The organism is Scytonema hankhaensis NUACC26 (assembly GCF_045865695.1).
Lineage (GTDB): Bacteria > Cyanobacteriota > Cyanobacteriia > Cyanobacteriales > Nostocaceae > Scytonema.
Genome location: NZ_BAACAP010000238.1, coordinates 57672 through 115342, shown reverse-complemented (window position 1 = coordinate 115342; position 57671 = coordinate 57672). Strand labels below are relative to the sequence as shown.

Genomic DNA, 57671 nt, shown 5'->3' with positions numbered 1-57671 from the left:
GCAGTCAAACAATAGCATTTCTACTCGATCGTAACTCAAAAATAAAAATTCTTGATATGAGAAAAATACTATTACAGAGTTGGCAACTTCCGCCAACAAATTTTAGGCTTTTCATCATCACTATATTGATATTGGGGGTATTTTTTAGATTTGCCAACATAGATGGCAGAGTTTACTGGCATGACGAAACCTATACTTCATTGCGTATTGCTGGCTTCACAGTAACGGAGGTCATCCAGAACATTTTCAATGGTAAATTAATAGATGTTGAACAATTGCAAAAGTTCCAGCAGCTGAGTTCTGAAAAAGGGGTAATAGATACCATAAAGGCGCTGATGCTAGAGGATCAGCAGCACCCTCCGGTGTACTACGTGATAGCCCATTATTGGGCACAGTTACTGGGGGATTCAGTAGCAGCGATCAGAAGTCTATCTGCCTTTACTAGCCTGCTTGCATTTCCCTGCATCTACTGGTTGTGTTTAGAATTATTTCAGGAATCTCTGACTGGTTGGGTAGCAGTTGCGTTAATAGCTGTTTCGCCGTTCCAGATTCATTATGCACAAGAAGCACGGGAATACAGCTTGCTTGGCGTAGTTGTTTTGCTGTCTAGCGCTGCATTACTGCAAGCAATACGTTTACATACCTGGTTCAATTGGGTAGTATATGCTGCTACACTCATCCTGGGGTTATACACAAATCCGCTTTTTGGTCTTGTCGCAATTGCTCATGGGAGTTACGTGCTTATTAATCGGGGGTTGCGGTTAGAGAAGACTCTTGTTGCTTATCTTCTTGCATCCACTGTAGCGTTTTTTGTCTTTTTCCCTTGGCTAGTAATAATTATTACTAATTCAGGATACTTACGGATTGTATCAGCTTGGATGAACGTCCGGTTAACTTGGAGTCAATATCTTGACAGTTGGATTTACAATCTTACATATAATTTCTTTTTGCCTCTCCCAATTGGTCAGCTTTGGCTAGTTGTGAAAATTTTTGTGTTGTTTTTGATAGGTTACGCCCTCTATTTTCTTTGTTACTGTACCAATAAAAAAACGTGGTCATTCATCATTATCTTAATCATACTTCCGACCTTTGCCCTGGTCTTACCAGACCTAATCTCTGGAGGTATGCGCTCAACCATCCCACGCTACATCATTCCTTGCTATTTGGGAATAGAGATAGCAACTGCTCATCTGCTAGCGATGCAGATAAGCTCCATAAACGGTAAATACAACCAGCAAAGATTATGGCTAGTTGTTCTGGTGGTACTGGTGTCCATCAGCCTACTTAGTAATGCAAATACTTTGCGAGTGGAAATTCTGCAAAAACCAGGGTATGATGCCACACTTGACATGGCTCAGTCCATCGAGCGCTCATCTCGTCCTCTCGTCCTTAGCAGTGAAGATGCAGACCCTATTAGCAATCCGATGGTAGGTGATGTCCTGTCTCTAGGTCATTTGCTCAAACCAAAAATAAAGCTTCAATTGACGACGGAACCAATACTGCCAGAGATTCCTACTGGCTTTGATAACATATTTGTATTTAAACCTATTAAACCATTTAAGCAGGCTCTCGAGCAGAAGTATAAGTTGGAGCCCGCCTATAAAACTTCTCTGTGGCGTTTAAAGAGAAAAGCATAAGAGTCAGGGTGCAAAATACCGCGAGTTTGAGCGATCGCCAATAAAAATGCTTCTAGCTCAATAACAATAATCGTAGGTACACTTTTATGCTCTTGGACTCAGACAATTTAGAAACTATAGAACTCTCTATTGTAATTCCTTTTTACAATGAAGAGTCCAATATCAATTACCTGTTTGAACGGCTAACCTCAGTGCTCAACCGTCTCAACATGAAGTATGAGATTATTTGCGTTAATGATGGTAGTAAAGATAATACTTTAAAGTATTTGGTTCAACACAATAGTTTAAATCCGACTATCAAGGTTGTCAACCTATCCCGTAATTTTGGTAAAGAAGCAGCGCTGAGTGCTGGTATCGATCATACTAGCGGGGCTGCAGTAGTACCAATTGACGCAGACCTCCAGGATCCACCGGAGCTCATTGAGGAACTTATTAGTAAGTGGCGTGAGGGTTATGATGTTGTTTATGCAACTCGTCGCTCTCGTCAGGGAGAAAACTGGTTGAAGCGTTTTACCGCTGCCGCTTTCTACCGAGTTATAAGTAAAATAAGCCGTATCCAAATCCCACGCAATACTGGAGATTTTCGTTTGCTCGATCGACGAGTCGTCGAAGTCATCAAGCAAATGCCAGAACGAACCCGTTTTATGAAAGGGTTATTTGCGTGGGTTGGTTTTAAGCAGATTGCTATATTATACGATCGCCCTCCACGTTACAAAGGAACTACTAAGTGGAATTATTGGCGACTGTGGAATTTTGCTATTGATGGGATCGCATCATTCAGTCTTATACCCTTGAAAGTCTGGAGCTACATCGGAGTTTTACTATCTACAGCTGCATTCCTCTACGCCACTTTTTTAATAATTCGTACCTTGATATTTGGGATTGATGTTCCTGGCTATGCTTCATTAATGGTAGTCATCCTCTTTTTAGGAGGAATGCAATTAATCACGTTAGGTATTATTGGTGAATATATAGGTCGCGTCTTTGAAGAAGTAAAGAGAAGACCACTTTACCTAGTTCGTGACCTCTACGGATTTCACACCAGTAGTGAGATAAATAAGAAGGCTGCATCTCCTATTAAAGTATATCAAGATTAAGCAAACTTCATTATTAAAGTACTTTTAGACTTGCTTATTTTCAAACACGAGCGGGAAATAGCATCTTGAACCAGTAGGAGAATTTTTTGATATCAAACTTAAAAGGCTTCGTTTTCTTGCTTACGGTTGTCTGCCTCATAGCAACCGCTTTAGGAATATATCTTATAGGAGGTATTGAGCCAGCGCAACTTCAAAAGTGGCTCGGGCAAGCTGGTATCTGGGCACCAATTTTGTACATTGCTATTTATACTGTAGCAACTGTGTTGATGCTGCCTTCAACTGCTCTCAATTTAACTGGAGGAGCAATCTTTGGTATATGGCTAGGTACTTTTTGGACTAGTATTGGTGCATTAATTGCCGCAATAGTATCATTTTTGTACTCCCGTACTGTTGGACGTAAAGCGCTGACCAAAAAGCTGTCTAAAGGTTGGCAACGAATGGATGTTGAGGTGCGCCGGGGAGGAATGCTTTATATACTTGCCATTCGACTTCTACCAATCCTTCCCTATGGTTTGGTCAATTTTGTTGCTGGTCTCACATCAGTAAGCTTCAAGGACTATTTTCTGGGCACTGTTTTAGGCACCATTCCTGGTGTTTTTCCTTTTGTACTCATAGGCAGTTCTGGTTTAAAGGCATTGAAAACAGGAGATATTCTGCCACTGACTGGAGCATTGGGGTTGGTAGGAGCACTAGTTCTGGGAGCAACCTGGTATCGAAATCACCGAGACTAGGGTGTGGTGTGTGGAGTATAAACTCTGACAAAATATCCTTATACTTTGTGTCTTTGCGGCTTTACACGATACTAAGATGTACTATTTTAACTTAAAAGTTTCCGGGTATGTCTCTATGGGTTGTGTAAAAGAGATCGGTTAGCATTTCTAACTGATGTTGATGATGGCTATGTATTCTCCATAGAATTTGAGGAGTAAAAAGCAAAGGTTATGAAAGTATCTGTACTGATTAACAATTACAACTATCAACAATATGTTTTAGATGCTATAGATAGCGTTTTAAAACAATCGATACCTGTAGACGAAATTATTGTTGTTGATGATAGGTCTACAGACGGATCTGTTCAGATCTTAAAAGATAAATTTGCAGACCATGAAACAGTAAAGCTGGTTCTAAAAGAGGAGAATCAAGGACAGCTTTCAAGTTTTAATGAAGGATTTCAGGCAGCTCGAGGAGAGCTTATCTGTTTTCTTGATGCTGATGATATTTATAAAGAGAATTACATTGAGGAAATTGTAAATTTTTACAAAGAGCATCCAGAATGTGATTTCCTATTTTGTAGCGCTGAACTTTTTGGTAATGAAGAACGAATTGCTAGTTGCTACGACAAAACTCGTGATTTAGGTATTTCTAGGATTGTAACTCTTTACAATAGATTATGGATAGGTCATAGAACTTCGACCTTATCAATGCGTAAATCTGTGCTTGAGAAATTATTGCCAATTCCTTATCTGGAAGATTGGCGTATGCGTGCAGACGACTGTCTAGTTTATGGAGCTTCGATAGTAGGAGCAAGAAAATTTTATCTAGCTCAACCTTTGGTAAGGTACAGAGTACACGGTAATAACGGTCACTATGGACGAAGCAAAGAGAGAACACCTGAATACTTGCAACGATACGATGAGGCTGTTAAACGCTTATTCTCGTTTTTATCAACAAAGATGAACTATCCAAGTCATCTATGTGAGCTTGCTGATGTGGAATTCAAGACTATATCCCATCCTACCACAAAGGAATTTAAGACAGTTATAAATCTCATTAAATCGGCTAAAATCCCTCTTCTGAAAAAGGTTATTATGCTTTTATCTATTTACTCACACTATTTCAGTAGAGGAGACTTTTCGCATTAGTTAGTAGATGATTTAATTTATTGAGTTCAGAAGTGTTGTTTCCTAATTAAATCTCCAAGTCTCAATAATTTTATATTAGTCCTTTTGTTGAAAAATTAGGAGTAAGTGTATGGGTTTGCCAATTGTAATTGTTCATCGGGGATTTCCTGAGTATCTATTGTATTCCTTAGCTCAAGCTCAAAAATTTAATCCCAAAAGTGACATATTTTTACTTGGGGATAATAGTAACAGTATTCTAAATTTTATTCATCATGAAAATATCTATAATTATTATACTAAAGCAAAACTTTTTGAGAAAATTTATTCAGAAAAGCATTTGAGTTTTAATGATTATGAATATGAACTTTTTTGTTTTCAAAGATGGTTTATTATTCAAGAATTTATGATAAAAAATAAAATAGATAGTTGTATACATTTAGATTCCGATCTCATGACTTATGTCAACGTAACTGAAGAATTTTCAAAAAAATTTGAAAAGTATAGTTTTACCTTATCAAAAAAAGGTTCCGGACATAATTCGTACATTAAATATTCCGGATTAGAAAAAATTTGTGAACATATAATGAGTTATTATACAAACCCAGAACTTTTTGAGATTCTTACGTCAATAAGAGAGAAAGCGTTATTAGCAGGACAAAAAGCAGGTGGAATTTGCGATATGACTTTGCTAAACCAGTACTACCAGAGATATTCTCAAGAAATTGGTAGCACTTCTGATATTATTAATGATTCTGTTTATGACGCTAATATAAATAGTTCTGATGGATTTGAAATGCGTGAAGGTATAAAAAACATCTTTTGGGTAGATGGTCTTCCATTTTGTAGACATCTCGAATCTGGCAAGGAAATAAGGTTTAATTCTCTCCACTTTCAAAGTCAACCTAAAAAACATATTATGAAGAATTATTTTACAGAAAATAAACGAAAGATAATATACTACATATTAATAAACAAAATGAATCGATTGTATACCAAGTCTGTCCAAAAATTTTGGAGAGTTTGAATGGTAACTTTTAGAATTTTTAGCAGTTCAGGTAAAAATGTTTTACATATATATCTAAGAGGTTAGGAAAATTCTTTTTTGCAAGAAAGGAGATAGCATGGTTTGCACTCAAATTACAGATAATTTATCTATAGGTGACAATTGTCCATTTACCCTGATTGGTGGTCCATGCGTCATTGAATCAGAAGACTTTACCTTGAAAATGGCGGAAGAAATTCGCAAGGTATGCGATCGCTTGGGAATCTCTTTTATCTTCAAGTCCTCTTTTGATAAAGCCAATCGGACTTCAATCAACTCCTTTCGGGGACAAACCTTAGAAGAAGGACTAGAAATCTTACAAAAAGTCAAAGACAAAGTTGGTGTCCCAGTACTTACCGATATTCACGAAAGTTACCAAGCTTCCCCTGTAGCCGAAGTAGTGGATGTTCTGCAAATTCCAGCCTTTCTTTGCCGTCAGACTGACTTATTGCTAGCGGCGGCGGCTACAGGTCGGGCCATTAACGTAAAGAAAGGTCAGTTTCTTGCCCCTTGGGACATGAAGAATGTTATCCGCAAGCTAGAAGGCGGAGGATCTCGGAATATTTTGCTGACCGAGCGAGGTAGTTCTTTTGGTTATAATACCCTTGTAGTAGATTTCCGATCGCTACCCCAGATGCGAGAACTAGGCTATCCTGTAGTCTTTGATGCTACTCACAGCGTCCAGATGCCAGGGGGACAGGGAGATAAATCAGGTGGACAGCGACAGTTTGTACCATACCTGGCTAAAGCAGCAGCAGCAGTAGGTATTGACGCCCTATTTATGGAAATCCATGAAAATCCAGATATTGCTCTGAGTGACGGTCCTAACATGGTACCGCTAGCAAATTTGGAAGAAATCCTGAAACCAATATTGAACATACGTAATACTTTATAGGCAAGTTCCCAGGTAAGTTTAAAATGAGCGACAATTCCAATCCTGAATTGCACAAACGTTTATCTCAGGTCAAGCTTCTAGCGCTGGATGTGGACGGTGTCCTGACCGATGGGGGACTGTACTATACAGACAGCGGAGAAGAACTGAAAAAATTTAATGTCAAGGATGGACAGGGAATCAAGTTAGTGATGCAGGCTGGTGTTGAAGTAGCGATCGTTACCACCAGCACTTCTCATGCCACTCTGCACCGGGCTAAAAAGCTGGGCATTAAGCACACCTTTATTGGCGCTGAAGACAAGCTAACAGTTATCAAAAAACTCTGTGAAGATTTAAGTTTATCCCTATCTCAAGTTGCTTATGTTGGGGACGATATTGTTGATTTGCCAGTCATGTGTGCTGTAGGCTGTCCCCTAACAGTGGCTGATGCAATGCCAGACAATCAAGCTTGCGCTGTCTACGTTAGTAGGTTAGCTGGGGGACAAGGATGCGTCCGAGAAATTTGTGACCTCTTGTTGAAAACCAAATCAAAAGTTGAAGCCAGACTTTCTCTGATAGAAAAATGACTCATCGTCAACTTATCAAACGAGTTATCACTTGCCAAGGTAGCGTTCAGCTAGTTACTGCCTTATCAATTCTCAGCTATCGAGAAAAAGAGCAGCAGCACCTTGGCTGTGAATATGAAAACTACCTGGTTATTTATGACCTTTATGCTCCTTCAGAGCAGATAGATGGATTTGTTGCCTTAATTAAAAAAATGGCAGAACTCATTTGTAACTGGAGAGCAATTGTTTATATAACTCCCACTCAGTTACAAGACATAGATGAAGAAATAAAGTCTCTTGGTTGCTCCAAGGGAATTAAAACAGTACATGAGTTAATAGGAATTGAGGCTGCTGATGAAATTTACTTATGCAGAAATTGGCAGTTTGGCAATCAGCTTCTGATTAATGCCTATCAATCGGCTCAAAAAATTTGCTACGGAGATAGTATTGGAATTTATTTTTCATCTACATCAAAAGGTTTTTCAGTAACCCCAACTACACAAAATAAACATCTTTTACAAAGATTAATCCCTCGCCTGCGCTTTTTAAAAAATAAATTTAAAGGTTTAATCGCAGGATTAAACCATCAGACAGAATGTCAAACAGCCCTTTCACAGATAGAGTTTGATAGGGGCTACTTTGTATTACCTGACATTCTAGGTGAATGCCCCCCCATGCCAATTAAAACAATAAACAAATCCCTGATTCTAGAAACTTTACAGAAACTAAAGGGTTTAGCAGATCCAAACTATATCGCCCGGTTTCAAGAAAAAATCGCTGGTCTTCCAGTCGTTGTCCTGCTGACTTCCAATCTATCGGAAGCAGGTCGAATGTTTCAAGAGGATGAGATTACTGCTTATTGTCAGTTCTTGAATGCTCAAGGAACTTATCAAGACACACTGCTGGTCATTAAACCCCATCCTAGAGACGATATCACTAAAATTGAGAAATTAAAAGATGCTCTAGCTAATTTGTTTTCCAAGATATTAGTTTTGTCCGAGCCAGAACTTTTTTTTCTCCCATTTGAAGTCTTCTTTTTAGAGGCTTTCTTAGTTGGTAATAATGATGTCAAAGTTTTTGCTCTCAGTTCCGCTTGTATATCACTAAAGCTACTGTTTGATGTTCCTAGTATAGTAGGGTTTGGCGATGATATTACTTCAAAGTGGTTCTATGAAAGTTACGTTACAAGCAGATTAATTCATGAACGAGATCTAAGAGCAGCAGTTAAAAATATAGAAAAATTTGAATTTGCTAGTAATGTTTAGTACTTTTATCTAGGATTAAATTGCTTTACTTTTACTTAAAAAAATTGATTGAAAAAATGGAGATTAATTATGTTTGTCAGTCCTATAACGGGTTACAGTAACATCACTTTGGTTAAAACAATTCCGTCGGAATCGCTTATTCAAAGCTGGAAAAATATACTAGAGATAGATATTACTAACGAACTTCATCAATGTCAAGAAATTTATCTTTTTAAATGTAATGAAACTCAGCTAAAATTCTTCGCACCCTTTGAAATTGCTGGCTCAGAAAAACTTTATGAGCAACTTCAAAGATTTGATTGGTATTATATGTCTAAGAAGTGGGAACATCAAGTTGCCTTGAAAAATCTGCATGATTGTAAACAAATTTTGGAAGTGGGTTCTGCATTTGGTTCTTTTGTTGAACTAGCTATCAAGTCTGGTTTAAACATTAAAGGTATTGAACTTAACAAAGCAGCTGTTAGGATAGCTCAACAAAAGAATCTTCCTGTAGAGCACTTAGATTTACAAGAACTTGCTAAACAAGCTCCTCAATCTCTAGATGCCATTTGTAGTTTTCAAGTTCTTGAACACATTTCTCAGCCTAAAGACTTTATTGAATGGTCTATTCAACTATTAAAGCCAAATGGAAAACTTATATTCTGTGTGCCAAACTCAGAGAGTTTTCTGCAATACCAAGATAATCTGCTTGATATGCCACCACACCATATGCTTCGGTGGTCAACACAATCGTTTAAAGCACTGGAAAAAATATTTCCTGTCCGGTTGGAGAAAAGAATAATAGAACCTTTAGCTTCATATCATGTTTCTTTGTATCTAGATTCATATAGTAGCTATTTTCGCTCTATATCTCCCTTATATAAATTACTTTTCAATCGTCATACGACTCCAGTCTATCGAAAACTACTCAAGACTGGGTTAAGGAGATTTTTGACAGGTCAAAGTTTATATGTGCAGTTCCGTAAAGTTGATAAAATTGCCTGATTTTAGCTGTGAAGGAATGAAGTGTACCACTGGAATTATAGCCTTTTAATGTATCGCTAGCGAAAACTATAGGAATCATAAATGATTTATGAAAAATTTTCAGTACTGTAGGGTGGGCAATGCCTACCAACAGACAAAAGTGGTGGGCAATGCCCACCCTACGTGTAGTTCAAAAATCTGCGGAGGAATCCCATACATAGAAGGTAGAACTAACTGGAATCTAGATTCAAAACCAGATATTCGCGTTTATAAACCCGATTCGCTATTTATGGAGGCGATGAGACCATCTGTATGAATATCTTGCATATCAATCAGTCTGATATTACTGGTGGAGCGGCCATCGCTGGTTACCGTCTCCATCAAGGTTTGTTAGCGCAAAATATTAACTCTCGCTTGCTGGTTGGCAGAGTAAAAACTAGTAGCAATCGTGTAGCCTCCATTCCAAATAAATACCCATTGCTCGAAAAGCAAATACATCGCGTAACACGGGGTCTGGGTTTTAACTACATTAATCATATAAGCAGCTTTGATATTACCAAGCACCACTTTTACCAAAATGCAGATGTTCTGAACTTTCATAACCTACATACTGGTTATTTCAACTACTTAGCGATTCCGTCTTTAACTGAAAGCAAACCCGCTGTTTTTACTCTTCACGATATGTGGAGCTTCACAGGTCACTGTGCCTATAGCTTTAAGTGCGATCGCTGGATGAGAGGCTGTGGTAAATGTCCGTATCCAGATACATACCCAGCTATTTCTAGAGATAATACCCATTGGGAGTGGAAGCTCAAGAACTGGGTTTACAGCAAAGCTAAATTAACGGTTGTGACACCCAGTCATTGGCTGACAGAGCAGGTGAAACAAAGTATGCTCAATCGGTTTCCCATTTATCACATTCCCAATGGTATTGACACAGAAGTTTATCAACCTCTCGATCCAGAACAATGCCGCTTTCTACTAGGCATTCCTGTAGGCAAAAAAGTTTTGATGTTCGCCGCAGACAGCTTGAAGGATTTCCGTAAGGGAGGCGATTTGCTGCTGAAGGCTTTACAAAACTTACCTGAATCTCTAAAAGCAGAAACTTTGCTACTAATTTTAGGTGATGATGCTGAAGCCATTTCTGAAGCCGCAGGAGTGATGACCCTAAATCTGGGTTATGTCGCCAGCGATCGCCTCAAATCTATTGCCTATTCTGCTGCTGACCTGTTTATTTTTCCTACTCGTGCTGATAATCTTCCCCTAGTGCTACAAGAGAGTATGGCTTGTGGCACCCCGATGGTTTCGTTCAAAATTGGTGGCATTCCGGATTTGGTACGCCCAAATATCACTGGCTACTTGGCTACACCAGAAGATCCCGATGATTTTTGTCACGGCATTGTACATCTGCTGGAAGATGAGACTGAGCGCGATCGTATGGGTCGCAATTGTCGTGCGCTCGCGCTCAAAGAATATTCTTTAGAATTGCAAACCCAGCAATACATTCAGTTATATCATCAAGTTTTGCAAATAGACTAATCTTTTCTGGCAAGCTGTCAATCCTGTACGACTTTGTGAAGTAAAGCTATCCACATATCTGGCGGTTCAGAGTAGTAATCGATTTCCTCAACTTGATATCGATAAAGGTTAGAACCGTTCTTTAAAAGAATATAATCTCCACGTTTGATCCCTTTAAACTGTGCAGTCATGTAACCTTTTGTTAGGTTATCAACAGGTTCAAATGCATAGTCACATCCGCAAACACATTCAGTATAGTCATAGGTCTGCTGCTTTTGCTGTTTTTGTCTATTCCAAAGAAAGTTGAGCAGCAGCAGTAGAATAACATTGAGGTTGATGCCTGACCTGATATGAGACATAAATGATTGGCAAAGAAATGTTGACAGCAAAGCGGATAGTGATTGGCGGTTTTCTCGGACGGGGATCGACCCTAATAAACCAAATTCATCAATACAATTTTATGTGAAAGTTCATCAAGAGTGTAGGCAAGTTGCCAGCGAAGAAACGTTACTCCGAGCACAAGTTGGTTTCTGGCTGCTTTTGAACAAATTACTGCAAAATATTTGTTAAAGGACTTGACACTACCCCAGGACTCACTGCTATACTAACTTATGTAAATCAGTAATGGGGCGTAGCCAAGTGGTAAGGCAGCGGGTTTTGGTCCCGCCATCCCTAGGTTCGAATCCTAGCGCCCCAGTTAGAGTGTAGAATAATTAAGTTTAGTTTACAATAAATAATTAATCATTGACTACGATTCCCCAACCGACTATTTTGGTAGGGATGACGGAAGCCCCAATTTCAATGAGGTACCGTTTGGTTTAGGTTGGGGTAGTTCATAATGGTAAACAAGAGTTGTGAATACCTATCTATATTTTATACTAAAAGGAAAAGAACTTACAAATTTCTCTTATGTAATGTTACTGTATATATAGTGCATTGCCCCAATATAAACGGTAGTTTTTTTCAGACTTCAGACAGGGTGGCAAATTTATTACTTTGTTTTTGAAAATACCCAATTTTTTAAGTAGTTATCAGGATTATAGCGATCGATTAATGAATCCACAGACTGGCTAAGTGACTGCAAGCACTTGACAGTCAAACACGCTTAGTTATTTGTGCAAGATTAAATTGCAGTGTGCAACTACTTAAAACTATGAGTCACAAAACTTAACTTAAGGCTATGCTGAAGTCAGACAAATATCCTCATCCGTTGTCACAAGCCCAGAGATCCCAGGTAAATGATGAAGAAGGTGGATTGAATCTGGGTCAAGTTGGAGAAACCTTCCGTCGTCGTGCATTGTTAATTGCTGGTGTAACAGGTTTAGTTGCTACGGCAGCGGTATTAAAGGCAGAAACAGATCCTCCCGTGTATGAAGGCAAGTTCGAGATTTTAACCAAGCCTGTTACTGGTGAGAGCAGAGCAGTAGCCAATGTCCCTCAAACCTTGGAATCACAAGAAGGGATAGCACCTCCCGAGCAAGTACAACAACCAGTTGCAACAACGATTCAAGTTCTCACGAGTCGTGGGATGCTAGAACCAGTTATCAAAAAGCTTCAGATTAAGTATCAAACTAAATATCCTGAGTTAGATTACGACACAGTCACCGATCTTTTACAAATACAATCGAATAAGCAAAATATTCTAGAAGTCACATTTACTTGTTCAGATGAAGAGCTAGTTCGTGATACTTTAACATTACTAAAAGATTCTTATCTTCGGTATAGTTTGGAAGAAAGTCAAAACGAAGTTAAGCAAGCAATTAAGTTTGTTGGAAAACAAAGCAAGCCTTTAGAAATGCGGGTTGATATTGGGCAAAAAAAGTTGCAATTCATTCGACAAAGGCATAACTTGGTTGAACCGGCACAGAAAGCTCAGGAAGTGTCCAATCAGATTGCAGCTTTGACGCAACAGCAAACAGAAAATCGGGTACAGCTAGAACAAATGCAAGCTAGTTATAGGGACTTGCAAAGAGAGTTAGCGCAACAACCAGGGGAGAGGGCAGGGAACTCGTTGCTAAGTGAAAATGCTCGCTACCAAAAGATACTAGATCAGCTTCAAGCAGTGGAAGTAGAGGTTAACAAAAACGCAGCTAAATTCACCAATGAGAACCCAAGTATCCAGTTCCTACAGGAACAGAAAGCAAATCTAACTCCGATGCTAACTGCTGAAGAGAATCGCGTAAGAAAAGATTATCAAAGCCGCATTCGAACATTGGAAGCTCGCGATGAGTCCTTAAGAGAGAAAATTGCTTATTTCAATAAGTATCTGACAGATTTAGCAGGTATCATTCGTGAGTACGATAACACTCAGCGAGACTTAAAGATTCTCACTGATGGTCTGATTCAATTTAAAACTAAACAACAAGCATTGCAGATTGAACTTGCCCGAACGGTGCCATCATGGAAGCTACTCGACCCTCAACTTCAGGAAGTGAAAGAACCTGAAGCTGTCGCAGGGAGTACCAAAAGCAACTTAGCTTTGGGGGCGCTGTTAGGTTTGTTATTAGGTACGGGTGCAGCTTTAGTAATGGATAAGCTCAGTAATGTCTTCTACTCTTCTAAAGACCTCAAAGACGCTACTAGATTGCCGCTATTAGGCGTAGTTCCCTTAAGAAAAGAACTTGGAGCAATGGCTTGGCAAGAGGCTGCTGGTGAGGCACAACGAGCAGCTCGTGCCTCCTTTTTTGAAGTCTTTCGCTCTCTTTACACAAATATTCTTCTTCTTGGTTCGGATACGCCTATTCGTTCAGTGGTTATCAGTTCGGCATCACAGGAAGACGGAAAAACTACTGTTGCAATACACTTAGCTCTGGCAGCAGCAGCAATGGGGCATCGAGTTTTGTTGGTGGACGCCAATTTACGTACCCCTACCATACACAATCGTGTTGGGTCAATGAATATTCAGGGGCTAACTGATATCATCGCCCAAGACTTAGACTGGAATAATGTGATTGAGCGATCGCCCCTGGAGGATAATCTGTTTGTCCTGAGTGCCGGTCCAACTCCGCCCGACTCCATTCGATTGCTTGCATCTCGTAAAATGCAAGATTTGATGAATGACCTACAATCCAGTTTCGATTTAGTAATTTATGACACACCGCCTCTTGTAGGTTTTGCCGATGCTAACTTGCTAGCAGTCAACACAAATGGGCTTGTACTAGTTGCTGGTTTGGGCAAGCTCAAACGTAGTATGTTCCTGCAAGCATTAGAAGAACTCCAAGTTTCTGGTACACCTATTTTAGGAGTCATAGCTAACAAATCCAAGGATGTCGCTACAACCTCTTACACTTACTACCAGCAATATTACAAGAGTATGAGCGCTGAAAAGATTGGAATTGAAAGTCGATAATTCCCGCTCAACTTCCCAACAATGTCAAAAGTTGTAGGGGTGCGGCAGTCTTGCGCCCCTACAAATGCTATGAAACCATTCCGAAAAAGAACAGTTGTTAGCCGTTCACAGTATAGTCCCGCCTGAGCGGAACTACAAACCTATCGCTATTTTTCCGGGGATTTCAAAGCCCGATCTAGAATTTGGCGGGCTTCTTCTGCTTTTGTTCTTGCTTCTTGATAGCGTAGATTAGCCTGAGCGTAATTCTTGAGAACTTTAAAACCTTCCTTGAGACGAGCGATTTCCTCTTCAGTTACGGACTTATCCAAGAATAGGACATCAACCGCCTTACGAATTTCCAGTGCTTCAGTGCGTGATTCCTGCACTTTCAGCTTGAGGGTTGCAAGATTGCTTAAAACTTGGACAGCTTGGGAAATAGCATCTTCATCACTTGTGGTATCACCAGTTGGTGTTTCTTTCACTTCAATCAGTTGTTGCGGACCAAACCCATCTTCTAGTTCTGTTGGTAACTTACCGTCATCCATCAGTTTCATCAACTGATCCATTGCTTTCTCACGAGCTTTGGCTGAATCTTTTCCAGGAACGGTAAGGATAATTTCTGGGCTTTGGGCAAGAGTGTATTGAACCATAATAATCGACAGGTATAGGCAGATAATTGTTAGTAAACAAAGCCAAGGGTACTAATTCTAACGCGAAACCAAGCTATAAAACGAAAAAATTAACTCTATTAACCGTAGAAAAGAAATCTTTATACTAGAGAAAGAAGATTCTTTTTCATTGCGAGGGAAGAGCGATGGCTCCAAATCCCACCATAATGCATAGTGTAGAACAATTGGGTTATCGCGTCACCGTTGGTGATGTGGCAACTCAAGCTGGTTTAAATGTTGCGGAAGCAAGTCAGGGTTTACTCGCCCTGGCTTCTGATGCTGGTGGACATCTACAAGTGTCAGAGACAGGCGATCTTGTTTACCTATTTCCGAAAAACTTTAGAGTTATTTTACGTAATAAATACTTTCAACTAAAATTGCAGGAATGGTGGCAAAAAATTTGGGGAATCATTTTTTACCTGATACGGATTTCCTTTGGAATTTTCCTCATTGCTTCCATTGCTCTGATAACCATCTCAATTATCTTTATCATCTCTGCTGCCAACTCAGAGCGAGATACTGACGACAGGGGAGGCGGCTTTAGCTTCTTTTACTTTCCCGACCTATTTTGGTATCTTAGCCCTGACTACGATACTCGCCAACGACAAAGACGGCGAGAAAAAAGCAATCTCAATTTTTTTGAAGCCGTATTTTCGTTTCTATTTGGTGATGGTAACCCCAACGCCAATTTAGAAGAACGCCGTTGGCAAGAAATTGCTAATGTCATTCGCAACAATCAGGGTGCAATTGTTGCCGAACAGATTGCACCTTATCTTGATGATATCGGAGAAGGTTCTGCAAAAGAGTACGAAGATTATATGTTGCCTGTCCTGACTCGTTTTAACGGGCAACCCGCAGTAAGCCCTGAAGGGCAAATTGTCTATTACTTTCCAGAATTGCAAGTCAGTGCAGCTAAAAAGCGCTATGAGTCCCTATCAGATCGTCTCATAGAATTTTCTTGGCGCTTCAGTGCAGCAACATCAGGGCAAATTATGTTGAGTGCTGGGTTGGGAGTCGCAAATTTTGTTGGTGCGTTAGTATTGGGAAGTTTGTTAAGAGACGGCGTAGTAGCAGCACAGTTAGGCGGATTGGTTGCTTTTGTTCAAGGAATTTACTGGCTGCTATTAGCTTTTGGAACGGGTTTTCTTGTCATACCCTTAATCCGATACTTTTGGATTCAATGGCGTAACAGCAAAATTAGCGATCGCAACCGCATTCGACAAGCTCGCGCTAGATTACTAGCAGATCCAGACACGCAATTGCAGCAAAAAATTTCTTTTGCTCGTCAGTTTGCCGCAGAAAAAGTTATTGGTACTGACGATCTAGCCTACTCCACTGAAACCGATTTGTTAGAACAAGAATTTAGGGACTAGGGGCTGGGGACTAGGGACTGGGGACTAGGAAAACTTTCCAATTTTTAACTCCCACCACCTACTCCCCAATCGCCAATCGCTAACCCCTACTTCACTCGAATTGGTGCGAGAGCAACACCTCGGTAATAGTAATTCAAAATTTGTAAGTGATTATACCCGCGTAAGGCTAGATTATATGCACCCCACTGGCTCATACCTATAGCATGACCAAAACCAATCCCTCTTAACGTAAAGCTACCATTACCATTACTGACAGTAAAACGAGTGCTCTTGAGTTTGAGTGCTGTACGTACATCCTCACCTCTGAGCACTTTTTCACCTCGATCGCCTACAATTTTTAGAGCTTTTACACTGCCATAACGTGAAGTACTCTCGGTGACAATTTGCTTGACATTACCCACATCAGGAATTTGAGCGCTAATTTCTGCAGGTGAAAAGGTTTTAACCCAATTACATTCTCTGATATTTTGGTCAAAGTCAGGAACAGCACGCAAGTACGGCTCATGACTTCCCCAAACATCTTCTACATCCTCAGTATGTCCGCCAGAACAAGCGTGAAACACCGAGAGAATGATTCTATTTCTGTGAGTGAGTACCTTATTAGCTGTGGAATCTACAGCCGCGTAAGTGGTAGGAGATTCACTCACCACGCCTTTATAAATTTGCCAACGATCCGGTGTATCCCCTAGATCGTAAATGGGATTATTGCGCTGTCTTTCCCGTTCGTAAAGTGCATAAGTACGAGCAGCGATCGCTTGTGCTTTCAGCGCTTCTATAGGCCATCGGGAATCCATCTCCCCACCAAGAACGCTGTAAAGATATTCCTCCATATCAACCCAGTTAACCGCAGTTAACCCTTTTTGTGAAGGAACAACCAGAGTTCTACCTCGATACCACCGGTCTCCGATATAGACATACCCTTTACCTGTAGGCTCAATCCAGAATAAACTAGATTGCCACCTATCCAAAGCAACTCCTCCAGGAACAGATTGGGCATAGTAAGAACTCAACCTAGGGAGTTGTCCCAAAGTACGACCACTACCATCTTTTACAACTGCAGCCGTAGAACTACCGACTTGAACTTGATTAACATCCCTCTCAATGGCGACACGTAAAATCACTGATGCTTGAGCCGGAGCAACCATCGCTACCCATATCAGAATACCAAGCCACCAATGACGTACTTTCATCTGGGAAAATAAAAAAACTGGGAACAGCTGGAATTTCATGCTAACAACAGAATTTGCTTTAGTACGTAGGACGCTCGATAAGTGCTTTAGGGACTTCCAAGAAATAAATCTCCTAAAATGTAGGGCGTTCTCGCCTACCTTCCGAGTGCTGACGGGCGAGACGCCCGTACCACAAAAAATATTTGAAGACTTCTTTATTTGGAAGTGCTTTAGTTTTCTCCATCAAATATAGATGAACCATTCAGCACTAGCAACTCTTTTTTGGTCACTGGTCACTGAACTGAGTTAAACCAACACTTGTTAGCAATTCCTTCCAATCTTCAGCAAGCGTTGTATCGTTAGGATTTTTTTGCCGCAACTGCGCCAGTATCGTCACAGCCTCATGCCAGATTCCATTATTGGCATAGATCGCAATTTGCTGTATTGGATCTGCTTTTTGCAGTTGCTCTTTGATAGCTTGACTCAGTTCGACTCGTTGCACCACACCCTCAACAAAAATGGGAGTTTCTTGCTGTTGACGATCGCAATAAACATTGAGGAACCAGCGATACGGTTTTTTGACTGTTAGTGGAGGTAGAGGAACACCAATAACTCCCGCTTTATCTGGAAGAGAAATTGCGGTTTTGTAGATTGGATTGGACTCCTCGTCGAGCAACTCAAAATCAGCTGGATAGTTAGAACTCTTATTGTAAGGAGTATAGAACCATAGAATGGGACGTTCCACCGACGTTAAACTCCAGACATTTGTAACAGTAGGTTGTGGCTCAGTCGCAGGAACCAAGGCAGCTAGTTGCAACTCTACATCTTTTGGACACCCAGTTCGCCTAGCTCCACCAAAACGACGCCCTGTAGGAGAAGATATTTCTTTAGGAAGTGGAGGTAACTTCAGACGAAGAGGTTGCCGACGAATTGTTGTTTTCGATCCAGGCAGTCTAGGACTAGAACGTTCTGTTGCACTCTGTCGAGTAGGTTGCGCGATAAGCCGGGTACGGCTTGCGCCAAGGGCGATCGCCCCAGTTGAGCAAACCTCTAAACTAGAGCAGCCGAAGGCAACTGCCAAAATTAGTTTTATCAAACCTGATTTTCTTAACATAACCAGTTACCCAATTTAATTAATTTCAAATAAATTTAATAAATCTAACCTCTACTCCATACTGATGGTGTACACACAAGTCTGTAATAGCTGACAAATCGAGGTTTTCACGCCGAATTTACCCCCCTTAGTCCCCCCTTGGAAAGGGGGGAAATTTGATTTCCAGTTCCCTTACCTTTCCAAGGAAAAATCGGATTTCTAGTTCCCTTTCCAAGGAAAAATCGAATTTCCAGTTCCCTCCCCTTGGAAAGGGGAGGGTTAGGGTGGGGTAAATCTTGTGTGTACACCATAAACCCCCTACCTTTGAACCGACGTAACAACAACAGTCACAACTAAAGCCAAAGCGGAAGGAACAAAAGGTACCCAGTATCCTTGTATTAACATTCCAAAGCAGAATATATAGAGAGAACCAGAAACCACACCAATAAAAAGCGCCAATTTAGGAAAGGAACGAACACGCCAAGCAAACACCCCAGAGACAACACACCATCCCAAAATCCACCCCACTTCAACCAATGGTGATAGAACTTGCAACTGCTGTCGCCCATCCAAAACCGCACTGATAATTTGACTCACCATATGCGCTTGTACAAACACCCCCGGAATTTGCTCATCTAACTGACTACCATAAGGAGTTGCCCAATAATCCGGGTAATCTCCTCTAGCTGCTACCCCAATTAAAACAATTTTGTCCTTAACTGCATTCGGATTAATAGGAGTAGAGAGAATTTGTCTCAACGTCACCTGCTCGGCGATGTTCTTTGAAGAACGATAATTCAGTAAAATTTGACCGCCATTGGTATCGATATTTTGATAACCGCCAGTGCGAGGTTTCAAACCCAGAAAAACCGTTTTTCCAAGTTGTAAATCTCCATTTGGTGTAAACTTTGGTTGAATACCACTGGCCAATAGATAGCGAAATGCCAATTGTGTACTGAAAGCAAAGGAAGCTGGACATAAAGATATAGCCTCCGGGTCCATAACAAGGAGATGTCGGCGCACAACTCCATCAGGATCGTGAACAAAATCGCTAAATCCCAAACGTTCTTCTGGAATTTCAGGTGGTGGTTCAATACCGTTTATAGATGAAACTCCATCACTCCCCTTACAAACCCCAACTAAATTTTCAGTTTGCTGAAGGCGAGTCACTAAATTTGGGTTTTGAGCTTTAAAATCTCGGTAGAGATCCAAACCAATGACACGGGGTTGATATTGCTCGAGTTTTTCCAAAAGTTTATTCAGTGAGCGATCTGACAGAGATTTTCCATCTAAACGTTCGCCATTGCGTCGTTGCTCTGCAATATCAGCATCATCAATAGTCACAATCAGCAAGCGATCGTCCGGTTTCTCATTGACGATCGCAGGACGTAGTGCCACCATTTGGTCAAAAGCTTGAAGTTCAGATCCTTGTAATAATCCTAAAAACCTCAACCCACAAACTAAGGCAGTTACGACTACCGAAGAAAAAAATGCTACAGTAATTTTAGGTGAACTTGAGGGCGATGAAGGAAGTGGTTTTAAGGGAAGTAATTCGACTCTGCCTGTAATCTGTTTCCAGGAAGGAGGCGCTTCGGCTAAATTTTGACAGATTACAGGTAACCACGTAGCACACGGAAATTTATCTTCCAGACCTTGTAACCGTTCTCTTGCCTCTCGCACTGCTAAGTAGAGCAAGTCACCACTGGCAAAACTTTTTAAAAAATTCTTTAAAAATTCTTGTGCTACCAAATCTGGAACGGGTTCGCGCATCACAATCATCTGGGGAATTTGCAGATCGGCTAAATCTCGCGCTAATCCCAATCCATCACATGAATTAAAAATTGCTAGTTGTAAACCACTTTCCACAGCTTTTCGCAAAGCGTATCTGAGTTCGCCAATCGTTAGGCTATCAGTGGTGTTTAAATATATCAGTCCGTTACCATCTTTACCATAACTGGAACTGTGACCTGCAAAGAAAAGAATATCCCAACTGTTGCCCCAAAGCTGGTCGTTTAATTCTTTACGTTGAGGTTCCACTAAAAAAGTGACATTCGCGTCGTTTAGTTGTTGTAGTAAATTCAGGTCAGCGTCAGTATCAATCCCTTCACTGTTTCCTAAAATTGCTAAAATATTAACTTTATCGTTACGTGTTTTCTTGGAAATTACCCGTTCGTATGTGGGTGATGCTATGGCTACTTCTGCTTTTGGATAACGCTCTATAACATCCCAGAGATGCCAAGGCAACCGCTTTAATTGATAATCTTCTGTTTGTAAAATAACTCGTAGCTCATCCGTAGCTAGCAGTTTTTCCAACCACTTCTCTCGAACAGGGCGAAACTCTTCAGATCTGAGCCAGTCGTTAAAACGCGATCGCAAACTCTGTGCTGTTTCTTGACAATCCTCAGTCACAGACACATTTGTCACTTGTACTTTGTCAGCAGAGAGACGATAGCGACTGCCTAAGTGTCGATAGCTAGCTTGCCAGCGATCGTAATATATCGGCATATCTATAGCCGCAGGCAATCTTCCAGTAATTTCAGTTGAGGGACGTTCCCCTTCGTCCCCAATCTGAAGGGTAACGGAAAACCCTTGCTCAAAGCTACCATCAGCGAATTTTAATACGACCAATTTACACATAACATAAAAGTATTCAGCTTTGTCGTATGAAGTTATACCATTTTGGATTTTAGATTTTGGATTGAGAAAGTCATGTTTAGTACTTGACTTCAACCAACTATCTGTCGCATTCTTTAATTCAAATTGGTATTGTGAAGTATAAAGACAAGGACTGAGTGAAAAAAATTTTATCCTTTGTCTGTCATCCTCGTCCTTCACCAACTAAATCGCAAAATGTTCTGTGACACTAGCATCATTTAAGCCTAACTTAACGCTAAACTGTTCTCCTGGTTCGCCCTTAAACTGTAATTGAATGTAATTATCTGCACTTCTCGCTTGAGATTCCAGAAAAACCGCTCCCGATCCGTCTAATACCGTCAATTGCAAACCCGATACGAGGTAACTATTTTTACCAGTAGGATGGACTTGAAGACGAACGCTCATTTGTGAGTCTGTATCTGGTCGAATTTCCACAATTAATATGACAGGTTGATTAGCAATTTGGATTCCCAAATCGATCGATTTTCCGCGTCTAGCGATTGAATTATTTGCTGAGGTGCGATCGACAATTTCATTGTTCCGAAAAGCATAACCCGGTCTTAATTCTGGCTGGTTCCACAAGGATTCAAGAGTTTGCCAACCCGCATCAAAAACACCAGTTAGCCATTGACTCAAATTTACCAGAGTCAACGCTTGGCTCTGCTGTAATTCTGCCAAATGTTCGATCAAATTTTCTAGAGGTTGAAGCCGATCTAAAGGCAATCTTTCCGTAGCAATCTTGGGGACAAAGCCAAGTAAATTGACATCCACAGAAGATTCATCGATTTGAACAAAAATATATCCTACTCGTTCTTCCCAAGTTTCAGGAGGAATGTAACAAATTTGCTCGGAACGATGTACGGGACGGCACTCCAAACGACCAATTCCAGGTATTTCTAAATCAGCAACATCAGCACATAAACGGATAACTGAGTTCCAACTGTCACTTTTATTCAAGTCAGTGGAAATCCCCATTAATTCCAAATAGTCATGCACCACCCATACACAAAGAGTATTCAGCCGGACTTGTGCGGCTTTTTCAGGAGTTGGTTGCTCCTTGGCAAACTTCTCAGCAGTTTTGCGAGCTGCTAGTGTAATAGGCAAAGTCAACGGAATATCTTCTAGCTCAAAGATGGTGCGCGTCATAGTTCGATCCCCAGTAAGAGTGCTGTTAAATACTTATCGCTCCAAATTACGGATTTTATGCAATGTAATCAGTGACCAGTGACCAGTGACCAGTGACCAGTGACCAGTGACCAGTCGCCAATCCCCAATTACAACCAATTCCCAATTAAAACATAAGCAGACCAAAAGCTGGGTTTGTTAAAGTTAGGATGCTTTAACATTTGCAGCTGGGCGTGGCGGAGTGCTTCGGCTTTTGTAAGGTTGGGATTTTTGAGTTCTCGGTAAAAAGCACCAACGAATTGGGCTGTTGATTCATCGTCAATCTGCCATAGAGAAGCAACTGTACTGCGTGCGCCAGCTTTGATAGCAGCACCAGCAAGACCGAGTGCTGCTCGATTATCCCCAGCTGCTGTTTTACAAGCACTTAAAACAAGTAGCTGTATGGCTTCTGGTCTAATATCATCTCGTTGGCGAAGGATACTACCAAAGTGAGAAACATCTATTGGTCCGTCGGAAGCCAAAATAAAGGTTTTGTCTGCACGGGAACTAAACTCACCATGGGTAGCCAAATGTACGATACTGAATGGAACATTACTGACTTCTTTTTCTAAAGCTTTGCTAGTAAATGCTTTATCTACCAATCTAGTAGTTGGTACACCAGCTTGAGAAATTAAGTCTAATTCTGTTTTGATAGCGGGCAAACGTGAAAAACGACCGGAATACCCAGGTGGTGGTTCGGTTAGCCCTGCAGTTAGAGCGTTTATCTGCTGTCGCACTAGTGGTTTGGGTTCAAAAAGTTGTAAACCTACGCTGAGGGCAACTGCATACTTTTCAACCAAGTACTGCTTACCATCATAAAGAACTGCTGGTGGTATGTTTCGCAAAGCTCCATCCAATACAAAGACTAGGGTGTTGACTCCACTAGCTTGTAATTGTGACTCTATAGGTTGGATTAACCAATTATAAACTTGTTGTGACTGTGTTTTGAATGCTTTGATTGCAGATGGTTTGACTAAATTTTGCCGCAACTCACTTAATGTTTTTTCTACTTCTGGTTGGGAAATTTCGCGACCGTATACCTGAAGGGGTTGTTTGGGAATTTTCACGATGACTTGGAGTTTGTTTTCCAAAACGATTGGATAGAGAATGGCTGCAGTTGGATTATCGCGATCTACAACTCTATCAATCGGCACTCTTTGTCCTTGCAAACAAGCTTCCCGGAAGAAATTATCGAGTTCTGCTAACTGTAGTGCTTCTATACGCTGACGTGCTTTTTCTAAAATTTTTTCATCGGGTTGTCCCGATTGAGATTGCAGTAGTAATTCTACTGATTGCCTGTAAACGGGTTCTACACTGTCTCGAAAGGTAAACTGCACGTTCTGGTTAACTGCTACAAGATCGCTGCGGAGCGATTGAAGTGTGCCTACAGCATCATCATACGCTGCGATCGCTCCAGTAATATCTCCTTGTGCTTTGAGTAATCTTCCCAATTGCCATTGCCATCGGTAAGTAATCTCTGGTGCGTTGCTTGATTGTGCTAGGAATAATGCTTGCTGAGTTAGCTTTTGCGAGGACCACCATTGCTTGGTTTGTTCGTATAAACTTCCCAAACTTCCCAAAGCATAGGCTTCTGCTCGTTTGTCCCCTAAAGTGCGGGCTTGTTGAATGGCGGTGGCGAGAATTTGGGGACTGGCGATTGGCGATTGGGAACTGGCGATTGGTGATTGGTGAGACAGCCCTGAAGGAGGGTTTCCCTCCGTAGGGGACTGCGAACCCGAAGGGCGATTGGCGATTGGCGATTGGTGAGACAGCCCTGAAGGAGGGTTTCCCTCCGTAGGGGACTGCGAACCCGAAGGGCGATTGGGATTTTGTTTCAGTTTACCTTGCCCATCGCCCATTGCCCATTGCCTCTTGCCCATTTTCTCAACACTTTGAGCAAAGTTAATTCGGGCGTAGATGGCAGCACGACTTGGAGGAAGTTGGTCGAGTTGCGATTGAATTGAAGGTATTAAATTTTGAGCATTTGTTATTTGTTTGTCTTCTATAAACAAGTCTAAAAGATTGAGTTGTGCTTGAACTTTTGTGAGTGGTGAAGGAGTGACTTCAATGGTTTTTTTATAATAATCAATGGCTTCTGGTTTTTGCGGCAAAGCACGAGCATTGTTTCCCAAACTAAAAAAACTTGCACTAATTTCTTTTGGAGATTGAATGCGTTTTGCTACTTCCAAACTTTGTTGTAATGTATCTTTGGATTTCTCTAAATCACCGACAAGTTGGAGAACATCACCAAGAGAGCGCAAACCGACTGCTTTTTCTAAAGAATCCGGTTGCGATCGCAATGTTTCGTTGACTTGCACGAGTAAAGCTTCTGCACGACGGTAAAATCCTTGGGTTCTGAGTGCTTGGGCTTGGTTAATGCGCGCTCGTACAACACCGTTTCGATCGTGTGCTCGATTGTAAACTTTTTCTGCATTTTGCCAAGTGACTAAAGCTTGCTCTAGTTGTCCCATCCCTAACTGCAAGCGTCCTTCAATATCTAGAGTTTGGGCGAGAATTGGTAAACTTTGAATTTTAGATTCTGGATTTTGACTGACTTTGTTTTCTGAATCTTGCTGCGCGTAACCGAGGATGTTTAAACTACTAGCGATCGCTTGTTTTGCTTCATTCCATGCGCCAAGTTGTTGGTAAGCCAGGGAAAGGTTGCTCAAAGTCGCTGCTTGACTGATAGCATCCCCTTGCTGTTGATACTGTCGTGCTGCTTGTTGCAATATCTGAACTGCTTCTGAATAGCGCCCGCCATCGTATAAAACTTTCCCTTGTTGCAGTAAAGCAATAGGTGAGGAATGGGGAAGATTTGCGAGAACGGGAGAACTAAAAATACATAATAAAGCAGTGACAAAAGCTAAAAGAGAATAACGAATTGAATTTGCTTTTTTCATATAAGTTAATTCAGCATAATTAAAATTAACTAGTGAGTATCGTCATTAGTTATTAGTCATTTGTCATTGGTAAGGATTACGGATATCTTCACATTTTGTAATGTATTTTGGTTGATTTGTGGCTAGCTAGTGAAAACTCCTATCTAATTTTTAAAATATATAAGATAGGTGTTGCCTACCATTCGTTCTTAGAGGTTGTTTGAAAAGTGGTTGGCTGTGATTTTAATTACATTATTACCCCCCTTAATCCCCCCGATGCATTGGGGGGAAATTGAATTTTTGGTTCCCTCCCCAATGCATCGGGGAGGGTTAGGGTGGGGTAAAAAAATATTTGATACATCAATCATGACTTTTCAAACATCCTCTAAGTAGGTAATGCTTACCTTACCAAAAGAGAACAAAGAGTTAAATTAAATTTTTCCGTAATATTTTGTTAAGAAAAAGGGAATCTTGGAACAGTAAACAGTGACCAGTGACCAGTGATTAATTAAAAAGGATTAGCTATGAGGGAAAAATACAAACCGTTTTCTTGCCAACTGTCTTTATCTCCAGAAATAGAAATTAATGGGATACCCCAGTCTATGCGTGCTGTTAACCAATCTTCTAATTGCAAGCGTAGCCCCAATCCAACAGAAGCGAGGGTACTTTCTTCAAGTTCAGTATCGGGGCTCGGTCTACCAGAACGATTCCAAACAGTACCAATATCAAAGAAAGGAGTTACTTGTAAAACGCTACCACGGCGAGAGAATCTTACAATGGGAATGCGGACTTCAGCAGAGGCAAAAAATCCATTATCTGTAAGCAATGCATCTTGGCGGTAACCTCGAACACTTTCTATACCACCCAAGCCAAATTGCTCGAAGGGAACAAGAGGACGATCTGCAACTTGCAAATCTCCTCGTAAGAGAAAAAGAGTGTCGGGGGCTAGCAATCTTACCCATTGTGCTTGTCCTCTCCAAGCAAAGAAACTATCGGAATCGAAAGCGTCAAGTCCCACACTAAACTGAGAACGTACAGCAAATACCTGTTGGCTGCTACGCTGAGTCCATTCTTGGAAAAAACGTAAGGCGGTGACTTTCGTTTCTCCTTCGTCATTCGCACCGAATGCTGGAAAGGGAATTTCTCCTTGATTGTACGGATTTAGGCTAGCTTCGCTTTCTCGGCGAGTTGCTGTTAAACCAACTGCAAGTTCGCGAGTTGGAGTTTGGATGATGGGTTGGCGTAGGGTTAATTCGTAGTAGCGGGAATTGGATTGAATGTCAAGGTCATTAAAAGGTCTTTCGATGACATTACTATCAGAAATACCAAAGTTGAACGAAATCGTTCCATTTCGAGCATTGATGGGAAAAGTATAGCCAAAGTCAAAGGCATTGCTACCATCAGTATTGGTATAGATAGCGCTAATGCTATCACCAAATCCAAAAAGATTGGCTTCGCTGACTTGAATTTGACGGCGAAAGCTACCAACAGCTGGAGAACGTCCGTTATCTAAAACAAATTGAACGTTAAAGGTATCTGCTTCTTTTACTCGCACTTCTAATAAACTGACGCCCGGACGAGAACCTGCTGAGAGTTCTGCTGACAGGTTATCAATTAAAGGATTGAGTTGTAATAATTGTAGTGCTTGGAGCAAGCGCTCGCGATTGAGGGGTTTCTTTGTTGCAATAGCAAGTCGGCTTCGCACGTAGCCTGTCCTCAGTCTCCGCGTACCAGTGACTTTAATGTCTTCCAAAGAACCTTCTACGACCCGAATTTCTACGATACCATTTTGAAGTTTTTGTGTGGGAATGTAAGCTCCTGACGTTATATAGCCTTTTTTAACGTATAATTCAGTAATAGCTGCACGTGCTTGAAAAAGTTCGGCTAGGGTTATGGGTCGATTTACATAGTTTTTGAGAACTTCTGCAAATTCTTTTTGACTAAAGACTGTGCTACCTGTGACTTTAAATTCTTTAACACTGATAGTTTGAGGAACCTCTCCTGGAGTGGTTTCGGGAGTGGTGGGTGTTGATTCTGGTGGAAGTAACTCTTCAGGAGGCGGTAAGCGGAAAGGTGGTTCCGGTTCTGGTGCTGGTTGTGGTGGTTCTTCTAAAGGAGGTGTAGAAGGGGGTTCAATTTGTCCTCCAGGAGGAACGCGAGGTTGCTGTGGTGTAGGAGCTTGGGCAGAAACACTGGGTGTCAGACTTTGGACTTGAACTGAATTAGCAACCTGCGCTTGTACTGGTTTTATTGACAAAGTGCAAGAAATTGCCACTGAACTTAAGCAACAGCAGTACTGATTGATGCTTAATCTTGGGCGGAAGTTACGGAGCATGACACAATAGTGATAAGGGAACGGAAGAATTATCGCCTAGCGATCGCGCAACAAGGATGATATCGCCCTTTTTATCTACAATCCATCCCTGTGCTTCGACAATTTTATGGGAATCAGGGTTTTTAGGGAAAGAATTGTGGCGATTATTGCTTGTTTGTAACGATTGTGCCGAACTCAAGGGATTTCCCATAGCTGGATCGACAGCGAGCCAATTTGCGATACGGATAAACACGTAATGCTCTATAAAATTCCATTACTACTCTCACCACAACCTGAAGGCGGATTTACAGTGACATCACCGTTACTACCAGAACTAGTCACTGAGGGAAATACGGTTGAGGAAGCTTTAGCAAATGTTCAAGATGCTTTAGCTGCTGTCATTGAGGCTTATGAGGATTTGGGACGAGCTTTACCAGTAAATATGCGAGTGGCTGGCACCGATCGTGCTTTATGGTTGGAAACTGTGGTGACAGCACCATGAAGTATCGTGAGGTAGCTCAAAAATTAGAAGCGCACAGGACGTCCTCGCTCGCTCTCTCATCTATAACGGGCGGGGACGCCCGTTCCACAAGAAAATGCAGTAAATATAAAAAAATAGGTGGAAGATAATGCCGATCGCATCCTATCATTCCACCACAATTACCGAACACAGCTAGCCCTAGGAATTGAAACTAACGCTTTTCTGTACCCTGATTGCCACCGCCCTCGGTCAACTGGTCACTACTTCCAGATTCAGGTACAGCAGAGGGTTTACCTTCGCTTTTCTCATTCACACCAGTACGACGTTCTTCTTCGTTGACAGGAGTTTGAGCTCCACCAGAAGCTTTTGCTTGAGATTCGTCGTTTCTTACATTTTCGTTTTCTGTAGCCATAACTGCACTCCGATTTACTCTACACTGGCACTATTGTATGGAGCTTAGCAGTGTGAATTCTTCTGTCTCAGATATCATTTTTGTCCGTTATTTTATCTATCTCTGGGATTAATTTTAACTTTCATGTGTGTGTTTTCTAAAAATTTGGCGTTGTCAACCGTACTTATACTTAACTTTATTGTAATTACCACCAACTGCATTGTGTTGTAGTGTACGGTAGAACCGTATTAGGAACTACATTTTTCTGACCTTTAAATTCCCTTCCGTAATAACCGTCATCAAAACCACGGGCAAATTCACCCCCAGCAGTACGAGGTTTATACTCATTGCCTTTTCTTGAATTTTGTTGTCCTTGGCGGTAACCATCAGCATAAGCTTGAGGATGGTAACCAGGGTCTTCGTCTACATACCATTGAGTGACAGGATAGCAGTAGCTAATTCGCTGTCTGTACCGAGGGTAACGATAATAGCGTCCGTGGTTTGCTTCAGCAGCTTCATTGTTAAGGAAAAATCCACTTGTAGTGGCTAAAGCTAATAGACTGGCAATAATAATTTTTTTCATTCTGACCTCCATTGGAAGCCTTACAAACAGCGATCGCAAAGTAAAGGGAAGAGTTTACAACTTTAAAGAACTCCCCTTATTTTTAAGATAGCGCTTATACTTTTTCCGCAACATCACCTGATAGGATGGCTGGTGGGGTCTGTACTGGTGAAATCCCCCTAAAGTTAAGGTAACGAGCTAATAGGGTTTAAGACTTGTGACAGTGTATTCCGTATAACAATTAAGTTTAGGCTGATGATATATTCATATGACTGAGGAAACAACTATGCCTGGTGGTCATGCCAATCACAAAGGAACTTCTGACAAACCCAACGTCAATGCAAACGGTCAAATTAACTTATCAGCAGCTGATAAATCATCAGATCCTGAAGATGTTTTGCAAGAAGGCGTTTTAACAACCGAGACAACCAGAACTCAAGAATTTGTTGATTATCCTCCTGCTCTTGAGCGCCCCAACGAGAAACCTCAAAAAGACGAAGAGTGAATGCGATCGCGTAGTCGAGTGGCAAAAGTCCCGACTTCTTGAAAGATGCTATTAGCGAATGATAGTTAGACCCTCTTCTCATTCCCAGGCGGAGCCTGGGAATGCTTTTTTAGAAGCTCCGCCTCTTGCGATCGATCTGCTCGTGAGGAGTAACCTGGTGGTTTAGCCAACTGCATAATCTGTAAATTGTCGTTTAAATGGTGAATGAAATCCAATTACAATATCGTGCTTAGGTACGCCTAAATTCACTAAATCTTCTCACACTTCATTTTCTGTCCCATTATGTTGAAGCCAAACTTTACCATCTTTAATATCAATATGTAGAAAACAGCCATAAATACGACGTTGATTTTTCCAACCAACATTCATAAGTTGATAATAGTCGCGTTCGGTATCAAAAACTATTAGAGTTTTAACATCATCATCGGCATTACCTATTGCTGCATACTCATGCAAGAGTTGCTGAATAATTTGTCGATACTGTATTAATTTATCCATTCCACAAGCGCCTCCATTTCTGGATTGTAAATAATTAATTTCAGTTGATGCATACGAATAATATTTTGGACAAGACGTATTGTGAAAAAAGAACTATAAGCATCAATGGGAACTACCAAATAAAGTTGTCATTCGGGTTCTTGTTCAGATAACGCCAATCGGTAGTTAATAAATTGCCCTAATGCGGTATGAAATTCGTAAATGGCTGTTGTCCGAATAAAGCTTTTAACTTCAACCGCAATTTTTTGTCCATCTTTCTCTGCGGCTAGAATTTTCTCTGCACCTAAATCAATATACATATCCCCCAATTCAAAACTGACAGGAAAAGGGTCATGGGTTATTTTCCAACCGTCGGTTATGAGAGCGTTTTTAACCGCATTATGAAAAGCGTCTCTTGCGGGCACATTTTTCAGGTGTAAAGCAACGGATTATTTAATTTTGGGTGCTTAGTTACATAATCAACAATATACAATATAGCATAAAAGCTTACTGGGAGTGCCAAGTCCTAGCGCTCACTAACTATTTGCACTAATACCCCAGCTAGGAATGGGAGAGTGTTTCATTATAAAACCTTTGCGTCTTTGCACCTTTGTGTGAGGCTAAAAAAGCATTCATATTTTAATTCAGTAACGCCTGAACATCAATTACAAATAAACTTTGCAAACGCTGTAACTGAGAACTGGCTAAGTAGAGTAAATCCCCTTTCCCAAGCAAGCGAGCTGCATCTGTTTGTTTACCTCCCAAAATAATTACTGAATCCGCCTCGCTTGCGGTTCGGAGTGCAACTCGTCCCGGTAAATTAGAACGGATAATGGGAGTGAGAACTCCTGCTTCTGGGCGTTGAGTGGCAATAATCAAATGAATTCCTGCAGCCCGCGCCATTGCTCCATTAAAGCCAACAAATAGAATTTAGTAAACAAGAACTATTTCTAAAGTTCAGTTACAGTTAGGAAAAACAGTGGCTCGCCATTGTTTTGTGAAATTCCAGCATCAATCTGTTCTGGTGTATAAGCGTTAGCTTCTTGCAAGGAACTTAACTCAATTCGATCGTTGGCTTGCAAGCGATATAGCGCCTTATCCAATTCATCTTGTGACAGTGGAGGTTGCAACTTTTGCCGCAGATGGAAGATTGGCAAACCATTGTCAGTACCTACCTCCCGATCCAGATTTTGGATAGTGTGTAAAATTTCCTTATCGGTAAGGTTGACAATCGTTACAACAGCAGCGCCTCCATTGGTGGGTTCTGAAGTAGATAATTGTTCTGGCTGACTGGGGAGGAATTTCCTGATAAACTGTAGGTAATTTTTCAGCAGTTCTAAGTTAACGCTCGCAGTCCCTTCAGGGATGTAACGATCCCGCAAATACTCGCTTCCGTGTTCAGTCAGCCATACCTCAGCGTTCATCCTTTTTATTCTTGTTTCAACTTCAATAAGCCCCTTTTCACATAAGCTTTGCAAGATAGCATCTCGCTGTTTTGACTTGAGAGATTTGATGTTAATTTTGCTTGGTGCGATCGTTTCGGAAGCATTACTTATTTTTTTCAAGACTTTCAATTCATTAGGTGTTAGTGGTAACTGCTCTGTCTCCGTTTTTAGGAGAGCGTCACCAGGGGGTAAGATTTTAATAGAAGCGATTTCACGAGAAAAGTCTATTAACTTGCGATCGCTTAAACTTTGACAAATTTTTTCCTTACCCTCGAAAGATTTAAAAGTGCTACTGTTAAGGCTAGAACGGTAATTGGGACATCCCAGTAATTTTAGTAAGAACTTTAACTCATGAGTATCCATGCAGATATTTTTCCTTGTATTTGAATCTGCATAACTGTAGCTGACGTGAGAAGAACTTACACCCCTCTTTAGGCTAGCTAATTTCAGTAAATACCAAAGTTATTTTCAAGAGTAATCTGCCAAAGGTAGCAGAGAAGCTTAGGTGTCCATTATTTTGTTATCCAAAGTAAAGTCGTGAGGATTCTTGAGAATAAAGGTATTATTTTCCTTAATCAAATCACCCGTACAAAGAATCGGTAATCGTTCTTGATAAGCTTTAAGAGCTAGTATATAACTATGGTCGTTTAATTTCGTTTTAATTTTTTGGAGTTTATCAATTATGACACCAAAAAGTATAATTTCACCGCTTAATTTGTCTGCTACTAGTTGTTCAATTTGCATGATAATTCCCTGAATAGTGGTATTTGGGACAGTAGCGAGGAGTTCATGAATAATTTCTAGCTGAGAACAATTTTCTACTAACGCTAAAGTTTCTGTTGCTTCACTAATTCTAGTTGCGTAGTCTCCCAAATTTTTTCTATTAGGTAGCAATATTTCAAATTCACCTCGTTCTAGTTCTTGTTTAAGACAAATCGTGGCATTATTCATAAACGAACGCTCTTCACGCCAACCATGTGTTTGTAGATAATTTCTGAGTTCTTCTAATTCTATATTCTGAAAAATTTCCCGCTCCCGCACAGTGACTTTCATGGTTGTACTCCTTGACTAAGCCCTTGCATAATTGATTGAAGGGTGGTGACTGTGAATTGGTTACTTCTGAGTAAGGTAATGGTAACATTATCTGTGTTTTGTGTTTCTGGCAATCCTCTCAAAGACACCTAATATCCACAATGACGCAGACACAGTTCTTCCTCTGATTGTTTTAACCAGTTTGCTAAGTTGTCAGGAATTAAAACTACAATTAAGATTCTTGGAATGGCAATGTCCGTCATTCTCAAGTTGTTGTAGTTTTTTAGTATAAGAGGGTAGCGGATTAATTTGTCCTTGAGAATATCCCTTGACGTAGATTTTAATTGTAATTCTAACCGAGGCGCTCGAATGCGTCCTGTTTCTCCCTTGGCTGCAATTCCCAAGTCTATGCTGTTATCATCAACCGAGGGTTTATATAGAGAATAGCCTGCAACAGTAGCAACTGCTTGTAAATAGGTATTGCTAAATTGTTCTTTTTGTTGATTTATGTCCACGGTTAATCCAATATCCGAACATCTGTTGCAAGTAAACTTTGTAAACGTTGTAACTGAGAACTGGCTAAGTAGAGTAAATCCCCTTTGCCAAGTAAGCGAGCTGCATCTGTTTGTTTACCTCCCAAAATAATCGCTGAATCCGCCTCACTCGCAGTTCGGAGTGCAACTCGTCCTGGTAAATTAGAACGGATAATGGGAGTGACAACTCCTGCTTCTGGGCGTTGAGTGGCAATAATCAAATGAATTCCTGCAGCTCGCGCCATTGCACCCAACCTTTTAATGCTTTGTTCTAATGCTGCACGAGATTCTTTTTCTGCCATAAAGTCAGCGTATTCATCAAAAATGCAGACAATACGAGGCAAAAGCTGACGAGAACGTTGATTGTAAGTTTTTAGATCGGCGCACCCAGCTTTTTCAAATCGCTGGTAACGCGATTCCATTTCTCCCACCAATTCATCCATAAGTTCGATCGCACGTTCGCTATCTTTGACAACTGGTGAATGCAACCACCGCATCTCCTCAAACTCTGGGAAGGTGACTCTTTTTGGATCGACAAGTGCAATCTTCAAGTGTTCTGGGGAATGACGAACGATAAGACTGAGAAGGAGCGATCGCAAAAACTCACTCTTACCACTTCCTGTTGTACCCCCAATTAAGAAGTGACAAGTATTTGGATCGGACAAATCAGCTTCTACGAGTTGTCCCTCCAAATTAACCCCAATTGCAATTTTTATAGATGCTGTTGGAGGTAAAACTTGCGTCTTTATATAATCCTCAAATTTAGCTGTTTGCCTGTCTGGACGTGGCAAATCAACACTGACATATCCAGCTTGAGGAGAAATCAAAGGTGGATTAGCTAACTCCAACTGAACTTGCAAATCAGCTGATAGTTTTAGCAAAGCATTAACTTTTACGCCGGGATGTGGTTTGAGTTTCACCCGAATAAAAGCTGGACCGACAGCAACTCCTTGATAATCTACTCTAATGCTAAAAGATTGTAAGGTAGACACTAACTTTTCACCCAAAACATCAGCATTGACTTTTACTTGGTTATCTTGCTTACCCGTTGTTTGTTGTGGCTGTTTGTTTGAATATTCCTCAGCTTTAGATGTTACGGCAAAATAACTTTGACATTTCTGCTGCTGCGGACAAATTTCACATAGAAAAGGTTGAGTCGTGATGGGTGGAGGATTAGGTAATGGTGGTTCCCAGATCGACCATTGCCGCATTTGTTGTAATTTATAAGGAATCAGCTGATGTACCGTATCTTCTAACTCTTCCCAGGAATAGTGATACTCTTTCAACTCTGGTACAACACAGTAAACTGCTGCATCTACCCCTACCTTTTTCCTTTCCCAAAGGATATAGCTATAAAGAGCAACCTGAGCTAATTGTGCTGATGGATCGGCAGGCTGGTAAGTTTTAAACTCTACGACACACAGACGCTTCTTGTTAAAATTGAAGACCAAGCAATCAAATTTTCCCGCTACTCGTTGCTGTGTTCCATCTGAAAGCTGAAAGTAGGATTCAAGGTATCGTTCCTCAGAAACAAAGGTGTTATGAATCACTGTTTCTGCTGTACAATAACTTCTATTAGTGACAAGCAATTCTGCAAAGTGTCTAATCAGTCCTCGCAATGCCTGCCACACTTTCAGCAATGCTTGTGCTTGACCGTTCTCCTTTTGAGATACTTCTTCTAGGTAAGAGAAGAATTTTTGTTTATAGAAAAATTGTTGTAACTGAGAGGCTAATTCCTCAGCCTGCAACTGGTTCGCATCTGGTTTAAATAAGTCTTGACATCGTGGTTCGCGAACAATCCAATTGACAAATTCATCAGCTAACTGATGAAATAAGTTACCAATACCAACAGCACTATCAGGTGGTAAAAATAAAGTATTCCCCCCAAACCGCTGATTTAAGTAAAACAAACGGGGACATTCAAAAGCAACTTTTATATTAGTAGCAGTTAAAGATTTATTTTTAGATTGTCCTGTAGATCCCCTTGAAGCATTAGAACCCATATCAAAAGTACTGCTTTTAGTAGATGATTTAGATATTTCTAATAAGCGCTGATGCACAGCCGCCAAATATACTGTGTCCATTGCAGCATAATGCAGTTGTTTCTGACTGAGAGGACGCTGTCCCCAGTCACTACCTTGTTCTTCTTTATCCACATTAGAGAATCCACAGAGTTCCACTGCGAGTGTTTTCAATTGTAGGTTGGTTACTTGCAACACTTTTCGTGTGATTTTTCTAGCTAGCTTGAGAGTGCAAGTCACATTCGGTGCTAGTTTTCCTCCCAGATACTTCAAATCAAAGTCAGCATTGTGGAAGACTTTTTCTATTTGAGGATTAACTATAACTTTATTTATAAAATCTACTGCTAAGTCTGGTTTGTCTAGTACATCAATAATGTAAGCTGAGTTACCTGTCAAGTCTGTGGGTTCAGCTAAGACCTGAATTAGGGACAACCTTGGTAATGGTGTATTCCAATCAGCTATTTCTGTATCTAGCCATAGCGTTTTAGATAAGGCGAATCTAGCAATTTGTGCTTGGATTTCATTAGCTTCTGTCAGATATATCATTATATAAACTATGTAAGCAATAAAAACTACGTCTTGATTAACAGACATATTGTCTGATCTTCTTGTTTTGCTTTAGGATTCACAATTTTAATTTTCCGGTCAGAACACAATTGATTTAAAATTTGTTCTATATTTGATAGACTCAATTCAGTAAACTGATTGTGAGTGGTTTGAACCAATTGCGCTCGTCCTATGAATCCTTGAGTTATGACTACATTTAACAAATAATCTTTTACAGATTGTAAATTTGTTTGGTCTGGGTCTAGTTCTTTCCTAGCTGAAACAACGTCCAAATCTTGTAGTAACCGACAATCTTGTAGAATTTTAGAATTGTAGATTAGAGATTCTAGTTCTTGCAAATTAATAATTTTGCCAGCAAGTACTAATTCATTGGCTTCGGCAGACTTTACTAAGTTATGATACGTAGCCAAGTAGTGAACTGAAGACAGTGCTGGTTGAAGGTGGCGATGACCAGTATTTGTAAAAATTTGTCTGTATAATTGATTCCCTGCAAGATTTGGCTTTCCAACGCTTCCAAAACGAATCAAGTACATAGTTTGACAGAGTTTTTGCTGAATTGCTTTTTGGCAAGCATTCATAACATTAAAGAAACTGTTCATATTTGGTTCTTCTGTCCAGACAACTCCTACTCGTTCCTTCTTATCAAGCTTTTGGTAACTCAATGAATAGCTAGCAAATTTTCCACTTATAAGTTTCAACTTAATTTCTTGGACTTTTAGAGCAGTTAGGGCTTGTTGCAACATCCGAATTAAATCAGTTGCATCTAACAAAGCAATTTTAGTAATTTTTTCCTGATTTTTCTTATACTCTTGCTGCCATCGTAATTGAAAGTCTGCTTGAATTTTTTCTACTGGTGACACTGGCGGTGGCGGTGGTTCTCCGCCTTCTAACCATTGTAGCTTTGGAGGTTGTTGATCTCTGAATAACCATTCCTTATATTCTTGAAATAGATGTCTCCCTAAAACCAATACGCCACGAGGTGTAGTCTTGTGGCTTGGAAACACTTTCTCTAACACCTGCTTATTTAAAGGGAAAATTTGAGAAGAAGGTTTTGGCTCGGCAGACTGATGGAGGACATATAGTCGCAAAGCTAAAAGGGCTTCAGCTTCCTCCAATGTAATACGTTTCAATGGAACCCGGATAGGAGCCCTATCAATATCGGAAGGCTGAACTCGCTTATAATTAAGATTCCAGGTCTCTGTCCTGATACTAATGATAATTAAGAAACTTTTCCACTTACCGTTAATAATTGTAGAATTGACAGTAAATAACGCTTGTAAGTCAATGGTGCCTTCTGGCAAACGAGCAATACTATCTAATTGATCGAAACATAATACAATAGGCTGAGTTTTAGCAGAAATTTTGCTAAAGTTACCCAGTATACCTCGTGCTTTATCTTCATCATCAATAGATTCCTGAACCCTTAATTTTTTCAGGCTTTCCTCATCTAAATTATCCCCTTTCAACCATTCACAAGCCAAAGAATATAAGTCCGGATTAGTTAAGTCATAAAGGACACCAAAAAATTCATTGGCGTTATAAATTCCTGTGGTACCAATGGTCTTTTTGAGAAGATCGATGAAGAATTGGCGATCGCGAGAGGCATCGGTTGTTGTTTGTCCAAAAATGCTTTTTACTTTGTCAATTAAATTTTGTTGTTCGCGCTTTAGTCCTTTCTCAATCGTAGATAAGCAGCTTTTCAGCCAGAGAATTAATTGGGAGTCTGCTTGTCCTACTGGAGAATTGACTAAGCTATCTACAGTATGGCGTAATATATGCCGCCAGATATGGTCGCTCTGAGGAAATGGCTCAATATAAACAAAAAAAGCTGTATCATTTAGCTGTTGTTTTAGTTGACCCAAAAAGTGGGTTTTTCCCGTACCACCATCTCCATAAAGAATTAGGGTACGAGTTTGACCATCTCGAGCAACTTCAGCTAATACACTTTTGATTTGGTTTAGTGGTTTTTGGTGAATAGATTCAACAGTAGGAGGTGGTTCCTGTTCTACCCAAAAATTACCGGCTGCAAGATTATCAAATGGGTTGAGCGATTTTTTAATAACTTCTTCAAAAGTTGCCATGTTGATATTTCTGTTTTTGCTTTCTTAAATATTTTCTAAGTTGTGATTTAGGTAAACTCTCCTAATTCAGTGTAATGAAAAACAGGGAGCCACCGCTGATTTGAGGAATTCCAGTGTCAATTTGTTCTGAGGTGTAATCCCCAGGTTCTGCCAGAGAACTCATTTCAATTTGGTCAGATTCTTCTAAACGATACAGTGCCTTATCCAATTCATCTCGTGACAGTGGAGGTTGTAACTTTTGTCGCAGATGGAAGATTGGCAGATAGTTATTAGTATTTAACTCCCGATCTAATTTCTGAATAGTGCGTAAGATTTCTTCGTCAGTGGGATTAATAATAGTTACAGCTGATGACTCGCCCTTGGTAGGTGCTGTTGTGGTAACTCGATCGGGTTGAGTATGTAAAGATTTACGTAGAAAGCGCACATAATTGTTAAGTAGATCCAAGCTAATATTTGCGGCTCCCTTGGGACTGTAATCGTCCTTCAAATACTCGATTCCACGTTCAGTTAGCCAAACTTCAGCTTTAGTCCTTTTTATTTTGGTTTCAACTTCAATCAGTCCCTTTTCATGAAAGCCTTGCAAGATAGTATCTCGTTCTTCTGACTTCACCGATTTGACACTAATTTTGCTTGGTGGAATTTTTCCAGAATCCTTACTTATGTGCTCTAGCAACTTCAATTCATTAGGTGTAAGCGGTATCTCACCGACATCAGTTTTTAGGAGAGCACGACCAGGGGGGAGGATTTTTACAGAAGCAATTTCACGGGAAAAGCTTATTAACTCGCGATCGCCTAAACTCTTACAAATTTTGTCCTTGCCCTTAAAAGAATTGAAGATATTTGCGCTAAGGCTCGAGCGGTAATTAGCACATCCTAGTAACTTTAGTAGAAACTTTAACTCATTTGTATCCATGTAAGTGTTTTCCCTATATCTAAATTAGCACCACTCTAGCTTAGTTAGCAACAATTTACACCCCTCTTTATCCTAATAGACTCATAGCCATATAGCGATCGTTATCATGAACACGGTAATGTTGCAGAGTGAAAACGCAGCCCGATCCTAGCTAAAATTTTCAATAGAACTTTTAGCAAGAGCGAGGTTCAACGCTTCCATATGGTAATTAGGAACTGCTATATTGTTAGACTGACTCTCAGTGTCTAGTGTTTCAAGCAATAACTCGTTCTGAAAATCGATTTGTTTGCAAGTGGAAACAGCGCGATCGCTATTTGCTATGGATAGGGTTCCAAGTCTTACTCTTCTCCGTATCCATTATCAGCCAATGCCTGTTCCTCCTTACGAGGGAGTTTCCAGGTGTAAGACGACTGCTTGTTAGATAACATAATTGAAAAGTTTGAATCCTCTGGCACATTTGAAATAGACAAATTCAGCAGTTCGGTAGCGCAAGCATCTATTTCTACAATTGGACGCCTTACGTAATTCTCTACAAATCTTGCCATCGTTTCTCCGGCAAAAACAGCTCTTAACCAAGGTTAAACATCAGGGATTTGAGTAAAGATTCAGTATGCATTAGCGCAGGACTCATTCCACTCGCGTCTGTCAAACGGTAACCAATTAATTGAGCTTCCCATTCTTTAAGAGATATTAAACCAGAACCAACTTTGGCTTCTATTTGCATGAGATGTTGTGCAAATCTCATAGCCACAAGGGGCGGGAATGCATTTCCGATTTGGATTGCTATGGATGATGTGTTACCTGAAAACACGTAGCGATCGCTAAAAGATTGGAGACGAGCGCATTCCCGTAAAGTTAATGCACGGTCAAGTGAAGGGTGAATAAACTCACGTGATGATGCACTTGTGATTGTTGGCGAGCACAGGTGTGAGTATAATCGCTTGATACCAGCAGGTGCTCCACCGCGCTTTTCAGTTGCTGTACCATCTTTTACTCTTCTAAAAGCCCGTTTGCGGAAGCTTGGATGCCACAAACTTTCAGTTAAGTCTTTCATCGTTTGACCGGGCTCTAACAAGCTATATCGCTCCAATTCATTGGCACTCGGTGTGCTAAAGTGATGTTTGACACCACCTGAATTGTTACTTTGGCGTATGAAGTGCTCATACTCGCTACTTGTCTCAGCGTGCGTGTATGGTAGAAAGCATTCGTAGGAAACTGCTTCAGGGAGACCGGAGATTGCTTCATCAAGGGTTGGAGAATGGGGAAAAAGTGGTAGTAGCTTGTTATGCTTGCCTGCATTAAATGAATGTGTCTCTGGGGGAAAGTGGAAGAAAGCACCAATTCGATTGCCGATAACAATCGCCCGCTTCCGTGACTGAGGAAGCCCATATGCAGCAAAATTCACCTTTTCAAGTCGAAGCAAGTATCCTAAACTAATAAACCGGCGCACAAGTTCAAAGACACTCTTGCCACTATTGGATGTTAATAAACCTTCTACATTCTCAAATAAAAACCATTTTGGTTTGAGATATTCAACAATAGCAAAGTAATTAAAAATAAGTTGATTACGAGAGTCGAGTTCATTTCTGCTTCCCGCAGTGCTGAATCCTTGACATGGTGGCCCTCCTATCACTGCAAATACTTCTTTATAAGGACTCAGGAGGTCTATCAAAGAACACTTATCAGAAGCATTTAAATCAAGATTGTGACATGGTATCCCAAGGTTACTCTTATAAGTACTATATGCATCATCGTTGATATCAACACCCAGTACAGGTTTAAGATCGGCTAATGCAAAACCCAGCGATAAACCTCCCGCTCCTGAAAAAAAAGAAACAATCTTTTCAGACATACTCACATTTCACTTATGTTTTTTGACTTTATACCCTCTCAATTCCTAGCACGAATATGAATTTATGCATTAGGCATCCATAGTTTGGTTATCCAAAGTAAAATCGTGAGAATTCTTGAGAATAAAGGTATTATTTTTCATGGTTGTACTCCTTAACTAAGCCCTTGCATAATTGATTGAAGGGTGGTGACTGTGAATTGGTTACTTCTGGGTAAGGTAATGGTAACATTATTTGTGTTTTGTGTTTCTGGCAATCCCCTCAAAGACACCCAATATCCACAATGTCGCAAACACAGTTCTTCCTCATGCGTTCTTAACAAGTGGTAAATATCTCAGACATCCTTTAAGAACGCAATCCAACTGGTACGGGAGAGATTGCTAAATTTGTTTGCGAGCGCTCTTGAAAAACCAACTCTACACCCACGTTCGCTGTCTTCGACTCGTTCAAAATAAATTCACTAGGTCTTTGATATTCACGGTATATTTTTTCAATAGCACAAATGTCTATTGGTTCCATGAAATTCAACATCCTGTATGTAGATAACATTTCTGTTTTATCAATGTAGTTTTTGATTTTAGAGTTTTTAGAAACATATTCATCAATTCCTACATTGGGTATTCCTAGAATATCGGCAAGGATAACAGAATGAAGCCTATTACCAAAGTGAAAATCCATTTGGCTGAGAATTTCCACAAAATCTTGTGGTTGACTCCATGAGTGCAGCTTGCAATTTTCTTCAGGTAAGTAGTTCTTCAGTAGTTTATGAAATTTATTATCATTTCTTTGCTCGCTAACTTGAGCGGGTAATAAATGTATGGTCGAATTAAACTTTTCAATAAATGGGAGTAGCTGTTGCGAATAAAACTCAGCCCTTCCTTCACCCCACCAGAAGTTTCCTGTAAATGAAATATTGTTTATTTGAGTTGAGCGATCGCTTCTAATAAACTTTTCATATCCATCCACGTTTAAAAATGCTAAATACCCACCTAAATAAGATTTAACGGATTTTAACTGAGAAACTGCTGAGCCATAAGAATTTTTATCTCTTAAATACAGGTAATTTGCATTCTTCAAAAACCTTGCTTTTGTTTCTAATTCTTCCGATTTAAAAGCTTCTAATCCTATACCTAAATAACAGAAACGCTTGCCTGTCATTTTCGCAAACTGTTGCATCATCAACAATTTACCTGAATTGTCTTTTAAGTTAAAAGAACTACCAGCCCAAATTAAATAATCGCTTTGAAAAAGTATAGAAGCTTTTTGAAGAGTCGATAATTTATGAGTGTTGCAAAATATAACTTTATTGTTTGTTACTTCAGAACAATCATATTCACAAAATACAAATATGTTTTGAATAGCTTTCTTACTAGAGAAAAGCTGAATGAGTTGTTGGATACTTAAATCATCACCGATGTTTTTAAATCCATAATAACCCATTAAAATAATATTCATAATAAAAATTGTTAATTAGTTTGGTAATTTATTTCTTTCTAATCGATATTCAAACTCTGTAACATCGGGAAGAGTACTGAAGTATATTGCAAAGATTTGATAAACTGGTAAGCCGATTACTAATCATTCTGGAGGCGGAGCCTCGCGAACTGCATTCCCAGGCTCAGCCTGGGAACGAGTTGGGGAAGCCTGGGAACGAGAAACTGCAACGAGTTGGGGAAGCCTGGGAACGAAAAATCTCTCTTCCTACGTCCTAACCCCTAACCCGTCTTAACAAACCAAATGCCCAAGGACGTAACTTGACAGGTAAAATTGACAAAGTTAATCCAATCCATGCTTTAGCCGTAGAAAAAGATTTACCTGCCAACACTAACTCTTTCCCTTTTCCTGTTTCACCCTTTTCAATTAACCGCAAACCTAATAACAACTGAGTTTCTGCAAGACGCTGTTGCCTAATTTTTTCTAATTTTTCAGGTTCAAATTTATAACTCTGTAAATACCGTATTTTATCGCTAAGATATGGGATGGCGCGATCGATACCTTGCTGTTGCGCATGGAAACGATATTCCATTAATAACTCTGGTAAGTAATAACCCTTTTTTCCTGCCAAAGCCAGTCTGACAAACAAATCGTTATCCTCGCAATTTTGCCAATTGGGTTGCATAAATCCCAATTCCTGTAAGATAGCACGTCGAAATAAAGTGGCTCCAATTTGGAAACTTTGGTTGACAAATACAACTTCTAATAAATTATCAACCAAACCCTCTGATAAACTCGCCCTACCCCAAGAGCGAGAATTTTCTTGAGTCTTGGCTTCATCCCGCAAGTTATTAATATCGATAATCCAATGATCTGTACCAACAAAATCTACACTAGAATCTTTATCAAGGATAGCAGCAGTACGTGACAGAAATTCTGGAGTTAAGCGATCGTCATCATCAAATTTAATAAAATAGTCTCCCGTTGCTGCATCAAATCCAGAACGCATATTATTGCTTTTACCAATATTTTGTGAATGACGAATATACTTGATACGGCTGTCTGTATACTGGAACATAAGATTGGATGTCCCATCTTGAGAACCGTCATCACAAACAATTAATTCAAAGTCTTGATAAGTTTGCTTGAGTACGCTTTCAATAGCATAAGGTAATAGATTAATTCGATTGAAGGTTGGTATACAAACACTAATTTTAGGCATAAATACTCTTAGAGAAATTAGGTGATAGTTCTTTTCACTTTATTGACAGCTTTTTTAATGAATCGATAAGTTTTCGACCCTACTCCAGGAGATTTTAATTCTACTGGTTTGAGTTCTGGCTGTTTGAGAAAGCGATAGTGTAAAAACTCGTCTTTATAACAAATATCAATGTCTTCTCCTTTACACAGTCTAGCAAAATCATTGGAAGAGTAACTCATATAGTGAAGGCGATAAATTGGTTTTAATCCCTCTTGGTTGTAAAGAATATTATTAATATTGACAAATTCATCTGCATTAGCACAGTTACCAGTTCTCTCTTGACTATTAGCACTGAGGGTATAATTAAACATTGAGTACTTGCCATCAATAGTCATGTAATTAAATAAAGCCGAACTCGACCACCAAAACTTGCTTTCAATCCATTCAATTTCTTGTTTTTCAATAAGACGGTCTTTAAAATCATTTAACTTTGTAGTATCAAAGAGCTTTTGATGTGAGCCAAAGAAACTGTTACAGTGAATTTTATAGCGTAATTGGTCTTCTATAAAATGAGTAACACTAGAAACGCGATCTAAATTGATATCTAGAAATTTTTTTGGCTTAGCGTGTTCCCAGTCGTCAAAGACTAAGTCGTAGCTGTTTAGTTTAGCAAATACATTATTTAGGTGTTTCATTGCTAAACTATCAGCATCATAAAAGACAAACTTTTCAAATTTTCCGTCAAAAGCAGCGAATTTTCTATGAACAAATCCTTTGTACCATCCCGGACGCTTTAATTTAGATTCTTTAGCTCTTGGATGAGCCTCCCACACTTGATTGACAAAATCATCCCATCGCTGAAGGGCTTCACTATCATCAAAAATGGTCACATTTTTTCTAGATTGAATTTCTTGCTTGACAAGCTCTATTTTGTCATCATAAGGAATAATGCAAATAGCTATATCCGGGCTAACATTGACCTCAATACTATTAAGTAATGCTACGAATTGGTCATAAACTTTATCATTGGCAAGAGTGTAAATACCGATATTATTCATAATAAAATTTCATATAAATATAACAGTGGTGTGACACGAGAGAGTATCTAGATACAAACAGTTCTATGATAAATTATCTTTATATAAAAACTTGAATTACTTTAATAACTGACTTGTCAATATTAACAAACTTGATTTAAAAATAGGGTGTGTTGTCCTCTTACTAACGACCTTTCTACAACCTAAAACTCTATGAAAATTTTAATGCTATCTTCTACTTTTCCTTATCCACCAACACGTGGGGGAACTCAAGTAAGAACATATAATTTACTGAAATACCTCCGTCAACAGCATATTATCACCCTAGTCACTCAACGAGAACCTGACGTTACAGAGACGGAAATCAAAGAATTGCGAGAGAGTGTTTCTCATCTTGTTCTTTTTAATCGCCCGCAAGACTTAAGTACATCCGGAGGACTACTGAAGAAGGCACAACGTTTTGCTACTTTTCTCTTTCAAGGTACGCCGCCGAGCGTTTTAAACCGTTACTCTGCTGAAATGAGCAATTGGATTGAGAGTTTTGTACAAACAGGAAAATGTGACGCGATCGCATGCGAACATAGCGTGAATGAAATTTATATACGCCCCTATTTTCAAAAACAGATTAAAACAGTGGTGAATGTTCACAGTTCGGTTTATGGTACTTGTCGCAACCAACTAGAAACTGGTATCTCAGAAAATAAATTAAGAGACAAACTTTATCTACCTCTTTTACGTCGTTACGAGCAACGCTACAGCTCTAAATTCTCAGACATTGTAGTTACGACGGAAGAAGATAGGATGCAAATGCAGGAGTTTAATCCTAAAAGCGATATTGCCGTGATTCCTAATGGGGTTGATTTAGATTTGTTTACTCAACGGACTACCGATCCCGGCGGACATCGCTTAATTTTTATAGGCGCAATGGATAATCTAGCAAATATTGATGCTGTCTGTTTCTTTAGCAATGAGGTTTTGCCAGAAATTCAAAAAATTTACTCAGATACAACTTTCGATATAGTTGGTTCTCGCCCCACACCAGAAGTTTTAGCACTTAGAGAGAAACCTGGAATTACCGTCACTGGACGTGTACCTTCAATGGTAGATTATTTACATAAAGCAACTGTCTGCGTTATTCCTATGCGGACGGGATTTGGTATTAAGAATAAAACTTTAGAAGCAATGGCTGCAGGTGTACCCGTTGTTGCAGGCGATCGCGGTTTGGAAGGGCTGGCTGTAGATGGAGCAGGTGTACCACCTAGGGCATTGCGAGCCAATCAACCAGCCGAGTACGTTAACGCGATCGGTCAGTTATTTGAAAACCCGCAATTACGAGCAGAATTATCTCGGAACGGCAGACAACTTGTAGAAACAGATTTTACTTGGGAAACGGCTGGTAAAAGATACGAACAAGTTTTACAGTGACCACCTGACCAGTGCTGGTTAATGTTTTTGCCTTCGGATTTATAGCGTCTTAATTTATGAAGGCAACATTAGCTGTCGAATAAACGTCTGGTAAGTCACATAAATGTCTGGCTTGAAAATAGAGCGTAGGGTGGGCAATGCCCACCGTTAGATGTTGGTGGGCATTGCCCACCCTACTAAGGATAAGAAGTGTTCGTGCCCAATTATCAATTTATTTATTCTATTATGAGAGTTTTTATATGATTGAGACTATAAGGGGTTTTCAGGAAAGAAGTTATCCCATATTGTGGGATGGGTTTTTAGCTAGTCTTTAATGAATGGCAGGCTAGAAGCTCCGTACTATATGAAATTTTGGGAGATTGTTTATTTGGAAATCCTTAACAATCGGCATCAACTTTTCCCAAGGAGAATATCTTGCAATTTTAAGACAAATAGTATACTCTTTTCGCCATATAATTTACGTAAAACTCCTGTGTTGTGAAACATACCACTGCTATGTCTGCTAGGAAAACAGACCCTTTGAAAATTTGGTTGATAGCGATCGCAGCGACGTTCAGTTTATCACCAATCCTTATTTGCTTAGCATTTACCAAAATGGAGGGCTTGTCAACAGAACAAAAAATAGAAACTAGAACACAAGCAATCTCAACAACTGCCACTTTCTTTCTGGGATTGGTAGTGATGATGAATGCTTACTTTACTGCAAAACGTGTAGAAGCTACCCGAATAGGAGCAGCCGCAGCAGAAAAAAGTAATGAAATTGAGGCACAAAACACTCAACTAACCCAGGAAAAGCTGATTGCAGAAAAATTTATGACTGCAATTACCCAACTCGGACATGAGAGTGTTGCCACAAGAACAGGTGCTATTTATACCCTAGAAAAAGTAGCTCGCGATTGTCCCAAAGAATACTGGACGATTATGGAGATACTGACTGCTTTTGTGCGAGAAAATTCCGTTGAAGAACAGCAAGGGGAAATTTTTGACAAAAGATTAAACATCCGTACAGATATTCAAGCAGCGCTTACTGTTATCGGTAGACGCGAAGCAGAGAGAGACTTACCTAACCAAAAAATTGATTTGCGGAATGCGGACATCAAGAGGGCTGACTTGCATAAAGCCAACTTGCAACAAGCAGACTTGCGCGGCGCGGATTTATCCGAAGCAGATTTACGCGGTGCGGATTTGTCCGAAGCAAATTTGGAGAATGCAAAACTTTGCGAATCTGTTTTGTATGAAGCTAACCTGCAATCAACAAACTTGGAAGAAGCCAATCTTTCTGGGGCAAATTTAAATCGTGCTTGGGTATGTGGAGCCAACTTACGTGCAGCCAATCTTTCAGGAACTAGTTTGCGCGGAGCAAACCTACAAGGAGCAAATCTATATAAAGCTAATTTGTACGGTTCTAATTTAAAAGTTACTAACCTACAAGGGGCAAAACTATTTCTTGCTAATTTACAAGGAGCAAAACTAGGAAAAGCCAACTTACAGGGAACGGGATTGATTGGAGCGAATCTGCAACAAGCAAACCTGAATGGAGCGAACCTGCAACAAGCAAATTTGAATGCTGCAAAACTACAGCACGCAGAAGTCTTTTTTGCTAACTTATCAGAAGCAAGTCTCCGAGAAGCCGACCTGAACGGAGCAAATCTCATGGGGACAAACTTACAAATGGCAATTCTGGATGAAGCTAACCTTTGCGGGGCAAACCTGATAGGAGCTAATCTCAGTATGACAAACTTAAGTGATGTCAAACTTGACGGAGCTATCCTAACAGGTGTTAAAAATTTGGAACCGCATCAAATTACAGTCGCTTCGGGTGATGTGACAACTCGCCTACCAGAAAACGTCGATCTACCAAATCATTGGACGCAAATCAGTTAATTCACACTTTTGTTAATATTCCATAAGCTGTGTCACAATTCATTTGCACAATATGTGCAACAGGGTGCGTCCCTCATTTCATGGATTTAAGATATTTAAATTTCTACTTTATTTTAATCTCACGCCAAGGCGCAAAGCCCTTTAAAATTGTGTTATCCCAGTGATATCATGTTCGGTTAAACGCTTATAATATTTGTAGGTTGGGTTGAGGAACGAAACCCAACATGAGTGCAGAGTTTGTTGGGTTATCCTTTTTTGGATGCTTCAGATAGCAAAAAAAGATCTACTTTCATTGTTGCTGTCAAAGACGTGACATTTGCAACACGACCTTAAAAAATATCCATGAAAAAACTCATTCTCTTGTCGCTCTTCGTGATTCTGGTGCTATGTAGATTGGTGGGTGATGCTGTTGTGAATAGCGCACCAGCGTCTGCTTCAGATTGTGAGATCGCCACCCATTCCGTCCCGATTAGCAATGGAACGTTGTTCTACAACCAGGTCGGTACCGGACAACCGATCTTACTGCTACATGGACTATTTGCCGAAAAAGAGCAGTGGAACAGTATGATGTGTCAGTTGTCTCTTGCGGGCTATCGGGCGATTGCTCCGGACTTACCGGGCTACGGCAAGAGCACTCTTGTCGTAACGAGAGACTATGCCCTAGAGAATCAGGTAGCACTGCTGCACCAATTTATGAATCAATTAGGAATTCGCTCCTTTGATGTGGCAGGGAGTTCCATGGGGGGAGCAATCGCCACCCTTTACAGCCAACGTTACCCGGAACAATTGCGTAGCCTTGCCTTTATCGGTTCACCTTTAGGTGTGGTTGATTGGGCTTCGAGCGTCAAAAATGCCATCTTTGACGGTATAAACCCCTTTATTCCAATCGATGAAGAACAGTTTGACTTAGAAATTAGCCTGCTGTTTGTCACACCTCCCACCATCCCTGATTCTGTTAAAACAGAGCGAGTGAACGACTACATCGCTCGTAACCGTCACTATCAACAGATTTGGGACATCGTGAACCTGTACGATGATGTTCTTTGTCAGCGGCGTCAGGGACAATCGACTCAACTTCCGACCCTTGCTATCTGGGGAAGAGAAGACAAGATCTACGACATTCGTGGAGCCGATCGGCTGCAACGCTGTATTCCTGGGAGCCAAACGATCCGATTACCAAAGGCAGGACATTTGCTGCTTATAGAAAATTCAGAGGAGGCAACTGTAGATTACTTAAAATTTCTCAATGTGTCTCACTCTATTGGTCAACGGAGAAATTCATGAGTTTAAAACTATATCTACTGCGACACGGAGAAACAACTTATAGCCGAACAGGTGGTTACTGTGGTACGACAGATCCTGAGTTAACCCCAGAAGGGACTTTAATGGCTGAGTCTTTTGCCGAGGCATACAGTAAAATACCTTGGAATGCTGTGTATGTCAGTCCCATGAAACGCACCATTGCTACAGCTAAACCATTATGCGATGCAATTAGAATGGAAATGCAATTGCGGGATGGATTGAAAGAAATTAACTATGGTGAGTGGGAAGGCAAAACAGCAGATGATGTCAAAGAACATTATGCAGATGACTACATCCGTTGGTTAACAGAACCTGCTTGGAATCCCCCGACAGGTGGTGAAACATCTGTTCAAATTGCTAGTCGCGCTTCTTTAGTAATTTCAGAAATTGAGAAAAAGTATCCTACGGGTAATGTTTTGGTCGTGTCGCATAAGGCAACAATCCGAATTATCCTATGTAGTTTGTTGGGCATTGATTTGGGTCGGTATCGCGATCGCATTAATGCACTTGCGGCTTCTGTGAGTATACTCAAGTTTGATACCCACGGTCCTTTACTGGAAGTGTTAGGCGATCGCTATCATATGCCAGAACATTTGCGTGCTATGCCAGGAACGTAGTTTGAACTCAAATACAATTTTTGTGGAACGGGTATTTTGCCCGTTTCATTAACCGCACTCCGCTATTGCAATCAGATATAATTAGTTATCCTTTTTTGGATGCTTCAGATAGTAAAAAAAGATTTACTTTAGTTTAAAGTATCAGGATTGACCCATGCTGTTTTTATAAGCGAAATCATCGCAAGAGTCGTAAACATTTACGTAACACTTCTGATAACACATGGTTTCATTACAGCATAGTGCAATTACCAGTACTTAATCCGCGTCAACATTCTTAATGGAAAATTTTGGGGAAAAATGGGCTTTTAGATGCGACCGAATTTAAATAGATTGCAGCTTCCGATAATTGGGTGTACATTGGGAATACAAATAGAGCCATAGGAGAAAAACCATGTTTGAGGCAGCAGCCGCTACGCCAAAAGAAACGCGGCTTTCCATTCGCGCAACGGAGCCTGAAAAGGCAATACTGGCAGAAGCGGCACGAATACGGCACACGAATGTAAGCAAGTTTGTACTGCAAGCATCGCTTGATGCCGCAAGTGCTATTCTTATGCATCAAACCGAGTTTCGCTTGCCGCCCGACCAGTGGCAAGCGTTCTGCGAACGTCTTGACGCGCCACCGAAAGTCGTTCCAGAATTGCAGCGGCTCTTTAGCGACCCGGATCCGTTCTAATGCAAAGTGAGCCTTTAAATGAGCCTGTTCTGCTGACCAAAAGTCACATCATTACGGGTTTCGATTGCGGCAAGCCACCGCTTAATGATTTCCTGATGAAATACGCTTTGCAAAATCAGGCAAGCGGTGGAGCTAGAACCTACGTCCTGACACGTGCCGAACGTGTCATCGGCTATTACAGCCTTGCCCCTGCATCCGTATCGCCGGACGATGCTCCCGCTCGCATCGTAAAAGGACAAGGGCGTTATCCTGTGCCGGTTATCCTTATGGCGCGGTTTGCAATAGACAGAGGCGAACAGGGAAAAGGTTTAGGCAAAGCCATGTTCCGCAACGCACTACGCCGCTCCCTGACGGGGGCCCAAACCATCGGTGGTCGCGCTTTTCTTGTCCATGCCAAAGACGAGGAAGCCCGCGCCTTTTATCTCAAATTCGGCATGGAAGAATCCCCAACCAATCCCCTGCACCTGCTTTTACTCTTCAAGGACATTCGACTATCGCTTGAAGCCGCAGGATAAGTTTTCGACGCAGAAATCAAAATCTCTGCGATTTTTAGAAATTGGTTTTAAGCAGGAGAATTATGAGTTGATGAATAGTTTGAACTCAAATACAATTTTTGTGGAGCGGGTATCTTGCCCGTTCTATAAGATGATGCTTGAAGCAGTCATTTTTAAGCGAGTTTGCTCAGGACAAAAGCGACTAGAAATCCCAAGACGACGATGAGACCAGCAAAATCATGCGCTTGCTCGAAAGCCTCTGGAATCATTGTATCTGTAATCATTGCTAAAATTGCACCTGCAGCTATAGCAGTCGTTGCAGCAATAACTTCTACAGAAAAGTGACTGAACAAAGCATAGCCTAAAAGCGCTGCTATACCAGAAATGATGGCGATCCCTCCCCACACACCAAAGATGTAAGCAGTTGAACGCCCTGCTTTTTTCATACCAGCAGCACTCGAAAGTCCTTCTGGAACGTTAGACAGAAAAACAGCTGCCACCGTTACCCAACTGACAACTCCTCCCCCAATCATACTGACACCAATTACAATAGACTCAGGAATGCCATCCAGCAATGCGCCTACTGCGATCGCTAGTCCACTGCCACTATTTTCCTCCTCGGATGGCTGTTGTGTACCCGATCGCTTGCGATGTTTCGCACCTTGATGGGATAGCAACCAAGTAGCGGCTGTGTATACAACTGCACCACTTACAAATCCGATCGCTGTTGAATCAAATCCACCACGCTTATACGCTTCATCCATCAGTTCAAATGCCAGTGCCGAAATCAGTACGCCCGCACCAAAAGCCATAACTGCAGCGATCGCCCGTTGGGAAATTTTGGCATAGTAACCTATTGCCGAACCCAATAGCAGTGCTGAACCACCAACCAAACCCCAAAAACCTGCTTTTAACCAAAGTGGAAACATCAGACACACTAACTTTCTGCGCTCAATTTTTGAAATTGCGATCTATCTCAAAGTTGCCATAAATAAGATGAAACTAGTGTCAACCAAAAGCAGTAAAATTTTAATTCTTGCATGAATCAGCATAAGACTACTTCGGGCTAAGGTATGCCAGAAGCCATAGGGCAAAGCGTTCTAGTCCAACCAACAAAGCAGTAATGCCTACAGCCAGACCAAACAAAACTAGGTTGTTTTCATTGCTAGCTTTTAAGGCAAAGCTTAAGGATGTGGCAACGGGTGGAGGATGCATAACATCTAACAGAATCATCAGCACGATTGTAACGATCGTGGCAGTTCCGCCAGACATATAACCCGAACCCAATAGCATATATGTTAAAAAACCGATCCCTGCTGCAATCATTTGGGAAATGGCTAGAGTTCGCATCGTATTTGTACCATGATGGGGATCGAGATAAATGAGAAAGGCGCTGGAGGCAAGGGAGGCAAACAACAAACGCTGGCGAGTTAGTACCTCCACTAAGGCAAACACGCTTAATATGACCACTGTTGGGGCAGTAGCTAATGCCAACTCACCCTTCCAATTGAGGCGACTGCGGAGCGATTTAAGCGATTTAGCTCTACCTTCCAAAGGCTTTAAGCTGGAATGATGAGGTTTCATCTAAAAACCTCCGGGAGTGCGGACACTACGTAACTTTAGTTCGTGGACGCCAGTTGCTCTACTTGGGGAGACCCCAAGACCGCACTGGCTCAGGAAGCACGACACGGCTCGTTTTAACGAGCGTCCAAATATCCTAGAATGCATAGCTGTAACCGTCCTTTGCATGAATACGCTTGCAGTATTTATAAGAGATTCCTTGAATTAATCCAGTTTTGGTAGAAATATTGAAACTGCCAGTAGCACGGGTAGCAATTCTGCCAACATATTGACCAATCTTTTTACCACTAGTGACGATAGCTTTAACAATGTCGCCAGTTTGGAAACCAAAGTGAAACTTAGTTCTAGAACAATGGCGATTTGGAAAACCGTATTTGTCAGTACGACACATTTGTCTTGTTCCATGACCAATGGCTGTAATCAATAATGGTTTAATACCTTTGACGATTAATTTTTCTGGTGTAGATTGACCGACACAACAAGCATCAAAATAGTGAGTTTTAGGCAAGTTTCGTTGAGTTCTATTCAACTTAGTCAAACCGCCACTACCTGTTTCTACTGGCAGTCCAGTCGCTTTTAAGGATTCCAGCAATGCAAATCGAGTTGTGTTAACTGCGGCTGCATCTGCAAGTGGAAGCTTTGCTTGCTTTAAAATTTTCTCCAATCTTGTTGGGTCTTTTTTGAGAAAATCTTTAATATCTTTTGTCCCTTTTTTAAGGTTACACTTTTCGCAACTTAAGGTGAGATTTGTAATTGAGTTACTCCCTCCTTTTGCTCGACATTGAATATGTTCTATTTGAAGTAGAATATCTTTGATACGACAGTAAGCACATTGTCTGTTCCATTTTTCTAAAAGATATTCTCTAGTTTCGTAACCGAAAAGTGTACCCTGCTGATATTCTTTTCCTTGAATATTTGGATGGCGAATTAATTGTATATCAAAGCATACTAATTCTTGACTAATCGCTTCAATTGGTGCAACTTTACGTAACCTTTCTACCCAAGTCTTGATGTTGTCAATTCGGCTTTTTAGGCTTGGGGAAAGCCAACCTTCTCGACGTTGCTTTGGATAAGGTTGTTTGTTGCCTTTCCTAAACCATTCGTGTAGTGGTGGTTGGCGATATCTGGTTTTGCGATTTCTCCGACTTCTACGGAGTTGTTTTCTAGATGTCAGTGATTCTCTAATTGCAAAACCTCTGTGTTTTAGTTCGGCAGCAAATATTACTTCTCCCGATACATCGTTAACTAAAGCAATTCCTGTTGTTTTAGAACCAGGGTCAATTTTGATTCTTAAGGGTTGAACGGGTGCATCTGGACATGCTTCTTTGAGAATTAAGGTAAAGGGAAAGTGTTTAAAGACTGCTGCTTTACCATTTCTAAGAAGTTGTCTTGCTTGGGCTGGATGGATTGGATTTAATGGTTTTTTGTTGGTATCAATTACAAAAACTTTGGACATAAATGTCCCTCCTTACGGGTAAAGTTATCTATGCCTCCTTCGTCGGCACGCTTCGCGAACGACAATATTAACGGTCGGTACTTTCCAAACAACACTGGCTTTAAACCTTTATATCTGTATGTACTTGACAACCCATTGCAGCCACAAAACACTCACACTTCAAGCGCCATCTGGACTTCACCATCGTCACCAGCTTGACCGTCATCGACTAACTGTCATCACACCCCATAAACAAGGGAGACCCCCACACCCAAGGATTTTTGTCAACCCCCCTACAAAGGCTTATCTCAAAAAACCCTTTCTCTATCACAGTTTTGCAATTGTTAAGAAAGATGCGGGTAATGGATAGGCTTCAAGCAGGGGGTTGCTTACCGGATACTTCTATCAAGCTGCGGTTCGGGTGAATGGCGTTGTTCTCCCTGCTGAATCTCGCGCTCTAAGAAATAATTCAGCAAGGTTCGCAGCAAGACGATCGCGCCCAAATTCAAAATATCCTGGCGAGTAGGTGCTACTGCCGTCCGCAAAATATCGCTGGCGACAGTGAATTCCAAGCCCAATGCTAAAACTCGACCCAATTGCAGACGAACTCCCTCTGTGGCATCAAAATGTTGTTTGGAGCGTGAGAATAACAATCGCAAATAGGCAGCAATGCCTCGAAGCACTGCTCCGCCAATCACAATTGCTGCTGCAATTTCTGTGCCTGCTGCCAAATAACCGACAATGACTTTGAGCCATATCTCCAAAGGAGTCGTTTCCCTAGTCTCCCCTCTACCTTCCACGTTCAAACTTAACAGCAGAACTAGTCCTATGATGAGTGCTAAGGGCAATAACAAATTAATCAATGAATCCCGTGATGTCTCTCTTTTCATACTTCCTTGAAGGAAAAGAACAGAATTATAAACTAGCCTTCAGTGGAGACCATTTAGAAAATTTACTTTGTCTCTACAAAAAAGTGTTAGCTAATTTTTCAGATGAGGTAAATACAAATTGCGTTCGTCCAAAAACAAAATCTTCTAACAGCAGAGAATGTTTTAAAAGTGGTATTGAGTCAATTTGCGGGTAATTTTTGGCAACATTGTCTGAAAACCGTTATTCTGTCTTGGTTTGAAAATTTACGACATTAGAGTCAAAAAAACCACGATCGGCAACGAAAAATCAAGCCCTTTTCAACGTGAGTTCGATGGGGATAAAAAATAGCAGGAGGCAGTGCAGGCAAATCTTTTGAGTAAAGAGCAATAGAAGGTTTTTTGGCAAATAGATGCAAGCTGCTAAACCAGCCATAAAGTAAATCTTAAACCACCAAATGTATTGTGTGGATTGGATAGAACGAAGTGATATCATGTCCGGCAAATTAGTTATCATAAAACCTTAGCAAACTTCTTTGCGACTTTGCGACTTTGCGTGAGGTAAATCACAATTGTTTAATCGGACATAATATGACACCTAAGAATTCGATTAAATGTTGGGTTTCGTTCCTCAACCCAACCTACACTCCTTAATATGGGCGCAATGCCTTGCGCCCCTACCAATGTACTTCTTTTACCTGAAAAATGCTATCTGTATATGTGGGGTGGGCGTCCTCGCCCGCCTTCTCTAGAAAAAATGAACACCTGTCCTCTAGCAAAAATGGACACCTGCCCTCTCCCCATTAAAGGCTCAAGAATTTTTCCACACAACGGACAAAAATTTCCACTCCCATTGCCAATGCAGTTTCATCAAAATCAAACCGGGGATGGTGGTGGGGATATGCCAAACCCTTTTCAGGATTTGCAGAACCCAAAAAGAAATAACACCCAGGAACCTCTCTCAAGAAGAAAGACATATCCTCGCCGCCCATGGTTTGGCATTCTGGGACAATACCAGCAGGGGTTTCTACAACTTGTTCTGCAACCGATCGCACAAATTCTGCCATTCCAGCATCATTAATCGTTGGAGGATAATGCGAGTAGTATTCCAAGTCATAACTTGCCCCATGACTTTGACAAATACCCGCAATAATTTGTTCGATACGTTGTTTAAAGAAACCCTCAAATGCAGGATTAAAATACCTGACAGTGCCGCTCATTTTTGCAGTATCAGCTATCACATTCCACTTGGTTCCTGCATGAAGCTCGCCCACTGTCACTACAGCAGAATCAATAGGATTCACATTCCGAGCAACTATGGTTTGTAAAGCATTAACAATTTGAGCAGCAACGACAACTGAATCTACAGTTTGATGGGGCATAGCACCATGTCCCCCCTTACCCAAAATGGTACATTGAAAAATTTCTGTTGCTGCCATCAATGCACCAGCCCGGACACCTACAGTTCCTAAAGGCAAATTATTCCATAAGTGTAAACCGATAATTGCATCCACATCGGGATTTTTCAGCACCCCTGCGTCTATCATCGGCTTTGCACCTCCTGGAGATTCTTCTGCAGGCTGGAATATCATTTTGACAGTACCAGCAAAAGATTCTCGGTGTTTGTGGAGATAATAAGCTGTACCCAGAGCAATTGTTGTATGCCCATCATGCCCGCAAGCATGCATCCTGCCATCGTGCTGGGAACGGTATGGCACTTCATTAAGTTCTTGAATGGGTAAGGCATCCATATCCGCTCGAATTGCTAGAACTTTGGGGATTGGGGAACTCGGGGTCCCCTCTGGGGATAAGGGGCGATGGGGATTGGCGATTGGCGATTGGGAAGATTCGTCTTTAACCTCCAGTCCCTTATTGCCAGTCCCTAGTCCCTCTATAATCGCAACAATCCCAGTTTGAGCAATACCAGTTTGATGCTCTATACCCCATTCTTGCAATTTTTGAGCAATAAACTCAGAAGTCAATTTTTCTTGAAAACCAAGTTCTGGTCTTTGGTGTAAATATCTCCGCCACTCAACCAATTGGGGTTGCAGGGAACGAATGGACAAGCGAACGCGAGATAAATCAACAGATGTGGAATTTGGGAATGTAGAAACCATATGAATGATGAATGGTAAATGATGAATTATGAATTATGAATGATGAATTGAAAGTTTCATAATTCATAATTCATAATTTTTTCTAGGTCTAAATCTGATGCTAGCTGTGCAAGCTTATCCAGATCTGCTAAGTTATCTACATATGGCAAACAGCCCAAAACAGGTATGTTTGTCAGCGATTGAATCAAGTCTACAGGCGTCCAGTCAGCAATTTCTTCTTCCGTTCGGGGTTGAACGCAGTTGAGGATAATTCCTTTAAGATGGATGTGTGAAAGTTTTGCCAATGCTACGTTTGCAACTGCTTGCGCGATCGCACCCAATCTCACGGGTACTACCAATACTGTAGGTAGTCGCCAGTCACCTGCTAGATCGGCTACCGTCAGTTCATCAGTGACGGGCGTACCCAAACCCCCAAGAGCCTCAACCAAAAGAAACTCACGACGCTGTTGCAAAGCTGTAAAAGCTTGCCATACAATTGCTAAATCTACTGTTCGATTTTCTTTAGCTGCAGCAACAGGAGGAGCAAGAGGTGCTTTGAAGTACAAAGGTGTAATTTCCTCTAGAGATTGCTCCAAAGAAAATGTATTGTGATACCACTCGCGATCGCCCTCTCCCGACTGCATGAGTTTCATAATTCCCAAACTTCGGTGCGAGCAATATTTTTGCCAATAAGCTGCTAAAGCTGTCGTCAAAACAGTTTTACCAGCATTTGTATCAGTTCCTGTAATTAGTAGTGCGTTTTTTGTCATTTGTCATTGGTCAAGTGTCATTGGTCATTATTGGTCGCTTCCTACTCCCTACTCCCTGCTTCTGTAGGTGTAGGTGTGGGTAGAATTTCTATAGTTGGGGGTGTAGGTGTGGGTAGAATTTCTGTAGTTGGAGGTGTGGGTACGATTTCTGTGGGTAATGGTGTTGGGGTAGATGATGGATCTAAAGGTAATGGAGTTTGGGTTGGTTGTACGGAGTTTTCTAATGCAACATTTAAATTGTAATCGCTTTGGTCAAGCCCTGGAACAGGGGTAACTTGTATAGTATATCTACCTGTAACAGGGACTTTTCCTCGATAAAATGAGACTTCTTTAGCAGAATTATCAATAGGTTCTCGATTGGGACCTAAGATTGTTAATAATACACCACCTTCTTTTGCAAGGCTTACAGTTAACTGTTGTCCTTCTCGAGCACGAAAAGCATAAAAGGCAGTTTCTTGAGCTGCAAGAATTCCTTCTACGTTTGCTGTATTGGATGCATCAAAACTTAACTGTCTCCTGTAAACACCAGGTGCTTCAGTTTGGAACGGAGTTGGT

Annotated in this window: 51 protein-coding genes, 1 tRNA gene and 4 pseudogenes (1 of these 56 only partly in view); 22 read left to right on the top strand and 34 right to left on the bottom strand. The window is 40.7% G+C overall.

What is annotated here, in order from left to right; genetic code table 11:
- Nucleotides 1–56 precede the first annotated feature (56 nt).
- The 11 genes from ACKTT2_RS39410 (at nucleotide 57) to ACKTT2_RS39360 (ending at nucleotide 10821) form a co-directional block, all read left to right on the top strand.
- Nucleotides 57–1637: a glycosyltransferase family 39 protein gene (locus ACKTT2_RS39410; protein ID WP_407896710.1), complete on the top strand. Its 1581-nt coding sequence runs from the start codon at nucleotides 57–59 to the stop codon at nucleotides 1635–1637.
- 86 nt (nucleotides 1638–1723) lie between these two features.
- The gene (locus tag ACKTT2_RS39405; protein ID WP_407896708.1) at nucleotides 1724–2734 is read left to right on the top strand and encodes a glycosyltransferase family 2 protein; all 1011 of its coding nucleotides are present in this window, start codon (nucleotides 1724–1726) and stop codon (nucleotides 2732–2734) included.
- 86 nt (nucleotides 2735–2820) lie between these two features.
- A complete protein-coding gene (locus ACKTT2_RS39400; protein ID WP_407896706.1) occupies nucleotides 2821–3465 on the top strand; it encodes a TVP38/TMEM64 family protein in 645 nt (214 codons plus the stop codon).
- A gap of 210 nt (nucleotides 3466–3675) precedes the next feature.
- Complete coding sequence (locus tag ACKTT2_RS39395) at nucleotides 3676–4596, top strand: glycosyltransferase family 2 protein (protein WP_407896704.1); 921 nt, start codon at nucleotides 3676–3678, stop codon at nucleotides 4594–4596.
- Between the two features lie 109 nt (nucleotides 4597–4705).
- Entirely contained in the window at nucleotides 4706–5599 is an 894-nt protein-coding gene (locus ACKTT2_RS39390; protein ID WP_407896702.1) for a hypothetical protein, read from the top strand.
- 97 nt (nucleotides 5600–5696) lie between these two features.
- A complete protein-coding gene (kdsA, locus tag ACKTT2_RS39385) occupies nucleotides 5697–6512 on the top strand; it encodes a 3-deoxy-8-phosphooctulonate synthase (protein ID WP_407896700.1) in 816 nt (271 codons plus the stop codon).
- Between the two features lie 23 nt (nucleotides 6513–6535).
- On the top strand, nucleotides 6536–7075 hold the full coding sequence (locus ACKTT2_RS39380) for a KdsC family phosphatase (RefSeq protein ID WP_407896698.1): 540 nt from the start codon (nucleotides 6536–6538) through the stop codon (nucleotides 7073–7075).
- Entirely contained in the window at nucleotides 7072–8319 is a 1248-nt protein-coding gene (locus ACKTT2_RS39375; RefSeq protein ID WP_407896696.1) for a polysialyltransferase family glycosyltransferase, read from the top strand. Before ACKTT2_RS39380 ends, ACKTT2_RS39375 begins: the two co-directional genes overlap by 4 nt.
- Before the next feature lie 69 nt (nucleotides 8320–8388).
- The gene (locus tag ACKTT2_RS39370; protein ID WP_407896694.1) at nucleotides 8389–9303 is read left to right on the top strand and encodes a class I SAM-dependent methyltransferase; all 915 of its coding nucleotides are present in this window, start codon (nucleotides 8389–8391) and stop codon (nucleotides 9301–9303) included.
- An 88-nt stretch (nucleotides 9304–9391) separates the two neighbouring features.
- Nucleotides 9392–9598 (top strand): hypothetical protein, encoded by a 207-nt coding sequence (locus tag ACKTT2_RS39365; RefSeq protein WP_407896692.1) that lies wholly within the window; start codon nucleotides 9392–9394, stop codon nucleotides 9596–9598.
- The gene (locus ACKTT2_RS39360) at nucleotides 9595–10821 is read left to right on the top strand and encodes a glycosyltransferase family 4 protein (RefSeq protein WP_407896690.1); all 1227 of its coding nucleotides are present in this window, start codon (nucleotides 9595–9597) and stop codon (nucleotides 10819–10821) included. Before ACKTT2_RS39365 ends, ACKTT2_RS39360 begins: the two co-directional genes overlap by 4 nt.
- A 17-nt stretch (nucleotides 10822–10838) precedes the next feature.
- Here ACKTT2_RS39360 and ACKTT2_RS39355 read toward each other — a convergent pair whose 3' ends face one another.
- On the bottom strand, nucleotides 10839–11159 hold the full coding sequence (locus tag ACKTT2_RS39355) for a hypothetical protein (protein WP_407896688.1): 321 nt from the start codon (nucleotides 11157–11159) through the stop codon (nucleotides 10839–10841).
- A 266-nt stretch (nucleotides 11160–11425) separates the two neighbouring features.
- Here ACKTT2_RS39355 and ACKTT2_RS39350 point away from each other — a divergent pair.
- Nucleotides 11426–11497, top strand: a tRNA-Gln gene (locus tag ACKTT2_RS39350).
- Between the two features lie 483 nt (nucleotides 11498–11980).
- Nucleotides 11981–14149, top strand: a complete 2169-nt coding sequence (locus ACKTT2_RS39345) for a GumC family protein (protein ID WP_407896686.1) — start codon at nucleotides 11981–11983, stop codon at nucleotides 14147–14149.
- Nucleotides 14150–14295: 146 nt separating this feature from the next.
- Here ACKTT2_RS39345 and ACKTT2_RS39340 read toward each other — a convergent pair whose 3' ends face one another.
- Nucleotides 14296–14778, bottom strand: a complete 483-nt coding sequence (locus ACKTT2_RS39340; RefSeq protein WP_407896684.1) for a hypothetical protein — start codon at nucleotides 14776–14778, stop codon at nucleotides 14296–14298.
- Between the two features lie 164 nt (nucleotides 14779–14942).
- Here ACKTT2_RS39340 and ACKTT2_RS39335 point away from each other — a divergent pair, with 164 nt between their 5' ends.
- Nucleotides 14943–16169: a hypothetical protein gene (locus ACKTT2_RS39335; protein WP_407896682.1), complete on the top strand. Its 1227-nt coding sequence runs from the start codon at nucleotides 14943–14945 to the stop codon at nucleotides 16167–16169.
- 86 nt (nucleotides 16170–16255) lie between these two features.
- On the opposite strand, the gene ACKTT2_RS39330 is transcribed toward ACKTT2_RS39335, so the two are convergent.
- From ACKTT2_RS39330 to ACKTT2_RS39300, 7 genes are all read right to left on the bottom strand, one after another.
- Nucleotides 16256–17398 carry a SpoIID/LytB domain-containing protein gene (locus ACKTT2_RS39330; RefSeq protein WP_407896680.1) on the bottom strand — a complete coding sequence of 381 codons (1143 nt, stop codon included), beginning with the start codon at nucleotides 17396–17398 and terminating at the stop codon, nucleotides 16256–16258.
- Nucleotides 17399–17624: 226 nt separating this feature from the next.
- Nucleotides 17625–18452, bottom strand: a complete 828-nt coding sequence (locus ACKTT2_RS39325; protein ID WP_407896678.1) for a DUF928 domain-containing protein — start codon at nucleotides 18450–18452, stop codon at nucleotides 17625–17627.
- Between the two features lie 297 nt (nucleotides 18453–18749).
- The gene (locus ACKTT2_RS39320) at nucleotides 18750–21068 is read right to left on the bottom strand and encodes a CHASE2 domain-containing protein (RefSeq protein WP_407896676.1); all 2319 of its coding nucleotides are present in this window, start codon (nucleotides 21066–21068) and stop codon (nucleotides 18750–18752) included.
- 201 nt (nucleotides 21069–21269) lie between these two features.
- Entirely contained in the window at nucleotides 21270–22232 is a 963-nt protein-coding gene (locus ACKTT2_RS39315; protein WP_407896674.1) for a DUF1822 family protein, read from the bottom strand.
- A gap of 128 nt (nucleotides 22233–22360) precedes the next feature.
- A complete protein-coding gene (locus tag ACKTT2_RS39310; protein ID WP_407896672.1) occupies nucleotides 22361–25150 on the bottom strand; it encodes a CHAT domain-containing protein in 2790 nt (929 codons plus the stop codon).
- Nucleotides 25151–25637: 487 nt separating this feature from the next.
- Complete coding sequence (locus ACKTT2_RS39305) at nucleotides 25638–27464, bottom strand: ShlB/FhaC/HecB family hemolysin secretion/activation protein (protein WP_407896670.1); 1827 nt, start codon at nucleotides 27462–27464, stop codon at nucleotides 25638–25640.
- A complete protein-coding gene (locus ACKTT2_RS39300) occupies nucleotides 27454–27696 on the bottom strand; it encodes a hypothetical protein (protein ID WP_407896667.1) in 243 nt (80 codons plus the stop codon). Before ACKTT2_RS39300 ends, ACKTT2_RS39305 begins: the two co-directional genes overlap by 11 nt.
- Before the next feature lie 3 nt (nucleotides 27697–27699).
- Here ACKTT2_RS39300 and ACKTT2_RS39295 point away from each other — a divergent pair, with 3 nt between their 5' ends.
- Complete coding sequence (locus ACKTT2_RS39295; RefSeq protein WP_407896665.1) at nucleotides 27700–27945, top strand: type II toxin-antitoxin system HicB family antitoxin; 246 nt, start codon at nucleotides 27700–27702, stop codon at nucleotides 27943–27945.
- Between the two features lie 190 nt (nucleotides 27946–28135).
- Here ACKTT2_RS39295 and ACKTT2_RS39290 read toward each other — a convergent pair whose 3' ends face one another.
- Together ACKTT2_RS39290 and ACKTT2_RS39285 are read right to left on the bottom strand one after the other, a co-directional pair.
- Nucleotides 28136–28336, bottom strand: a complete 201-nt coding sequence (locus ACKTT2_RS39290) for a hypothetical protein (protein ID WP_407896662.1) — start codon at nucleotides 28334–28336, stop codon at nucleotides 28136–28138.
- Between the two features lie 184 nt (nucleotides 28337–28520).
- Nucleotides 28521–28898 carry a hypothetical protein gene (locus ACKTT2_RS39285; RefSeq protein WP_407896660.1) on the bottom strand — a complete coding sequence of 126 codons (378 nt, stop codon included), beginning with the start codon at nucleotides 28896–28898 and terminating at the stop codon, nucleotides 28521–28523.
- A gap of 247 nt (nucleotides 28899–29145) precedes the next feature.
- Between ACKTT2_RS39285 and ACKTT2_RS39280 the strand changes: the two genes are divergently transcribed.
- Nucleotides 29146–29382 (top strand): hypothetical protein, encoded by a 237-nt coding sequence (locus ACKTT2_RS39280; protein ID WP_407896658.1) that lies wholly within the window; start codon nucleotides 29146–29148, stop codon nucleotides 29380–29382.
- A 162-nt stretch (nucleotides 29383–29544) separates the two neighbouring features.
- On the opposite strand, the pseudogene ACKTT2_RS39275 reads toward ACKTT2_RS39280, so the two are convergent.
- The 15 genes and pseudogenes from ACKTT2_RS39275 to ACKTT2_RS39205 all read right to left on the bottom strand — a co-directional run bounded on the left by ACKTT2_RS39275 (nucleotide 29545) and on the right by ACKTT2_RS39205 (nucleotide 43994).
- Nucleotides 29545–29880, bottom strand: a pseudogene (locus ACKTT2_RS39275) (XisI protein).
- Nucleotides 29868–30284, bottom strand: a pseudogene (locus ACKTT2_RS39270) (element excision factor XisH family protein). Before ACKTT2_RS39270 ends, ACKTT2_RS39275 begins: the two co-directional pseudogenes overlap by 13 nt.
- Before the next feature lie 214 nt (nucleotides 30285–30498).
- A pseudogene (locus tag ACKTT2_RS39265) lies at nucleotides 30499–30768 on the bottom strand (DNA translocase FtsK); the annotation flags it as partial.
- 41 nt (nucleotides 30769–30809) lie between these two features.
- A complete protein-coding gene (locus tag ACKTT2_RS39260) occupies nucleotides 30810–31667 on the bottom strand; it encodes a transcription factor RcaD (protein ID WP_407896656.1) in 858 nt (285 codons plus the stop codon).
- A 138-nt stretch (nucleotides 31668–31805) separates the two neighbouring features.
- A complete protein-coding gene (locus ACKTT2_RS39255) occupies nucleotides 31806–32357 on the bottom strand; it encodes a hypothetical protein (protein ID WP_407896654.1) in 552 nt (183 codons plus the stop codon).
- A gap of 128 nt (nucleotides 32358–32485) precedes the next feature.
- Nucleotides 32486–32851 carry a DUF4365 domain-containing protein gene (locus ACKTT2_RS39250; protein ID WP_407896652.1) on the bottom strand — a complete coding sequence of 122 codons (366 nt, stop codon included), beginning with the start codon at nucleotides 32849–32851 and terminating at the stop codon, nucleotides 32486–32488.
- Nucleotides 32852–32853: 2 nt separating this feature from the next.
- Nucleotides 32854–35436, bottom strand: coding sequence for a DNA translocase FtsK (locus tag ACKTT2_RS39245; RefSeq protein WP_407896732.1), 2583 nt, complete (start codon nucleotides 35434–35436; stop codon nucleotides 32854–32856).
- Nucleotides 35437–35462: 26 nt separating this feature from the next.
- On the bottom strand, nucleotides 35463–37538 hold the full coding sequence (locus ACKTT2_RS39240; RefSeq protein ID WP_407896650.1) for an ATP-binding protein: 2076 nt from the start codon (nucleotides 37536–37538) through the stop codon (nucleotides 35463–35465).
- 61 nt (nucleotides 37539–37599) lie between these two features.
- On the bottom strand, nucleotides 37600–38451 hold the full coding sequence (locus tag ACKTT2_RS39235) for a transcription factor RcaD (protein ID WP_407896648.1): 852 nt from the start codon (nucleotides 38449–38451) through the stop codon (nucleotides 37600–37602).
- A 338-nt stretch (nucleotides 38452–38789) separates the two neighbouring features.
- Complete coding sequence (locus tag ACKTT2_RS39230) at nucleotides 38790–38996, bottom strand: hypothetical protein (RefSeq protein ID WP_407896646.1); 207 nt, start codon at nucleotides 38994–38996, stop codon at nucleotides 38790–38792.
- A gap of 23 nt (nucleotides 38997–39019) precedes the next feature.
- On the bottom strand, nucleotides 39020–40303 hold the full coding sequence (locus ACKTT2_RS39225; protein ID WP_407896644.1) for a DNA cytosine methyltransferase: 1284 nt from the start codon (nucleotides 40301–40303) through the stop codon (nucleotides 39020–39022).
- 152 nt (nucleotides 40304–40455) lie between these two features.
- Nucleotides 40456–40623, bottom strand: a complete 168-nt coding sequence (locus ACKTT2_RS39220) for a DUF4365 domain-containing protein (RefSeq protein WP_407896642.1) — start codon at nucleotides 40621–40623, stop codon at nucleotides 40456–40458.
- 23 nt (nucleotides 40624–40646) lie between these two features.
- On the bottom strand, nucleotides 40647–41756 hold the full coding sequence (locus ACKTT2_RS39215) for a polysaccharide pyruvyl transferase family protein (RefSeq protein WP_407896640.1): 1110 nt from the start codon (nucleotides 41754–41756) through the stop codon (nucleotides 40647–40649).
- Between the two features lie 253 nt (nucleotides 41757–42009).
- Nucleotides 42010–42957, bottom strand: coding sequence for a glycosyltransferase family 2 protein (locus tag ACKTT2_RS39210; RefSeq protein ID WP_407896637.1), 948 nt, complete (start codon nucleotides 42955–42957; stop codon nucleotides 42010–42012).
- Between the two features lie 17 nt (nucleotides 42958–42974).
- Complete coding sequence (locus ACKTT2_RS39205; protein WP_407896635.1) at nucleotides 42975–43994, bottom strand: Npun_R2821/Npun_R2822 family protein; 1020 nt, start codon at nucleotides 43992–43994, stop codon at nucleotides 42975–42977.
- Between the two features lie 192 nt (nucleotides 43995–44186).
- Between ACKTT2_RS39205 and ACKTT2_RS39200 the strand changes: the two genes are divergently transcribed.
- The 6 genes from ACKTT2_RS39200 to ACKTT2_RS39175 all read left to right on the top strand — a co-directional run bounded on the left by ACKTT2_RS39200 (nucleotide 44187) and on the right by ACKTT2_RS39175 (nucleotide 50389).
- Nucleotides 44187–45398, top strand: coding sequence for a glycosyltransferase family 4 protein (locus ACKTT2_RS39200; RefSeq protein ID WP_407896633.1), 1212 nt, complete (start codon nucleotides 44187–44189; stop codon nucleotides 45396–45398).
- A 495-nt stretch (nucleotides 45399–45893) separates the two neighbouring features.
- On the top strand, nucleotides 45894–47282 hold the full coding sequence (locus ACKTT2_RS39195) for a pentapeptide repeat-containing protein (RefSeq protein WP_407896631.1): 1389 nt from the start codon (nucleotides 45894–45896) through the stop codon (nucleotides 47280–47282).
- Nucleotides 47283–47624: 342 nt separating this feature from the next.
- Nucleotides 47625–48566 carry an alpha/beta fold hydrolase gene (locus tag ACKTT2_RS39190; protein WP_407896629.1) on the top strand — a complete coding sequence of 314 codons (942 nt, stop codon included), beginning with the start codon at nucleotides 47625–47627 and terminating at the stop codon, nucleotides 48564–48566.
- A complete protein-coding gene (locus ACKTT2_RS39185) occupies nucleotides 48563–49201 on the top strand; it encodes a histidine phosphatase family protein (protein ID WP_407896627.1) in 639 nt (212 codons plus the stop codon). The genes ACKTT2_RS39190 and ACKTT2_RS39185 overlap by 4 nt, the downstream gene beginning before the upstream one ends.
- 391 nt (nucleotides 49202–49592) lie before the next feature.
- Entirely contained in the window at nucleotides 49593–49874 is a 282-nt protein-coding gene (locus tag ACKTT2_RS39180) for a type II toxin-antitoxin system TacA family antitoxin (RefSeq protein WP_407896625.1), read from the top strand.
- Nucleotides 49874–50389: a GNAT family N-acetyltransferase gene (locus tag ACKTT2_RS39175; RefSeq protein ID WP_407896623.1), complete on the top strand. Its 516-nt coding sequence runs from the start codon at nucleotides 49874–49876 to the stop codon at nucleotides 50387–50389. The genes ACKTT2_RS39180 and ACKTT2_RS39175 overlap by 1 nt, the downstream gene beginning before the upstream one ends.
- Before the next feature lie 152 nt (nucleotides 50390–50541).
- On the opposite strand, the gene ACKTT2_RS39170 is transcribed toward ACKTT2_RS39175, so the two are convergent.
- From ACKTT2_RS39170 to ACKTT2_RS39140, 8 genes and pseudogenes are all read right to left on the bottom strand, one after another.
- The gene (locus ACKTT2_RS39170) at nucleotides 50542–51297 is read right to left on the bottom strand and encodes a ZIP family metal transporter (protein ID WP_407896621.1); all 756 of its coding nucleotides are present in this window, start codon (nucleotides 51295–51297) and stop codon (nucleotides 50542–50544) included.
- A 127-nt stretch (nucleotides 51298–51424) separates the two neighbouring features.
- Nucleotides 51425–51952: an HPP family protein gene (locus ACKTT2_RS39165; RefSeq protein ID WP_407896619.1), complete on the bottom strand. Its 528-nt coding sequence runs from the start codon at nucleotides 51950–51952 to the stop codon at nucleotides 51425–51427.
- A gap of 133 nt (nucleotides 51953–52085) precedes the next feature.
- Nucleotides 52086–53405: an RNA-guided endonuclease IscB gene (gene iscB, locus ACKTT2_RS39160; protein WP_407896617.1), complete on the bottom strand. Its 1320-nt coding sequence runs from the start codon at nucleotides 53403–53405 to the stop codon at nucleotides 52086–52088.
- Between the two features lie 368 nt (nucleotides 53406–53773).
- Nucleotides 53774–54274 (bottom strand): DUF1622 domain-containing protein, encoded by a 501-nt coding sequence (locus tag ACKTT2_RS39155; RefSeq protein WP_407896615.1) that lies wholly within the window; start codon nucleotides 54272–54274, stop codon nucleotides 53774–53776.
- A gap of 320 nt (nucleotides 54275–54594) precedes the next feature.
- Nucleotides 54595–54686 (bottom strand): annotated as a pseudogene (locus tag ACKTT2_RS52440) (IS982 family transposase); the annotation flags it as partial.
- Between the two features lie 367 nt (nucleotides 54687–55053).
- Nucleotides 55054–56367, bottom strand: a complete 1314-nt coding sequence (locus tag ACKTT2_RS39150; protein ID WP_407896613.1) for a M20 metallopeptidase family protein — start codon at nucleotides 56365–56367, stop codon at nucleotides 55054–55056.
- Between the two features lie 56 nt (nucleotides 56368–56423).
- A complete protein-coding gene (gene bioD / locus ACKTT2_RS39145) occupies nucleotides 56424–57116 on the bottom strand; it encodes a dethiobiotin synthase (protein WP_407896611.1) in 693 nt (230 codons plus the stop codon).
- A 41-nt stretch (nucleotides 57117–57157) separates the two neighbouring features.
- On the bottom strand, nucleotides 57158–57671 hold the final stretch of the coding sequence (locus tag ACKTT2_RS39140; RefSeq protein ID WP_407896730.1) for a protein kinase domain-containing protein. Its footprint extends 1205 nt past the window's final position; 514 of the gene's 1719 nt are visible here — the last part of the coding sequence; its start codon lies off the right edge, out of view — the gene reads right to left on this strand; it ends in the stop codon at nucleotides 57158–57160.

Excerpts from the sequence above, each read along its gene's own strand:
- ACKTT2_RS39410 (WP_407896710.1), top strand. The coding sequence starts at position 57 with ATGAGAAAAATACTATTACAGAGTTGGCAACTTCCGCCAACAAATTTT.
- ACKTT2_RS39405 (WP_407896708.1), top strand. The coding sequence starts at position 1,724 with ATGCTCTTGGACTCAGACAATTTAGAAACTATAGAACTCTCTATTGTA.
- ACKTT2_RS39395 (WP_407896704.1), top strand. The coding sequence starts at position 3,676 with ATGAAAGTATCTGTACTGATTAACAATTACAACTATCAACAATATGTT.
- ACKTT2_RS39390 (WP_407896702.1), top strand. The coding sequence starts at position 4,706 with ATGGGTTTGCCAATTGTAATTGTTCATCGGGGATTTCCTGAGTATCTA.
- kdsA (WP_407896700.1), top strand. The coding sequence starts at position 5,697 with ATGGTTTGCACTCAAATTACAGATAATTTATCTATAGGTGACAATTGT.
- ACKTT2_RS39380 (WP_407896698.1), top strand. The coding sequence starts at position 6,536 with ATGAGCGACAATTCCAATCCTGAATTGCACAAACGTTTATCTCAGGTC.
- ACKTT2_RS39375 (WP_407896696.1), top strand. The coding sequence starts at position 7,072 with ATGACTCATCGTCAACTTATCAAACGAGTTATCACTTGCCAAGGTAGC.
- ACKTT2_RS39370 (WP_407896694.1), top strand. The coding sequence starts at position 8,389 with ATGTTTGTCAGTCCTATAACGGGTTACAGTAACATCACTTTGGTTAAA.
- ACKTT2_RS39365 (WP_407896692.1), top strand. The coding sequence starts at position 9,392 with ATGAAAAATTTTCAGTACTGTAGGGTGGGCAATGCCTACCAACAGACA.
- ACKTT2_RS39360 (WP_407896690.1), top strand. The coding sequence starts at position 9,595 with ATGAATATCTTGCATATCAATCAGTCTGATATTACTGGTGGAGCGGCC.
- ACKTT2_RS39355 (WP_407896688.1), bottom strand. The coding sequence starts at position 11,159 with ATGTCTCATATCAGGTCAGGCATCAACCTCAATGTTATTCTACTGCTG.
- ACKTT2_RS39345 (WP_407896686.1), top strand. The coding sequence starts at position 11,981 with ATGCTGAAGTCAGACAAATATCCTCATCCGTTGTCACAAGCCCAGAGA.
- ACKTT2_RS39340 (WP_407896684.1), bottom strand. The coding sequence starts at position 14,778 with ATGGTTCAATACACTCTTGCCCAAAGCCCAGAAATTATCCTTACCGTT.
- ACKTT2_RS39335 (WP_407896682.1), top strand. The coding sequence starts at position 14,943 with ATGGCTCCAAATCCCACCATAATGCATAGTGTAGAACAATTGGGTTAT.
- ACKTT2_RS39330 (WP_407896680.1), bottom strand. The coding sequence starts at position 17,398 with ATGAAATTCCAGCTGTTCCCAGTTTTTTTATTTTCCCAGATGAAAGTA.
- ACKTT2_RS39325 (WP_407896678.1), bottom strand. The coding sequence starts at position 18,452 with ATGTTAAGAAAATCAGGTTTGATAAAACTAATTTTGGCAGTTGCCTTC.
- ACKTT2_RS39320 (WP_407896676.1), bottom strand. The coding sequence starts at position 21,068 with ATGTGTAAATTGGTCGTATTAAAATTCGCTGATGGTAGCTTTGAGCAA.
- ACKTT2_RS39315 (WP_407896674.1), bottom strand. The coding sequence starts at position 22,232 with ATGACGCGCACCATCTTTGAGCTAGAAGATATTCCGTTGACTTTGCCT.
- ACKTT2_RS39310 (WP_407896672.1), bottom strand. The coding sequence starts at position 25,150 with ATGAAAAAAGCAAATTCAATTCGTTATTCTCTTTTAGCTTTTGTCACT.
- ACKTT2_RS39305 (WP_407896670.1), bottom strand. The coding sequence starts at position 27,464 with ATGCTCCGTAACTTCCGCCCAAGATTAAGCATCAATCAGTACTGCTGT.
- ACKTT2_RS39295 (WP_407896665.1), top strand. The coding sequence starts at position 27,700 with ATGCTCTATAAAATTCCATTACTACTCTCACCACAACCTGAAGGCGGA.
- ACKTT2_RS39290 (WP_407896662.1), bottom strand. The coding sequence starts at position 28,336 with ATGGCTACAGAAAACGAAAATGTAAGAAACGACGAATCTCAAGCAAAA.
- ACKTT2_RS39285 (WP_407896660.1), bottom strand. The coding sequence starts at position 28,898 with ATGAAAAAAATTATTATTGCCAGTCTATTAGCTTTAGCCACTACAAGT.
- ACKTT2_RS39280 (WP_407896658.1), top strand. The coding sequence starts at position 29,146 with ATGACTGAGGAAACAACTATGCCTGGTGGTCATGCCAATCACAAAGGA.
- ACKTT2_RS39260 (WP_407896656.1), bottom strand. The coding sequence starts at position 31,667 with ATGGATACTCATGAGTTAAAGTTCTTACTAAAATTACTGGGATGTCCC.
- ACKTT2_RS39255 (WP_407896654.1), bottom strand. The coding sequence starts at position 32,357 with ATGAAAGTCACTGTGCGGGAGCGGGAAATTTTTCAGAATATAGAATTA.
- ACKTT2_RS39245 (WP_407896732.1), bottom strand. The coding sequence starts at position 35,436 with ATGATATATCTGACAGAAGCTAATGAAATCCAAGCACAAATTGCTAGA.
- ACKTT2_RS39240 (WP_407896650.1), bottom strand. The coding sequence starts at position 37,538 with ATGGCAACTTTTGAAGAAGTTATTAAAAAATCGCTCAACCCATTTGAT.
- ACKTT2_RS39235 (WP_407896648.1), bottom strand. The coding sequence starts at position 38,451 with ATGGATACAAATGAGTTAAAGTTTCTACTAAAGTTACTAGGATGTGCT.
- ACKTT2_RS39230 (WP_407896646.1), bottom strand. The coding sequence starts at position 38,996 with ATGGCAAGATTTGTAGAGAATTACGTAAGGCGTCCAATTGTAGAAATA.
- ACKTT2_RS39225 (WP_407896644.1), bottom strand. The coding sequence starts at position 40,303 with ATGTCTGAAAAGATTGTTTCTTTTTTTTCAGGAGCGGGAGGTTTATCG.
- ACKTT2_RS39215 (WP_407896640.1), bottom strand. The coding sequence starts at position 41,756 with ATGAATATTATTTTAATGGGTTATTATGGATTTAAAAACATCGGTGAT.
- ACKTT2_RS39210 (WP_407896637.1), bottom strand. The coding sequence starts at position 42,957 with ATGCCTAAAATTAGTGTTTGTATACCAACCTTCAATCGAATTAATCTA.
- ACKTT2_RS39205 (WP_407896635.1), bottom strand. The coding sequence starts at position 43,994 with ATGAATAATATCGGTATTTACACTCTTGCCAATGATAAAGTTTATGAC.
- ACKTT2_RS39200 (WP_407896633.1), top strand. The coding sequence starts at position 44,187 with ATGAAAATTTTAATGCTATCTTCTACTTTTCCTTATCCACCAACACGT.
- ACKTT2_RS39195 (WP_407896631.1), top strand. The coding sequence starts at position 45,894 with ATGTCTGCTAGGAAAACAGACCCTTTGAAAATTTGGTTGATAGCGATC.
- ACKTT2_RS39190 (WP_407896629.1), top strand. The coding sequence starts at position 47,625 with ATGAAAAAACTCATTCTCTTGTCGCTCTTCGTGATTCTGGTGCTATGT.
- ACKTT2_RS39185 (WP_407896627.1), top strand. The coding sequence starts at position 48,563 with ATGAGTTTAAAACTATATCTACTGCGACACGGAGAAACAACTTATAGC.
- ACKTT2_RS39180 (WP_407896625.1), top strand. The coding sequence starts at position 49,593 with ATGTTTGAGGCAGCAGCCGCTACGCCAAAAGAAACGCGGCTTTCCATT.
- ACKTT2_RS39175 (WP_407896623.1), top strand. The coding sequence starts at position 49,874 with ATGCAAAGTGAGCCTTTAAATGAGCCTGTTCTGCTGACCAAAAGTCAC.
- ACKTT2_RS39170 (WP_407896621.1), bottom strand. The coding sequence starts at position 51,297 with ATGTTTCCACTTTGGTTAAAAGCAGGTTTTTGGGGTTTGGTTGGTGGT.
- ACKTT2_RS39165 (WP_407896619.1), bottom strand. The coding sequence starts at position 51,952 with ATGAAACCTCATCATTCCAGCTTAAAGCCTTTGGAAGGTAGAGCTAAA.
- iscB (WP_407896617.1), bottom strand. The coding sequence starts at position 53,405 with ATGTCCAAAGTTTTTGTAATTGATACCAACAAAAAACCATTAAATCCA.
- ACKTT2_RS39155 (WP_407896615.1), bottom strand. The coding sequence starts at position 54,274 with ATGAAAAGAGAGACATCACGGGATTCATTGATTAATTTGTTATTGCCC.
- ACKTT2_RS39150 (WP_407896613.1), bottom strand. The coding sequence starts at position 56,367 with ATGGTTTCTACATTCCCAAATTCCACATCTGTTGATTTATCTCGCGTT.
- bioD (WP_407896611.1), bottom strand. The coding sequence starts at position 57,116 with ATGACAAAAAACGCACTACTAATTACAGGAACTGATACAAATGCTGGT.